This window comes from Flavobacterium sp. 102, assembly GCF_003634615.1.
In the GTDB taxonomy this organism is placed as follows: Bacteria; Bacteroidota; Bacteroidia; order Flavobacteriales; family Flavobacteriaceae; genus Flavobacterium.
This window is the reverse complement of the sequence record NZ_RBKX01000001.1, coordinates 346,030-403,700: the sequence shown is the minus strand read 5'-3', so window position 1 is coordinate 403,700 and position 57,671 is coordinate 346,030. Positions and strand designations below refer to the sequence as shown.

Annotated in this window: 47 protein-coding genes and 2 tRNA genes (2 of these 49 only partly in view); 20 read left to right on the top strand and 29 right to left on the bottom strand. The window is 36.7% G+C overall.

Annotation, left to right across the window (positions count from 1 at the left end; genetic code table 11):
* Window positions 1-530, top strand: the 3' portion of a protein-coding gene (gene tsaB, locus C8C84_RS01845) for a tRNA (adenosine(37)-N6)-threonylcarbamoyltransferase complex dimerization subunit type 1 TsaB (protein ID WP_121311906.1). The gene continues 136 nt to the left of window position 1, outside the view; 530 of the gene's 666 nt are visible here — the last part of the coding sequence; its start codon lies off the left edge, out of view; it ends in the stop codon at window positions 528-530.
* A gap of 1 nt (window position 531) precedes the next feature.
* Here tsaB and C8C84_RS01840 read toward each other — a convergent pair whose 3' ends face one another.
* The 4 genes from C8C84_RS01840 to C8C84_RS01825 all read right to left on the bottom strand — a co-directional run bounded on the left by C8C84_RS01840 (window position 532) and on the right by C8C84_RS01825 (window position 4,973).
* Window positions 532-1,359, bottom strand: a complete 828-nt coding sequence (locus C8C84_RS01840) for a mechanosensitive ion channel family protein (protein ID WP_121314938.1) — start codon at window positions 1,357-1,359, stop codon at window positions 532-534.
* A gap of 84 nt (window positions 1,360-1,443) precedes the next feature.
* Window positions 1,444-1,800, bottom strand: a complete 357-nt coding sequence (locus tag C8C84_RS01835; protein ID WP_121311905.1) for an Rv0909 family putative TA system antitoxin — start codon at window positions 1,798-1,800, stop codon at window positions 1,444-1,446.
* Between the two features lie 45 nt (window positions 1,801-1,845).
* Complete coding sequence (locus tag C8C84_RS01830; protein ID WP_121311904.1) at window positions 1,846-3,900, bottom strand: thioredoxin domain-containing protein; 2,055 nt, start codon at window positions 3,898-3,900, stop codon at window positions 1,846-1,848.
* A 176-nt stretch (window positions 3,901-4,076) separates the two neighbouring features.
* Window positions 4,077-4,973: a NifU family protein gene (locus tag C8C84_RS01825; protein ID WP_121311903.1), complete on the bottom strand. Its 897-nt coding sequence runs from the start codon at window positions 4,971-4,973 to the stop codon at window positions 4,077-4,079.
* 131 nt (window positions 4,974-5,104) lie between these two features.
* Between C8C84_RS01825 and C8C84_RS01820 the strand changes: the two genes are divergently transcribed.
* From C8C84_RS01820 to C8C84_RS01810, 3 genes are read left to right on the top strand one after another with little or no spacing between them, the layout of a single operon-like run.
* Complete coding sequence (locus C8C84_RS01820) at window positions 5,105-11,956, top strand: choice-of-anchor L domain-containing protein (RefSeq protein WP_121311902.1); 6,852 nt, start codon at window positions 5,105-5,107, stop codon at window positions 11,954-11,956.
* A gap of 6 nt (window positions 11,957-11,962) precedes the next feature.
* Window positions 11,963-12,961: a type IX secretion system membrane protein PorP/SprF gene (locus tag C8C84_RS01815; protein WP_121311901.1), complete on the top strand. Its 999-nt coding sequence runs from the start codon at window positions 11,963-11,965 to the stop codon at window positions 12,959-12,961.
* A gap of 40 nt (window positions 12,962-13,001) precedes the next feature.
* On the top strand, window positions 13,002-13,517 hold the full coding sequence (locus C8C84_RS01810) for a gamma carbonic anhydrase family protein (RefSeq protein ID WP_121311900.1): 516 nt from the start codon (window positions 13,002-13,004) through the stop codon (window positions 13,515-13,517).
* A gap of 209 nt (window positions 13,518-13,726) precedes the next feature.
* On the opposite strand, the gene murI is transcribed toward C8C84_RS01810, so the two are convergent.
* From murI to C8C84_RS01770, 8 genes are all read right to left on the bottom strand, one after another.
* Window positions 13,727-14,506, bottom strand: a complete 780-nt coding sequence (gene murI / locus C8C84_RS01805; protein WP_121311899.1) for a glutamate racemase — start codon at window positions 14,504-14,506, stop codon at window positions 13,727-13,729.
* Between the two features lie 75 nt (window positions 14,507-14,581).
* Window positions 14,582-15,082, bottom strand: a complete 501-nt coding sequence (locus C8C84_RS01800) for an OmpH family outer membrane protein (protein WP_121311898.1) — start codon at window positions 15,080-15,082, stop codon at window positions 14,582-14,584.
* 29 nt (window positions 15,083-15,111) lie between these two features.
* Complete coding sequence (locus C8C84_RS01795) at window positions 15,112-16,110, bottom strand: OmpH family outer membrane protein (protein WP_121311897.1); 999 nt, start codon at window positions 16,108-16,110, stop codon at window positions 15,112-15,114.
* A gap of 35 nt (window positions 16,111-16,145) precedes the next feature.
* On the bottom strand, window positions 16,146-18,866 hold the full coding sequence (locus C8C84_RS01790; RefSeq protein ID WP_121311896.1) for an outer membrane protein assembly factor: 2,721 nt from the start codon (window positions 18,864-18,866) through the stop codon (window positions 16,146-16,148).
* Window positions 18,799-19,539 carry an isoprenyl transferase gene (locus C8C84_RS01785; RefSeq protein WP_121311895.1) on the bottom strand — a complete coding sequence of 247 codons (741 nt, stop codon included), beginning with the start codon at window positions 19,537-19,539 and terminating at the stop codon, window positions 18,799-18,801. Before C8C84_RS01785 ends, C8C84_RS01790 begins: the two co-directional genes overlap by 68 nt.
* Before the next feature lie 3 nt (window positions 19,540-19,542).
* Window positions 19,543-20,229, bottom strand: a complete 687-nt coding sequence (locus C8C84_RS01780; RefSeq protein ID WP_121311894.1) for a DUF6089 family protein — start codon at window positions 20,227-20,229, stop codon at window positions 19,543-19,545.
* A gap of 164 nt (window positions 20,230-20,393) precedes the next feature.
* The gene (locus C8C84_RS01775; protein ID WP_121311893.1) at window positions 20,394-21,275 is read right to left on the bottom strand and encodes an NAD kinase; all 882 of its coding nucleotides are present in this window, start codon (window positions 21,273-21,275) and stop codon (window positions 20,394-20,396) included.
* 60 nt (window positions 21,276-21,335) lie between these two features.
* Window positions 21,336-21,995, bottom strand: coding sequence for a CBS domain-containing protein (locus tag C8C84_RS01770; protein WP_121311892.1), 660 nt, complete (start codon window positions 21,993-21,995; stop codon window positions 21,336-21,338).
* 156 nt (window positions 21,996-22,151) lie between these two features.
* Between C8C84_RS01770 and C8C84_RS01765 the strand changes: the two genes are divergently transcribed.
* Together C8C84_RS01765 and C8C84_RS01760 are read left to right on the top strand one after the other, a co-directional pair.
* Window positions 22,152-22,865, top strand: coding sequence for a pyridoxine 5'-phosphate synthase (locus tag C8C84_RS01765; protein WP_121311891.1), 714 nt, complete (start codon window positions 22,152-22,154; stop codon window positions 22,863-22,865).
* On the top strand, window positions 22,866-23,627 hold the full coding sequence (locus tag C8C84_RS01760) for an alpha/beta fold hydrolase (protein ID WP_121311890.1): 762 nt from the start codon (window positions 22,866-22,868) through the stop codon (window positions 23,625-23,627).
* 48 nt (window positions 23,628-23,675) lie between these two features.
* Here the strand turns inward: C8C84_RS01760 and C8C84_RS01755 are convergent, their stop codons facing one another.
* Complete coding sequence (locus tag C8C84_RS01755; RefSeq protein ID WP_121311889.1) at window positions 23,676-24,488, bottom strand: T9SS-dependent choice-of-anchor J family protein; 813 nt, start codon at window positions 24,486-24,488, stop codon at window positions 23,676-23,678.
* 216 nt (window positions 24,489-24,704) lie between these two features.
* Here C8C84_RS01755 and C8C84_RS01750 point away from each other — a divergent pair, with 216 nt between their 5' ends.
* From C8C84_RS01750 to clpX, 4 genes are all read left to right on the top strand, one after another.
* The gene (locus C8C84_RS01750; RefSeq protein WP_121311888.1) at window positions 24,705-25,049 is read left to right on the top strand and encodes a phage holin family protein; all 345 of its coding nucleotides are present in this window, start codon (window positions 24,705-24,707) and stop codon (window positions 25,047-25,049) included.
* 91 nt (window positions 25,050-25,140) lie between these two features.
* The gene (gene tig, locus C8C84_RS01745; protein WP_121311887.1) at window positions 25,141-26,475 is read left to right on the top strand and encodes a trigger factor; all 1,335 of its coding nucleotides are present in this window, start codon (window positions 25,141-25,143) and stop codon (window positions 26,473-26,475) included.
* Window positions 26,476-26,688: 213 nt separating this feature from the next.
* The gene (gene clpP / locus C8C84_RS01740) at window positions 26,689-27,345 is read left to right on the top strand and encodes an ATP-dependent Clp endopeptidase proteolytic subunit ClpP (protein WP_121311886.1); all 657 of its coding nucleotides are present in this window, start codon (window positions 26,689-26,691) and stop codon (window positions 27,343-27,345) included.
* Between the two features lie 71 nt (window positions 27,346-27,416).
* Entirely contained in the window at window positions 27,417-28,649 is a 1,233-nt protein-coding gene (clpX, locus tag C8C84_RS01735) for an ATP-dependent Clp protease ATP-binding subunit ClpX (protein WP_121311885.1), read from the top strand.
* Between the two features lie 242 nt (window positions 28,650-28,891).
* Here clpX and C8C84_RS01730 read toward each other — a convergent pair whose 3' ends face one another.
* The 3 genes from C8C84_RS01730 to C8C84_RS01715 form a co-directional block, all read right to left on the bottom strand.
* On the bottom strand, window positions 28,892-31,087 hold the full coding sequence (locus C8C84_RS01730) for a TonB-dependent receptor domain-containing protein (RefSeq protein WP_147406800.1): 2,196 nt from the start codon (window positions 31,085-31,087) through the stop codon (window positions 28,892-28,894).
* A 256-nt stretch (window positions 31,088-31,343) separates the two neighbouring features.
* Window positions 31,344-32,873 carry a GH3 auxin-responsive promoter family protein gene (locus C8C84_RS01720; protein ID WP_121311882.1) on the bottom strand — a complete coding sequence of 510 codons (1,530 nt, stop codon included), beginning with the start codon at window positions 32,871-32,873 and terminating at the stop codon, window positions 31,344-31,346.
* A gap of 19 nt (window positions 32,874-32,892) precedes the next feature.
* Window positions 32,893-33,504 (bottom strand): N-acetylmuramoyl-L-alanine amidase, encoded by a 612-nt coding sequence (locus C8C84_RS01715; protein ID WP_121311881.1) that lies wholly within the window; start codon window positions 33,502-33,504, stop codon window positions 32,893-32,895.
* 85 nt (window positions 33,505-33,589) lie between these two features.
* Between C8C84_RS01715 and C8C84_RS01710 the strand changes: the two genes are divergently transcribed.
* Window positions 33,590-34,384, top strand: a complete 795-nt coding sequence (locus C8C84_RS01710) for a DUF2797 domain-containing protein (RefSeq protein ID WP_121311880.1) — start codon at window positions 33,590-33,592, stop codon at window positions 34,382-34,384.
* A 63-nt stretch (window positions 34,385-34,447) separates the two neighbouring features.
* Here the strand turns inward: C8C84_RS01710 and C8C84_RS01705 are convergent, their stop codons facing one another.
* Window positions 34,448-37,063 carry an AsmA-like C-terminal region-containing protein gene (locus C8C84_RS01705; protein ID WP_121311879.1) on the bottom strand — a complete coding sequence of 872 codons (2,616 nt, stop codon included), beginning with the start codon at window positions 37,061-37,063 and terminating at the stop codon, window positions 34,448-34,450.
* A gap of 178 nt (window positions 37,064-37,241) precedes the next feature.
* On the opposite strand from C8C84_RS01705, the gene folK reads away from it, so the two are divergent.
* Window positions 37,242-38,375 carry a 2-amino-4-hydroxy-6-hydroxymethyldihydropteridine diphosphokinase gene (folK, locus tag C8C84_RS01700; protein ID WP_121311878.1) on the top strand — a complete coding sequence of 378 codons (1,134 nt, stop codon included), beginning with the start codon at window positions 37,242-37,244 and terminating at the stop codon, window positions 38,373-38,375.
* Window positions 38,376-38,380: 5 nt separating this feature from the next.
* On the opposite strand, the gene C8C84_RS01695 is transcribed toward folK, so the two are convergent.
* The 3 genes from C8C84_RS01695 to C8C84_RS01685 form a co-directional block, all read right to left on the bottom strand.
* Complete coding sequence (locus tag C8C84_RS01695) at window positions 38,381-40,483, bottom strand: T9SS type B sorting domain-containing protein (protein ID WP_233549702.1); 2,103 nt, start codon at window positions 40,481-40,483, stop codon at window positions 38,381-38,383.
* Between the two features lie 67 nt (window positions 40,484-40,550).
* The gene (locus tag C8C84_RS01690) at window positions 40,551-41,081 is read right to left on the bottom strand and encodes an RNA methyltransferase (RefSeq protein WP_121311876.1); all 531 of its coding nucleotides are present in this window, start codon (window positions 41,079-41,081) and stop codon (window positions 40,551-40,553) included.
* 77 nt (window positions 41,082-41,158) lie between these two features.
* On the bottom strand, window positions 41,159-41,623 hold the full coding sequence (locus tag C8C84_RS01685; protein ID WP_121311875.1) for a DUF1573 domain-containing protein: 465 nt from the start codon (window positions 41,621-41,623) through the stop codon (window positions 41,159-41,161).
* Between the two features lie 153 nt (window positions 41,624-41,776).
* On the opposite strand from C8C84_RS01685, the gene mutS reads away from it, so the two are divergent.
* The 4 genes from mutS to C8C84_RS01665 all read left to right on the top strand — a co-directional run bounded on the left by mutS (window position 41,777) and on the right by C8C84_RS01665 (window position 45,217).
* A complete protein-coding gene (gene mutS / locus C8C84_RS01680) occupies window positions 41,777-44,383 on the top strand; it encodes a DNA mismatch repair protein MutS (RefSeq protein ID WP_121311874.1) in 2,607 nt (868 codons plus the stop codon).
* A gap of 141 nt (window positions 44,384-44,524) precedes the next feature.
* Window positions 44,525-44,597, top strand: a tRNA-Gly gene (locus tag C8C84_RS01675).
* A 12-nt stretch (window positions 44,598-44,609) separates the two neighbouring features.
* Window positions 44,610-44,695: transfer RNA gene (locus C8C84_RS01670), tRNA-Leu, on the top strand.
* Between the two features lie 171 nt (window positions 44,696-44,866).
* Window positions 44,867-45,217: a DUF1508 domain-containing protein gene (locus tag C8C84_RS01665; protein ID WP_121311873.1), complete on the top strand. Its 351-nt coding sequence runs from the start codon at window positions 44,867-44,869 to the stop codon at window positions 45,215-45,217.
* 86 nt (window positions 45,218-45,303) lie between these two features.
* Here the strand turns inward: C8C84_RS01665 and C8C84_RS01660 are convergent, their stop codons facing one another.
* The 3 genes from C8C84_RS01660 to C8C84_RS01650 all read right to left on the bottom strand — a co-directional run bounded on the left by C8C84_RS01660 (window position 45,304) and on the right by C8C84_RS01650 (window position 49,100).
* Window positions 45,304-45,507, bottom strand: coding sequence for a hypothetical protein (locus C8C84_RS01660; protein WP_121311872.1), 204 nt, complete (start codon window positions 45,505-45,507; stop codon window positions 45,304-45,306).
* Window positions 45,508-45,665: 158 nt separating this feature from the next.
* On the bottom strand, window positions 45,666-47,810 hold the full coding sequence (locus tag C8C84_RS01655) for a S46 family peptidase (protein WP_121311871.1): 2,145 nt from the start codon (window positions 47,808-47,810) through the stop codon (window positions 45,666-45,668).
* Between the two features lie 42 nt (window positions 47,811-47,852).
* The gene (locus C8C84_RS01650; protein WP_121311870.1) at window positions 47,853-49,100 is read right to left on the bottom strand and encodes a 3-deoxy-D-manno-octulosonic acid transferase; all 1,248 of its coding nucleotides are present in this window, start codon (window positions 49,098-49,100) and stop codon (window positions 47,853-47,855) included.
* A 96-nt stretch (window positions 49,101-49,196) separates the two neighbouring features.
* Between C8C84_RS01650 and C8C84_RS01645 the strand changes: the two genes are divergently transcribed.
* The 3 genes from C8C84_RS01645 to C8C84_RS01635 all read left to right on the top strand — a co-directional run bounded on the left by C8C84_RS01645 (window position 49,197) and on the right by C8C84_RS01635 (window position 52,453).
* Window positions 49,197-50,336 carry a DegT/DnrJ/EryC1/StrS aminotransferase family protein gene (locus tag C8C84_RS01645; protein WP_121311869.1) on the top strand — a complete coding sequence of 380 codons (1,140 nt, stop codon included), beginning with the start codon at window positions 49,197-49,199 and terminating at the stop codon, window positions 50,334-50,336.
* Between the two features lie 79 nt (window positions 50,337-50,415).
* Window positions 50,416-51,429 (top strand): UDP-glucose 4-epimerase GalE, encoded by a 1,014-nt coding sequence (galE, locus tag C8C84_RS01640; protein ID WP_121311868.1) that lies wholly within the window; start codon window positions 50,416-50,418, stop codon window positions 51,427-51,429.
* 46 nt (window positions 51,430-51,475) lie between these two features.
* A complete protein-coding gene (locus C8C84_RS01635) occupies window positions 51,476-52,453 on the top strand; it encodes a DMT family transporter (protein ID WP_121311867.1) in 978 nt (325 codons plus the stop codon).
* A gap of 37 nt (window positions 52,454-52,490) precedes the next feature.
* On the opposite strand, the gene C8C84_RS01630 is transcribed toward C8C84_RS01635, so the two are convergent.
* The 5 genes from C8C84_RS01630 to fabD all read right to left on the bottom strand — a co-directional run bounded on the left by C8C84_RS01630 (window position 52,491) and on the right by fabD (window position 55,550).
* Entirely contained in the window at window positions 52,491-52,748 is a 258-nt protein-coding gene (locus C8C84_RS01630; protein WP_121311866.1) for a hypothetical protein, read from the bottom strand.
* Between the two features lie 15 nt (window positions 52,749-52,763).
* Window positions 52,764-53,441, bottom strand: coding sequence for a peptidoglycan DD-metalloendopeptidase family protein (locus C8C84_RS01625; protein WP_121311865.1), 678 nt, complete (start codon window positions 53,439-53,441; stop codon window positions 52,764-52,766).
* 10 nt (window positions 53,442-53,451) lie between these two features.
* Window positions 53,452-53,835: a DUF3037 domain-containing protein gene (locus C8C84_RS01620; protein ID WP_121311864.1), complete on the bottom strand. Its 384-nt coding sequence runs from the start codon at window positions 53,833-53,835 to the stop codon at window positions 53,452-53,454.
* The gene (locus tag C8C84_RS01615) at window positions 53,813-54,601 is read right to left on the bottom strand and encodes a HipA family kinase (protein WP_121311863.1); all 789 of its coding nucleotides are present in this window, start codon (window positions 54,599-54,601) and stop codon (window positions 53,813-53,815) included. Before C8C84_RS01615 ends, C8C84_RS01620 begins: the two co-directional genes overlap by 23 nt.
* A gap of 76 nt (window positions 54,602-54,677) precedes the next feature.
* Window positions 54,678-55,550 carry an ACP S-malonyltransferase gene (gene fabD / locus C8C84_RS01610; RefSeq protein WP_121311862.1) on the bottom strand — a complete coding sequence of 291 codons (873 nt, stop codon included), beginning with the start codon at window positions 55,548-55,550 and terminating at the stop codon, window positions 54,678-54,680.
* 118 nt (window positions 55,551-55,668) lie between these two features.
* Between fabD and C8C84_RS01605 the strand changes: the two genes are divergently transcribed.
* A complete protein-coding gene (locus tag C8C84_RS01605; RefSeq protein ID WP_121311861.1) occupies window positions 55,669-57,285 on the top strand; it encodes a hypothetical protein in 1,617 nt (538 codons plus the stop codon).
* A 32-nt stretch (window positions 57,286-57,317) separates the two neighbouring features.
* On the opposite strand, the gene C8C84_RS01600 is transcribed toward C8C84_RS01605, so the two are convergent.
* Window positions 57,318-57,671, bottom strand: the 3' portion of a protein-coding gene (locus tag C8C84_RS01600) for an NADPH-dependent FMN reductase (RefSeq protein ID WP_121311860.1). Its footprint extends 174 nt past the window's final position; 354 of the gene's 528 nt are visible here — the last part of the coding sequence; its start codon lies off the right edge, out of view; the stop codon is at window positions 57,318-57,320.

Genomic DNA, 57,671 nt, shown 5'->3' with positions numbered 1-57,671 from the left:
AAGATATTTTAAAAGAAGCAGGAATTACAGTCCGTGATTTGAAAGCGATTGCCATCAGCAAAGGTCCTGGATCTTATACGGGTTTGCGCATCGGTGTTTCGGCGGCAAAAGGTTTGTGCTATGCGTTGCAAATTCCATTAATTTCAGTGGACACTTTACAAGTTTTGGCCCAAAAAGTAACCCAAAATGACGGCTTAATTATTCCGATGATTGACGCGCGGAGAATGGAAGTTTATAGTGCTGTTTTCGACCCTAATTATCAAAAAATAGTAGAAGTCCAAGCAGAAGTTTTAACCGAAGTCAGTTATGCTGATAGGACAGAAACCATCTATATTGTAGGCGATTGTCAGGAAAAATGCCAATCAGTTTTGACCGCAGTCAACTTCGTATTTCTATCGGAAATTGTATTTCCTTCTGCTAATGAGATGAGTCCAATTAGCTATAAAAAATTCATTCAAAATGAGTTTGAAGATGTGGCTTACTTTGAGCCTTTTTACTTGAAAGATTTTATGTTGACTAAAAAAACATAAATTATCCTTTCGAGGTCTCAAGCACAAATGGTTGAATTGAAATTCCGGCCGCTTCAAAAGCTTCTTTACAGTTTTCCAAAATATCAGAAGACATATCACTAAAATCGATATTGGTCGCCCAAGGTCGGATTGACAATTGTACAGCCGAATCGGTTAAACCTCTCACAGCAACTGTTGGCGCAGGATTTTTTAAAACTTTAGGATGGTTTTGCATCACTTTCATGACGATGTCTTTGGCGGTTTTAATATTGGTATCATAGGAAAGGGAAAACAACAAATCTGCTCTGCGGTTGCCTTGCATCGAATAATTAATGATTACATTATTCGATAGAATTCCGTTTGGGATAAAAATAGTTTGGTTGTTTCCGGTAATTAATTTGGTTACAAAAATCTGTATTTCCAACACAGTTCCAATAACGCCCTGTGCTTCAATGGTGTCGCCAACTCTGAAAGGTTTGAATAAAATAATCAACATTCCGCCGGCAAAATTGGACAAAGAGCCTTGAAGTGACAAACCAATCGCCAAACCAGCCGCACCGAGAATTGCCACAAATGAAGAAGTTTCTATGCCTAATTTGGAAATAAAACTCACAAACAACAATATGCGTAATGCCCAAAGTAAACTATCGGCTAAGAATTTGGATAAAGTTGGATCAAATTCTCTTTTTACCATGATTTTTCTAACCAAACGATTGATAAATCGAATGACATATAATCCGATGAAAAGAATGATTAGCGCCGAAATCAACTTCGGCGAATAATCGATTAGTAACGTGGTAAATTGTTCAACGTATTCTGCAAAGGAGTGAATCGAAAGCGAGCTGTTCATAGTCATATTGTAAAAAAAATCCCGCCCCGAAGTCTCGGGAGTCGGGGCGAGATAATTATTGAGCAAAAATAATAATTTTTAAAATTAATCTGCGTCTTCTTCTACACGATTTACCGCATCACTAGCTTTTTCTTCAGCTGCATCAACAGCGTCGTTAGCATCGTTGGTAAATGAATTTATTTTTTCTTTGGCAGTTTCAGCCAACTCATTTATTTTTTCTCTGGCGTTGTCGACTACATTGTCTATAGTTTCAGACGCTTGTGGTACATATTCGCTTATTTTTTCTTTAGCGGTTTCCACAAATTCTTCTACTTTATCCACTACCGGATCAGCTATTTCTTTAGCTTTTTCAATGGCGTCATCAGCAAAATTACTAGCTTGTTCTCCGGCTTTACCTTTAGAGCCTCCGAACAAATTTTTAAAAAAATCTCCAAATCCCATATCAGTTGTTTTTATTGGTTAATAATAACAATATTACAATTTTTTCTAAGAATTTGGTGTTATTTTATTGATAATTTCTTGTAAATCAATGGTTGGTGTATCGCAAGTTTTGTTCTGGCACAAATACAATAACGTTTGACTTTCCACAAATCTATTTTCTAAAAATGGCAGAGCGGAATCAACTTTGGCTCCGGCAAGAATGAGGTTAGGCATATACTGTTGGTTGATTTGGGTCAAATAATCCAAAGCTCTTTCACCACAAATCGCCAATTCTTTGTTTTGTTCCGAATAATTTAAAAGCACATTCAGCCAATTTGAGAAAGCCGATGGATAATCAATCGTAGGAATAATATTTTGCACCATTTGTTCGGCTATCGATTCGTAATAACTATGGTTGAAGTAAACACTCAATCGAAATAAATTACTCGCCATAACTGAATTCGCGGCCGGAATCACATTGTCCTCGACTTCAAAATGTGCTGTAATTAAGGCTTCGTCATTTTGAGAAGTAAAAGAAAAAAACTGTTCTTTTTCGTTATAGAAAAAATCAAAACAATAATCTGTTAATTGCTTGGCATTTTGCAGCCATTGTTCGTCCAAAGTCGCTTCATACAAACCAATAAATCCTTGAATCACCTGAGCATAATCTTCCAAATAAGCATTGATGGTGGCTTTAGCTACGCTCTGTTCGGCTCCGCCTCGAGTGCCGTTTTTATACGTTCTAAATAAATTGCCATCTGAAGACCAAAGATTTTTAGTGATGAAATGGGCATTTTGCAAAGCGATGTTTAAATATTTTGGGCTGCCTAAAGCTTTAAAAGCGTCAACAAAGCCTTTAAGCATTATGGCGTTCCAAGAAGTCAGGCATTTGTCATCGAGTCTGGGTTTGCTGCGTTTTTCTCTTTCAGTATACAGTTTTTGTTCCCATGATTCTTTTTTTTGTGCCAATGTTTCCACAGACATATTTTGCTTTTCAGCGATTTGTGCCAAAGATTGATTTTGAATCAAAACATAATTACCGTGTTCCCAATGACCAAATTCATTGATATTGAAAACTTTGGAAAACAAGTCGAAATCTTCACCAATAAATTCTTGTAATTCTTCTTTCGTCCAAACATAAAATGCACCTTCTTCTAAATGATTTTCGGCATTCAAACTGTCGGCGTCGAGTGCAGAATAGAAACTTCCTTCCGAAGTCAGCCATTCTTTTTCGACGAAAGTCAAAGTCTTTTCGATGACTTCTTTGTATAATGGATTGCGGGTTAATTTATAAGCATTCGCGTAAAGCGAAACCAACTGACCGTTATCATATAACATTTTTTCAAAATGCGGCACATGCCATTTCATATCGACAGAATAACGTGAAAATCCGCCATCGAGTGTGTCGAATAAACCGCCGTAAGCCATTTTGGTTAATGTAAGATTGGTGAAATCGAGTAAACTTTGATTTTGGGTTTGGTAACCGTATCGCAATAGAAATTCATAATTGGTTGGCATCATAAATTTTGGAGCTCTTGCCATACCGCCAAATTCCCAATCAAAACTTTTCTGCCATTTTTTCACCAGTTTTTCTAAGTTGTCTAAATTGTGGTCAATGGGCGAATCGATTTTTGGAATGACGCTTAGCGATTGCAAACCTTCGTGCAGTTGTTGTGCATACTCAAAAATGGTTTCCGGGTTTTGAGTATAAATTTCTTGAAGTTTTTCTAAGGAATTGATCCACTCATTTTTTTTGAAATACGTTCCGCCCCAAATAGGTCTGCCATCAGGCAAAGTGACCACGTTCATGGGCCAACCACCATGACCGGTCATGACTTGAACTGCTTTCATATAAACAGCGTCGATATCCGGACGTTCTTCGCGGTCGATTTTGATGTTGACAAAATGGGCGTTCATTACGGTGGCAACATCGTCGTTTTCAAAACTTTCGTGTTCCATTACGTGACACCAGTGACAGGCAGAATAACCTATGCTGATGATGATGAGTTTGTTTGCTGTCTTGGCTTGTGCCAAAGACTTTTCGTTCCAAGCTTTCCAATGCACGGGATTGTTGGCGTGTTGGAGTAGGTATGGGCTGGTTTCCAGATGTAGTTCGTTCATGATTTATTTTTTAGCCCTGATTGCAGCAAGTATCCTTTTTTTTAATAGAGTGTCTTGATTGCGCCCGGTGTGATAAAAAAAGATACTGCGGAAAGCGGGAAACAGCTCCTAAAATTTAATTAAAAAAAGCTTCCGATTTGGACGCTTAAAGGTAGTTTTTTATTTTGAAATACGGCTTATCCATTAATGGCTTCCACCACAATGTCTTTATCATTCAACATGTCTTTCAGCATATTTTCGATACCGTTTTTTAGGGTGAAAGTCGAAGAAGGGCAACCGTTGCAAGAACCTTGCAATACGACTTTTACTCTTTTTTCGGTTTCGTCATAAGAGTCGAAAAGAATATTTCCACCATCGGCAGCGACCGCCGGTTTTACATATTCTTCTAGAATATTGATGATTTGTTGTGACGTTGTATCAAGGTTGTCAAAATTTTTGATTTGTTGTTTTTCTTGCTTTTCGTCATTTACTATCATGGTTTCATCTAACACAGTTCCGCCGTTTTCGATGAATTGTTTGATGAACGTTCGCAATTCTAAAGTGATTTCGTCCCAAGAAGTGCTTTCGTATTTGGTAACCGAGATATAATTTTCGGTGATAAAAATTTCTTTTACGAAGTGGAATTTGAACAATTCTTGCGCTAACGGAGAAGCTTTGGCTTCGTCAATATTTTTGAATTCGACAGCGGTTTTGGTCAAGGCTTTATTGACTACAAATTTCAGCGAAGCCGGATTAGGTGTGGTTTCTCCGTAAACAGTTATGGCTTGTTTTCGGGTTGGGTTTTCGGTTTGTAATACAATAACGCCGCCATTGTTGACAAAACTTTCGATTTGTTCAGCCACTGCGTCTTGAACATCTGACCATTCTACAATGCTAAAACGTTCGATAGCAATAAAATTACCGGAAATGTAGACGGTTTTTACAAATGGCAAGTAAAATAATTGTTGGGCTAAAGGTGAATTTTTGGCTTCGTCAATGTTTTTAAACTCGAAGTTCTCATTTTGAGTAATGAAATCCGGAAATTCAAATTTAATTATTGTTGGGTTTTGGGTTTCTTTTATGGTGATTTTCATCGATTTTATTTATTTTTCTGCAAATTTAACAAAGTTATTTTCGATGATTAACTATATTTGAACAATTAATCAATAATTAACACAATCAAGTGGTTTTAATAAAATAGGACTACTAAAACATTTTTTATTTGATGCAGAAAAAAATACTCATAATTCTCTTTTTGGCGATTAGCTTTTCGTCATATTCCCAATTAATAGTCAATAATACTCAATCGCCTGCGCAATTAGTGCAAAACGTGCTCTTAGGGCAAGGAGTTGCGGCTACCAATATTACTTTTAACGGTACTGCGGCTAATGCCAGTGTTATAAGTGATCAGGTTGGTCATTTTTTAAATGGTTCGTCAACCAATATTGGTCTGGAAGAAGGGATTATTTTGTCAACAGGGAAAGGAATAGTGGCGATTGGGCCGAATAATTCTGGAGGGACAACTAATGCTACGGATAATCCTACTGAAGGAGATGCTGATTTAGACCAATTGACTACCAATACGGTTATGAACATAGCAATTCTTGAATTTGATTTTGTGCCGAATGGACAAACATTGAGTTTTGACTTTGTTTTTGCTTCGGAAGAATACCCTGAATGGGCCAATTCAAGTTTTAATGATGTTTTTGGTTTTTTCTTGAGCGGTCCCGGTATCGCAGGTCCTTATACTAATGGTGCCATTAATATTGCTTTGATTCCTTCGACTACAGTTCCGATTACAATTAACAATTTAAATAACGGAACTACAAATAACGGACCCTGTGAATACTGTTCGTTTTACGTTAATAATGGGACTGGAAGTACTCCTGCAGTTAACAGTACCATACAGTATGATGGTTTTACTTTAGTTATTCCGGCTACAGCCAATGTTCAGTGTGGACAAACGTATCATATTAAATTAGCCATTGCCAATGTCGGAGATAATTCATTGGATTCAGCGGTTTTTCTAAAGGCTAATAGTTTTGCTTCTGCGCCGATAGATTTTCCTAATGATTATTTAGTTTCAAATGGTTTTGCACCTTGTTTTGGGAGTTCTACAGTTATTTGTACTGGTTTGGCAACTACAGTTCCTCATGTTTGGACTCTTGATGGTGGTGTCATTCCGGGTGAAACAGGTCCTTGTTTGACGGTTACTGAGCCCGGCGAATATTGCGCAACTGCATTCCCTTTTGGTCCGGCATGTCCTGTTACAGATTGTTTGATTGTAGAGTTTCTAGATGAAATAATGATAGGTGATCCTAATGATTTAACGGAATGCGATGTGATTTTCAATTTGACACAAAACACACCAATCATCGCCAATAATCTTGATGTTACAATTACTTATCATACCACACTTTCTAACGCAGAACAATTGATAGGCGCTATTCCAAACCCAACAAATTATACAGGTTTTGATGGGCAAATTATTTATGCTGCGATAGAAGATAATACGGTAGGTTGTTTAACAACTACTCAATTTGAGCTGAATGTTATTGTATGTACAACCAACCCGATTCCGACTCAACCACCTAATTTAGCGTTGTGTGAAAGTAGTTTTGGAAGTGGTACGGCCACTTTTAATTTTGTGCCTCAAACACCTATTGTCTTGGGGACATATTCGGCTGCAGATTATACCGTTACTTATCATTTAACACAGAATAATGCGGATAATGATGTAAGTCCTATTGGACCAACAAATGTTGTTGGAACTAATGGTCAAACAATATATGTAAGATTGGAAGAAAATGCTGATCCAACCCATTTTAGCACAATCTCTTTTCAATTGATTGTTAATCCGATACCTATCGCAACAATTTCTATTGCTCCGTCAGTTGTTTGTGCGAATGAAGACAGTACAGTAACTTTTAACGGAACGCCAAATGCAGTTGTAACTTATAATGTTGATGGGAATCCAAATCAAAATATAACTTTGAATGCTGCAGGCAATGCAACAATAGTACTAACATCATTAACAGTTCCATCAACCTACAATTTGGTGAGTATTGCTAATCCAACGACTACTTGTTCACAGTTAATTGCAGGTTCGGCTTCAGTGACAGTTAATCCATTGCCAACGGCCGGTATTTCCGGTACTACGTCAATTTGTGCGGGCAATACAGCAGTTGTGCTATTTAGTGGTACTCCAAATGCTGAGATTACTTATAATATTGACTCAAATCCAAATCAATTAATTGTTTTGGATGCTACAGGTAATGCGTCAGTTACAACACCAGTTTTAAACATTTCTTCTACTTACAATTTAGTCAGTGTTGAAAATCCAGTTACCAATTGTTCTCAATTACAGTCAGGTTCTGCTGTTATAACTGTTAATCCATTACCAACCGTTACAATATCAGGAACGACAGCAATTTGTTTTGGGGATACTGCCACAATTACATTTAATGGTACTCCAAATGCTGAAGTTACTTATAATATAGATTCTAATCCGAACCAAACGATTGTTTTAAATGGATTAGGTAATGAAACCATAGTAACAACTCCTTTAACAGCATCAACTATTTACAATTTAGTTAGTGTCGAAAATACAGCTACTACCTGTTCGCAAACTCAAAGTGGTTCTGCAGTTATTACGGTTAACACTACTCCGGTTATTAGTCAGCCTACTGATTATGTAGTTTGTGATGACAATAATGATGGAATATCTTGTTTGTTTGATTTAGGGACAAAAATCATCGAAGTTAATGGAGGCAATCCCAATATTATTGTAGAATTTTACGAAACCGACACCAGTGGTTCGCCGATTCCTTTGAATGTGAATTATTGTAGTATTGCGCCAGGAATTCAAACCATTTATGTGCGAGCTTACAATGTTGGTTCTCCTGACTGTTATTCTACCACTACATTTGATTTAATCGTCAACCCCTTGCCGGCTCCCAATCCTATAATTTCAGATTACGAATTGTGTGATTACAATTCAACGGGTGATGAGATTGAGGTATTTACTTTAAATAGTATGGATACTGAGATTGCCAATGGTCAAACTAATGTAACAATCAGTTATTACTTGACCCAAAGTGATGCTCAAACGCAAACCGGTCCACTACCGAATTCCTATCCTAACATCAGCAATCCACAACAAATTTGGATTAATATTAGTGATAATGTTACAGGTTGTGATGCGGTGAGTTCTTTTAATTTGGTGGTGAATCCATTGCCAATTGCTACTACACCTGAACCTATATTCCAATGTAGTAATGGTGCGACGACTCAGGCGGAGTTTGATTTAACTATCAATGAAGGGGTTGTAACAGCAGGTAATACTTCACTAGTTACGGGGACTTATTACACTACTTTACTTGCTGCTCAAAATGCGACAAGCCCGATAACTACTCCGGATACTTACATTGGCACGGATAACGAAATTGTTTACATCAGAGTAGAGGATAATGTTACAGGTTGTTATGCTACGACCACGCAATTGCTTAGAGTTACTCAAGGACCAATTGCCATCACACCACAAGCACTTCACTATTGCGATCCTAACAACGATGGATTTGGATTCTTTGATTTAGAATCTGCCTCGACAGAGATAGCCGGAGGCATATGGCCACTACTAGGTGTTTCTATTACTTATCATGAAACTGAGACTGATGCGCTGCTTGGCGCTAATCCAAAACCTAGCCCATACGAGAATATCAATCCATGGACGCAAACTATTTATGTGCGTGTATTTTATACCCTAACTGGTTGTGCTAATTATGTACAATTACAGTTAATTGTTGATCCAACGCCAGAGGCTACAGAACCTGATGATTATGAATTGTGTGATTACACGGGACAAATAGGTTATGAGGCTTTTGACTTGACAACGACTGAGCCGCAGATATTAGGGACTATTGACCCATCATTAGTGAATGTAACTTTCCATCCAACTTTTGTAGATGCACAGAACGAGACAGCTACTATCACTGGTGTGACGAATTACATCAACCAAACCCAATGGAGCCAAACTTTATTTGTACGAGTAGAGTTTATAGCGACAGGTTGTTATGATATTGTTGAGTTAGATTTGATTGTAAATCCATTACCCAATGCTACCCAGCCGAATTATCCGCAGTATACTTTGTGTGATTACAACGGCGCGATAGGTTTTGAGACCTTTGATTTACTTTCCCAAGTTGATCCGATATTATTGGGACAACAAGGCATGAGTGTTACTTTCTATCCAAGTTTGGCTGCTGCTCAGGCGCAAGTGCCGGGTACTTCGATTAATGAGACACACCCTGATTTGCAGTATCCTAACCAAATTATCTATGTTCAGACTTTAGGCGTGGTGATTACCAATACTCTTACCGGTTGTTATAGTATCTCTACGATAGATATTAGAGTAGTACCATTACCAACACCGATTCCACCAACAGCACCTTACACGATTTGTGATGAGAATCAGGATGGCTTTTCGAGTTTTGATTTAGCGACTTTGACCGCAGATATTTTACAAGGCGCCAATTACATATTGACTTTCTATGAAACCCTAAGCGATGCTGAGCTAGGCAATCTTGTGACGGCAATTGACATTACTCAGTTGTATGATAATATCAATCCGTTTACCCAAATCTTGTATGTGAGAGCTGAGGATCCACTTACAGGTTGTTGGAGTGTTATCCCAATTGTATTGAATGTAAACCCAAGTCCTATAGCCCCAATTAATTTGGATGATATTGTGGTTTGTGATACAGACAACAACAATCAAAGTGCTAGTACAATAGTTGATTTAACGGTAAGAACCCCTGATGTTTTAGCCCAACAACCACTAGCAGCCAGTAATTATACAATCACTTATCATACCACATTGCTACGCGCACAAAATGATATTCCAATCATCCCTGCGACTAGTTATTTGGCTACGACCAATCAAACGATTTGGGTGAGAGTAGAGGACAACACTACAGGATGTTTTAATATTGGCGAATTTGATATTATTGTTAATATTCCATTATTACTCATCACCCCAACACCACTGAGTTTGTGTGATGATGATGCGAATCCGAATGACCAATTCCACAGCTTTGACTTGACGATAAGAGATGTGATGATTACCCAAAGTTTATCAGGTTATACCGTAACCTATTATCCAAGTTATGCTTTGGCGCAGGCAGGCAATCCAGCCAATGCTATTGCTACACCAACGGCTTATACCAATACCTCACCGGCAGTTCAAACATTAGGAGTTGTGGTAACTAGTGCCGCGGGTTGTTCCAGTGTAACGACTTTAGACATCAGAGTCTTACCTATCCCAACGCCAAACACGAATCCACCGAGCTTAGGAGCGAAGTGTGATGACAACAATCCCGGCGATATGATGGAGGTATTTGACTTAACGGTTAATGCGGCTTATATCTTAAATGGCGACCCTAATTTAACGCTACATTATTACCACAGCCAAGCCGATGCTTTAGTACCACAAAACGAAATCTTAACTCCAACAGCAGCTTTAGTAGGAGATGTTGATCCAAATGAGCAAAGTGTTTGGATAAGAGTAGAGAACAACAGAATAGATTCTTTTGGCAATCATTGTTTTGTACTGGTGGAGCAACCTTTAACGGTTAATCCTTTACCAACAGTAGTGCAGCCACTGGCACCTTACAGGGTATGTGATAATGATACTGATGGACTGGCAGCATTTGATTTGACCAATCCAATCTTAGCAACCGCTATTTTGGGAGCTACTCAAAACCCGGCTGATTTTACCATTACGTATTACTTAACACAAGCAGGGGCAAATCCGCTGACTAATACCGGAGAAACTCCGCTACCAAACAATTACACCAACACGACGCCGGACAGCCAAAACATCTACATCAGAGTAGTGAACAATGCTACAGGTTGTGTTAATGCCACCGGAGTACTTACTTTAGCAGTAGAGGAATATGCTCAGGCTACAGGACCACAGAGCTTCTCGAGTTGTGATACTTACACCGATCCTTATGATGGAGTGTTCCAATTGGATTTAACCCAATACGAGACTGCGATATTAAACGGACAAGACCCATTGGTGTTCTTGATTAGTTACTATCACACCCAAGCCGATGCAGAACAAGGCATCAATGCCATCACATTAGCAGAAGCACAAGCTTACATTACCCAACCCGATACTGACCAAATTTGGGTTAAGGTTGAGAACAGTAGCAATAGCATTACCCCATTCTGTTATGCGCTTACTACAATCGATATTGAGATAGAGCGTTACCCGAATCCAATTATCACTACACCAAATGGCGTGACGACGATTTGTGTTGACTTTGCGAGCGGTAATGTTGTAAGACCACTGACACTAAACAGCAATATTCCAAATCCGGCGGATTATACCTTTGAGTGGTATGAGGGCACGACGTTAATACCGGGAGCAACAGGTTCAACTTATACCGTTGACACGGCTTCACCAACAGGAGCCACGAGAAGTTATACTGTTAGAGTGATTAGCATTAGTCCGCTAGCGTGTGAGACTACTTCATTAGGTTTTGATGTGATACAATCAGGACCGGCTAGTATTCCGACAGGTACGGCAGGATATACAGTGACCAATGCGTTTACCAATAGTCAAATCATCACCGTGACTGTGGAAGGCTGGGGCACTTATGAATACAGTTTGGATGACGGACCAAGACAGACGAGTAATATCTTTGAAGGTGTGTCGTTAGGGAATCATGTGATCCATGTTTGGGATACTGAAGGCGGAATCGCTTTTAGTTGTGAGGAATTAATCATCAATGATGTTCAGGTGATTGATTATCCACATTACTTTACGCCAAACGGAGATGGTATTCATGATACTTGGAATGTAGTAGGATTATTTAATTATGCAGATCAAACAAAAATTTATATATTTGACCGCTACGGAAAATTATTGAAACAAATCAGTTCGGCAGGAGATGGATGGGACGGAACCTACAACGGACAACCGTTACCATCAACAGATTACTGGTTTACGGTAGATTATCCGGAGCAAAACACAACGAAACAATTTAGAGCCCATTTCTCATTAAAAAGATAAATTAAAATGAATTTTAGAAAACTTTGTCTACTAGCTATACTTTTTGTATCTCAGCTTTCAAATTCTCAAGAAGGATTACCTGTTTATTCTGATTATTTATCAGACAATTATTATCTGTTACATCCTTCTATGGCAGGCGCGGCAAATTGTGCTAAGCTTAGACTAACGGCAAGACAGCAATGGTTTGGACAAGAAGATGCTCCGGCCTTACAAACGTTAAGTTTTAACGGTTCGCTGGGAGAAAGATCGGGCGGAGGTATTATTGTTTTTAATGACAAGAATGGATACCACTCACAAACCGGAATGAAATTGACCTATGCGCATCATTTATTATTTTCTAGAGATAAAGTTGACTTAAATCAACTTTCATTTGGTATGAGTGCCGGCTTTGTTCAAAGTAGTCTAGATCAAAGTACGTTTTATACTAATGATCCGTCGTATGATCCAATAATCTTTAATTCGATTCAAAGAGCCTCTTACTTTAATGTTGATATTGGAGCTTCTTATAACTTCCTAGATTTTTACGTACATGCTACTGTAAAAAATGCTTTGGCAAGTGATAGAAAGTTATATTCAGATAGAGAACCGGTTAACTTGAGAAGATTTATTTTGAACTCAGGTTATACTTTTGGAGAAGAAGAAGGTATTCTTTGGGAACCATCGTTCATGTTCCAATTGGTTACCCAAACTCAAGAGAAAACAGTTGATTTGAATATTAAAGCCTATAAAGAATTAGAGTTCGGAAGATTATGGGGTGGAATCTCTTATAGAAGAAGTCTTGATGGGGCACAGTTTGTAGAAGGAAATGCCGTTTCTGATCAAAAAATGCAATACATAACACCTATTTTAGGGGTGAACTTTAAAAATTATGTGTTCTCTTATACGTATTCTCACTTGTTGGGTAACGTAAATTTTGATACCGGCGGTTTTCACCAAATTACTTTAGGGATTAATTTATTCTGTTCACCGGAGAAATACCACTGTAATTGTCCAGCGATTAACTAATTTAAATATAAGTCCCGAGATTCTCGGGACTATTTTTTTTATGGTAATAAAGTCAGTAAATGGGAAACATCCCCAAATTCCAAGCGATTGTTATGTAGCGGAAAATGCGACTATCGTAGGCGATGTTGTATTAGGCAGTTCTTGTAGCGTATGGTTTAATGCAGTTATCAGAGGCGATGTTCATTATATTAAAATAGGGAATAAGGTCAATATCCAAGATGGTGCGATTATCCACTGTACTTATCAAAAACATCCAACCGAAATAGGAAACAATGTTTCTATCGGTCATAATGCAATTGTACACGGTTGTAAAATTCACGACAATGTATTGATTGGAATGGGTTCGATAATTATGGATAATTGTGTGGTAGAAAGCAATTCGATTATTGCTGCCGGTGCTGTAGTTACTCAAAACACAGTGGTTGAATCGGGGACAATATATGCCGGTGTTCCTGCGAAAAAAGTAAAAGACATTGACCAATCGGATTTTGCCGGAGAAATTGAACGTATTTCGAATAACTATGTGATGTATTCGAGTTGGTTTAAGGAAAGTTGAAATTAAAACGTGGACTTTCGGAGGCAGTCAGGTATTTTTTCTAAGAAAACAAAACGTTTAGCTAGCCCCGATAGCAGTGGAAATCCTTTTGTTTTGTAATAGGGCTTCGACTCCCGAAGCGTAGGCACAGCCTGACAAAATGCGTGACAAAACAAAAGATTGTAGCGCATAGCGGGACAACGGTTCAAAGAAAACCCAATGTCGTGCTCCTAAAAATCTTTACTTTTTACTTCGTATTTATTATTGAGAATGTCATTCAAGACCTTTGGATTGGCGTTGGTGTAAAAAAGCGTTTTTCCTTTTTTGGTGTTATTACTTAAGCCAACACTTTCAGCCAGTAATTTCTTTGTTTGACGTGCGACAGCTTCACCCGAGTCGATGATTTTAATGTGATTTGGGAGTATTTTTTTGATTTGCGGAATCAAGTAAGGATAATGACTGCAACCGAGCACCAGATAATCGATATTGGCTTCAATCATGGGTTCCAGATAGGCGTGAAGTAGACGGTTCATTTCTGGTGAATTAATTTCTCCGTTTTCGATTAATGTTACTAAACCCAGACCAATTTGTTCAATGATTTTGGTGTCTTGATATTTTTCAACCGTTTGATGGAAAAGATCACTGTTTAAAGTGCCTTTAGTGGCCAAAATACCAATGACATGCTTTTCAGAATTTAGTGCTGCCGGTTTAATTGCCGGTTCAATTCCGATAAATGGAACATCGTATTTGGCTCGTAATTCTTTGATGGCATTGGTCGTTGCCGTATTACAAGCTACTACTATTATTTTGGCATTTTGGTTAAGAAGATAGTCGGTATTTTTAATACTTAATTCGACAATCTCTTCTTTTGACTTTTGTCCGTAAGGCGCATTTTTACTATCGGCAAGATAAATAGTGTCTTCGTTTGGGAGCAAATCATGAATTTCTCTCCAAATAGAAGTGCCGCCTACACCGGAATCAAAAAGGCCTATGGGATTGTTATTTGTCATAGTAACAAAAGTAAAAAAAAACTGCTCAATCCTGAAGCTTCAGGTGAGCAGTTTTTTAAGTATATATTTTTGATTTTAGAAACCTAAATCTTTTTTGATATCAGCCGTTAAATCCGGACCGTCAGCTAAAAGTAAATCGGCTACGTTTAAAACGTATTGGTATCCTTTAGCTTTACCAATTTTAGTGATAGAAGCTTTGATTTTATCCATTAAAGGTTTAACTAAATCCGCTTCTTTCTTTTGTAATTCTTTTTGAGCGTTATCTCTGTAATCCGTGATACGTTTTACTAAGTCTTGTACTTCAGTTTGACGAGTTGCGTTAACAGCATCTCCAACAGTAGAAGCTTCTTGGTCGTATTTTTTTATCTTATTTTGATATTCTTCTGCCATTGTTTTGTATTCCGCATCATAAGTGGCGCTCAATTTTTCCAATTGCTTTTGAGCATCTAACATCGCCGGCATTTTAGAAATAATTTCATTTACATCTACGTGTGCAGTTTTAGCTTGAGCATTGATGGTATAACTTGTTCCTAAAAACAATACAGTAGCTATTAGTAATGATTTCAATCGTTTCATTTTTAAAGGTATTAATTAATTATTATTGTTTATTCTTCTTTTTTCGGTTCCCCGGTTTTTTCTTCTTTAGCTTTTTTAGCTGCTTCTCTGTCGGCTAATGCTTTTTTCTTTTTGTCTTCTAGAGCTTTTTTCCTGTCCTCAATTATTTTTGCTCTTGCTGCCGCTTTCGCTTCTTTTGAATTTGGGTCAACGGTTGTTGAGTCTGAGGTTGTTTTATTGGTTTCAGGTGCTGTTTTGTCATCTGTTGTTTTATCGTTAGCAGGAACCGTGCCATTTTTTTTGGCTTCTCTGGCTTCAAGGGCTGCTTTTCTTTTATCGTCTTGCTCTTTTTTCTTGGCTTCGGCAGCTAGTTTTCTGTCTTCCATTATTTTATCTCTGGCCGCTTTCTTGTCTTCCAAAGCTTTTTTTCTGGCTGCTAAGGCTGGATTTTCATCTTCTACATCTTCTTGGTATTCTTTTTTCTCTTGTTCTTTGAGTTCTTTATTAGACAATTGTTCTCTTCTTTCGGCACGAGTAATCGCCCTAACAACTTGGTCGCTAATGTCATGTCTTTTGGCAGAAAATAACATGGTTAAATCAGAAGATTTGTCAAAGATAAAGTCATATTTTTTAAGTTCTGCGATGTCTTGTACCGCATTGAATACTTGATCTTGTATTGGTTTAACCAAAACGGCTTTTTGAGTCATCAAGTCGCCATTAGGTCCAAATCTCTTTTGTTGGAAATCTAAAAGTTCATCTTCCTGAAATTTGATTTCTTCTTCACGCTCGTCGATTAGCTCTTTAGTCAATAGTGCTTTTTCGGTTTTTAGTGCATCTTTTAACTTTGCAATTTCTACTTTTTTGGCTTCAATATCCTGCTTCCATTTTTGAGCTTTTTGCTCTAATTGGTTATTGGCTTCCGCATAATCGGGAACATTTTGCAGAATATATTCCATGTCTATGTAGCCAATTTTCACGCCTCTTGTCTGAGCACTGGCTTCAAAAACAAAAGACAAAAGTAATATTGATATTGCAAAATATTTTTTCATACGATTATGATTTAGAAATAATATATCAAATATAATTAAAATTGTTGACCAATTATAAAATGTGTTTCCCAACCATTCTTTTGAGCAAAACCAGGAACAGCATCAAAACCGTGAGCAAAATCTATTCCTAATAAACCAAACGCCGGCATAAAAATTCTAATGCCGAATCCGGCAGAACGTTGCAATACGAATGGGTTGTACTCTTTGAATGTGTTATAAGATGAACCTGCTTCTAAGAATGTTAATGCATAAATCGATGCAGCGGCTTTTAATGTTAACGGATATCTTAATTCTAATGAGAATTTGTTGTAAACCGTTGCACCATCTTGATCGGACAATGATTGGTTAGGGTAACCTCTTAACTGAATCACTTCACGACCATCTAAAGAAAAGTTAGCCAAACCGTCTCCACCAAGGAAGAATCTTTCAAACGGAACTAGTCCACGTCCGCTATTGTAAGCACCTAAATAACCAAACTCACCTAAAGCTCTTAATACTAAAGCTTTTGATTGAGAACCGGCTAATCTGGTGTACCAGTCGGCTTTGAATTTTAATTTATAGTATTCTAACCATTTGAATTTTTCTTGGTCTACTTTACCTTGGTCAACTGCTGCATCTTCAAGGTTTGTTACTACATTTCCGTTTACACCATCAACAAGCGCACCCGGAGCAACCCAATTGTCATTAGCATCGAAATAACCTTCTCCTTTATTTTTGAGTTTATAAGCTTCTTGATTTTCAAGATCAGCATAATCTATTCCGTTTAGCAACGAGTATGGTAAAGTGAACTTGGCTGAGAAGCTAAATTCAGAACCTGAAGTTGGATAAATCGGATTTACTCCTTTGTTATTTCTGCTTAATCCAAGCGTGAAGGCTAAGTTACGAGAGGCACCATCACCAAAAGTAAATAAGCCGGTGTTGTAGTTATTCAAATCATAATATTGGAAACTCACCGAGTTGGAGAATACAAAATAATCATCCGGCACGGTTAATCTTTTGGCATAACCAACCGATAAGGAGGTAATGTTAAAACTCTTAGTTCGGTCAACATTCGTAGAACGTCCAGAGTATAAGAATTGTTTACTATGTGACAATGAGGTAGAAAACTGAATTGGTTTTTTTCCGCCTAACCAAGGTTCAGAGAACGACAAACTATACGTTTGGAAGAATGAACTGGCTTGTAAACGCAAAGCTACTTTTTGACCGTCACCCATTGGCAAAGGTTTGTATGCTTCTTTTTTAAACATATTTCTGGCCGAGAAATTATTGAAAGACAAACCTAAAGTTCCAATAAATCCACCACCGCCATAACCACCTTGTAGTTCAATTTGACTTGAGCCTTTTTCAACTACGTTATATTCAATGTCTACAGTTCCTGCAGCCGGATCTACGTTTTTGAATTTTGGGTCAATGGCTTCAGGATCAAAGAAACCTAATTGACCAATCTCACGAATGGTTCTAACCAAATCTTCTTTACTGTATTTTTCTCCAGGTCGGGTTTTAAGCTCTCTGTAAACTACTCTGTCATTGGTTTTGTCATTTCCAACTACCGTAATATTGTTGAAATAAGCAATTGGACCTTCCATTATTCTTATTTCAAAATCGATAGTGTCATTGGCCGTTTTTACTTCAACAGCGTTGATGTTTGAGAACAAGTAACCATTGTTTTGATACAAATTGGTAATGTCATCTCCATCTGGTTTTGTTTTGTCAGCGATTCGTTTTTCTAATAAAACGCCGTTATAAGTTTCTCCTTTTTTGATGCCTACTACTCTTTCTAATAATTGGTCTGAATAAACCGAGTTTCCTAGGAATTTAATATTACCGAAGTAGTATTTTCTTCCTTCTTCTACTTTTATATTGATGGCTAATTTAGATTTTTTGGCATTCAAAAACACCGAATCTTTGATTACTCTTGCATCTCTATATCCTTTTTCTTTGTATTTTTCAACGATGGAAGTTAAATCTTCTTGGTATTTCTCCTTGATAAACTTTGAAGATTTGAAAATTCGGATTGGATTGATTTGTTTGGTGTTTTTCATGGCTTTTCTCAGTTTCTTGTCTGAGAATTTTTCGTTGCCATCAAAACTAATTTTGGAGATTTTCAATTTGTCTCCTTTGTCAATATTTACCAACATCTTCACCTGATTGCCTTCAGTAGTATCAGGTGTAGTGGTTATAAAGACTTTGGTTTTATAGTAACCGTCTTTCTTGTATTTGTTTTCGATGTAATTTTTGGTTGTGGTAATCAAGTTTTCATTAACAATTTTACCTTTTGTTAAACTGTTTTCTTTGATTAAAACTTCCGTTTTTGATTTTTTTATCCCTTGAATTTTTACATCACTTAGTTTTGGTAACTCCGCAATATCAAGGTCAAGCCAAATACTGTCGCCTTCGGTTTTATTTACAAAAAAATCAATGTCGCTGAATAGTCCAAGCTTCCCTAATTTCTTAATAGCATTACTAATTTCTTCTCCGGGAACCGTCAGTTGTTGTCCTTTTTCCAAGCCGGAAAAAGTAACTACTGTTTGCTCATTGTAACTAATCTTGCCATTTACCTTAACGTTTGCTAAAAAATATTTTTTTCCTTGTTCAAAAGGGAGTCTATCTTGGGCTTGTAATTGAAAAATACTTCCAAAAAATAAGATAATTAGAAATATTCTTGAGGGTGTAATCTGCACTGAAATTTTATTTAATTTGTTCACTTGTTTTTCCAAATCTTCGTTCTCTTTTTTGATAGCTAATGATCGCTTCATATAAATCGTTTTCTTTAAAATCGGGCCACAGTACGTCTGTAAAATAAAATTCTGCATAAGCGATTTGCCAAAGCAGAAAATTACTGATCCTGTGTTCACCACTAGTTCTAATTACCAAATCTACGTCAGGCAGATTGTGCGTGTAAAGATGCTGATTAATAATTGATTCATCAATAGTGTCTATCGAAATTATATTATTTTTAACTTTATCACTGATTATTTTAACAGCATTTAACAATTCCTCTCTAGAACCATAGCTTAAGGCTAATGTTAAGGTCATTCGGGTATTGTTTTTCGTCTTTTCAATGACAGCTAAAAGTTCTTTCTTGGCTGAGGCAGGAAGCAAATCTATGTTCCCGATACAGTTTAATTTAATGTTGTTTTTTTGAAGGGTTTCAAACTCTTTCTTAAGGGAAGAAATCAGCAATTTCATTAAGGTATCTACTTCCAGTTTTGGGCGGTTCCAATTTTCTGTAGAAAATGCGTAAAGTGTTAGATTGTCAATGCCTAGTTTGGCGCAAGTTTCTACGGTAACTCGAACAGATTTGGTTCCGTTTTCATGGCCAAATGCTCTTAATAAACCTTTTTGTTTCGCCCAACGACCATTCCCGTCCATAATGATGGCAAGGTGCTTGGGTAAATTGTCTTTGTTTATTTTATCTAGTAAATCCATTCTTTATTCTGCGCAATAACATGGTTTTTCTGTAAAGGTATACGTTAATGTAAACCCGGTGAATACATACCAGTCTTTGCTGTTTATATTGCCAAATTTCAATGGCGCTAAATTCTCATTCTTAGGTAAACTTCCGTCCAAATTATCGGTAAAAGTATACCTCGCGCCAACTTCAAAGCCTAAAACTATATGGTCAAAAATATTGCTTTTGACGCCAACAATCATTGGAATAGCAAAAGTGCTTTCAGTATAGTCTTTTTTGGTTTGCCCATTAATCACATACAATTCATCATATGCGAAATAAGTAAGACCGGTGTAGACATAAGGCGTTATTTTCTTTTTCAAAGTTTCGTGCAAATTGAAATCAAAAAAATTGAATTCCATACCGGCAGAAAGCTCTTTGATATTATTTTTAAATTTGTAGCCTCTTAAATTCCTTCCGGGAACTTCCGAGTCTAAATCATTTCCTGAAATAGTTGACTGTGTATAGGAAAACCTATACGAATGCCTTGGACTTTTATTCCATTTATATAAAATTCCGATAGCCAATTTATTTGGAGCGATGTAATTGGTTTTACCCACATCTCCAATAAAGTTACTTCCGCCTAAGAAAACACCAATCTCATTGATTTGTGCCGTCAAAATATTTTGGAAAACCAAACAAAAAAATAATACTAAAATCTTTTTCATCAAATTGAAAATAGCGTGCAAATATAATAATTCTCAGTACTTATATAGCATGAATTTCGGATTTCTGCCAAATAAAATAAAGTGCTGATAATTACTAATGTTAGCAAGGTTCTATTCTAAAACGTTTTTTTTAGAATTGTAGTATACAATGAGGTAAATTTTTTCTAATTTCTCTTGTCTTCACCCCAAAGTAATTTGGTGCGAAGTGTCTTGAAAAACGTTTCTTCCGGAATTTCCACCATATTAATATTAAATGGTGTTTTCTTAATTTTAATAATCGAATGGTTATCCACCGAAGTGATTCTCGAATCCAAAGAGACAAGATATTGTTCTTCTCGACCCGAAACTTTCAGGGTGATTTCGGTGTTGTCTGGAATCACTAATGGTCGGGCATTGAGATTGTGTGGTGCAATAGGAGTAATTACCAATCCTTTTACTTCTGGAGTCAAAATCGGTCCGCCGCAACTCAAAGAGTAACCTGTTGATCCTGTTGGTGTCGCAATAATTAAACCATCAGCCCAATAAGAATTCAAGTGTTCGCCATTCAAGAAAGTTTCAATTGTAATCATCGAAGTGGTGTCTTTTCGACTTACAGCGACTTCGTTCATGGCAAAATTAATATCGATTTCCGAATTGTTCGGAGAGCATTCAATCGTAAGTAATGATCTTTCGGATATGGTGTATTTTTTTTCTAATACGATTTGCAGAAATGCACCAATATTTTCTTTCTGCACTTTGGCTAAAAACCCTAATCTTCCGGCATTGACGCCCAAAATAGGAATGCCGGAATCACGAACAAAAGTAGCCGCTCTCAAAATGGTTCCGTCGCCACCAATACTGATTAGAATATCAAAACTATTGTCTAAATCGGAATGACTGGAGAAAGTCTTGTATGGTCTTTCGACTATCTTTTCTTCATAAAGTATTTTCAAAAACTTTTCTTCAATGACCAATTCAACATTGTTTCTGTTGAAAAAAACAAAAATATCCTTGATAATCGGTCGCGTGTCGTTTTGATAATATTGTCCGAAGATGGCAACTTTCATTTTTAATGTATCAATTGGTTAATGTAGTAATGTAACAATTTTCAGATTGTCACATTGATTTTACATATTTAAATATTTATCCAAGTATTCCGAACGCTCTTTCAAATTATTCAAATAGTTGTCTTCTTGGTGTTCCGAAATGATTTCGTAATTGTAACGACGAAACGTTTGGATGATTTCATTCATTCCTCCCAAAGTAATTTTAATCGTCACTTGCACTTTTTCCGCATTGGCTTCCGAAACAAAAAGACCTAAAAGCTTCCCATTATTGCTTTCTACAATTTGGGCAATCTGACTCATCGAATAATCATTAGTTGTTTTTTCAACCACAATAATACCGCCGGATTCTTTTAAGAAAGGGGTTTCATTTAAAAATTTGATGACATCTGTGATTTCGTAATAGCCAACATATTTATTGGTTTCATCTAAAATCGGAACCAAATTAGCATTGTTTCGAGCAAAAACTTCTAAAACGTCTAACCAAATCATAGCGTTTCTAACAAAAAAACCTTCTAAAGCATAGCGGTAATCGGCTAAGCTTTTTTGTGTTTCAAAAGTTTCAGCATCAACAGAAGAAATACAACCTAAGTAAATTCCATTGTCTAAAACCGGAAAATGAGAAAAGGTACTATCGGCAAAAAAATCCTGAAGATCAGCAACCGTTTCTTGGCTCGAAAAAGGTTTAAAATCGTTATTGATGTATTCTGAAAGTTCTCTCATGTATTCTTTTCTTTAGCGACTGCAAAATAATCAAATTTTGGGACATGCCGACTTGGTTAACTTTGTATTTTTGTCTAAAAATTAATTTACCGCGAATTTGAAAATGTTTAGGTTTAAAGAAAAATAGTTTTTGAATTCGTGAATAAAAAATAAAGCATGACAAAATTAAGCGTCAACATCAATAAAATAGCCACTTTGCGAAATGCTCGCGGTGGAAACGTACCCGATTTATTGCAAGTAGCTAAAGACATACAGCGATTCGGAGCGCAAGGAATTACCATTCATCCCAGACCGGACGAAAGGCACATTCGATACCAAGACGCACGCGATTTAAAACCAATTGTCTATACTGAATTCAATATTGAAGGCAATCCGCAACACAATTTTATCGATTTGGTTTTAGAATGCAAACCCGAACAAGTAACATTGGTTCCCGACGCGATTGGAGCGATTACCTCTTCTGCCGGTTGGGATACGGTTAAATTTCAAGATTATTTGACCGAAGTCATTGCGGAATTTAAACGCAATGGTATTCGAACTTCCATTTTTGTAGACCCGATTTTGAGTATGATTGAAGGTGCCAAAAAAACCGGAACCGACCGAATCGAATTATACACTGAGGAATTTGCGCACCAATATGGTTTGGGCAACAAAGCCGGAATTGAACCGTATGTAAATGCAGCCGTTTTAGCCAATGAATTAGGCTTAGGCATCAATGCCGGTCATGATTTAAGTTTGGATAACATCAAGTTTTTCAAAGATAACATCCCGGGATTATTAGAGGTTTCTATTGGTCACGCTCTAATTTCAGAAGCCTTATATCTTGGGTTGGATAATGTGGTGAATATGTATTTACAAAAGTTAAAATAGATGTTACATTCAAGAATTGAAGGCGAAGGAAAACCACTTCTGATAATTCATGGTTTTTTAGGAATGAGTGACAACTGGAAATCATTTGGTTCGCTGTATGCTGCTGAAGGGTTTCAGGTTCACCTGCTCGATTTGCGCAATCACGGTAAAAGTTTTCATTCCGATGAGTTCAATTATACGATTATGGCAAATGATATTTTGCGCTATTGCCAACATTATAATTTATCCAACGTCTCTATTATTGGTCATTCTATGGGTGGAAAAGTAGCGATGCTCTTTGCCACTACCTATCCGGAAATGGTTGAAAAATTAATCGTTGCGGATATAGGTCCTAAATATTACCCGCCACATCATCAAGATATTTTAGCCGGATTAAACGCGGTTGATTTTACTTCCAAACCTGATAGAACAATGGTTGAAGAAACCTTATATCCGTTTATTCCCGATTTTGGCACCCGCCAATTTTTAATGAAAAACCTTTATTGGATAGAACCGGGACAATTGGCATTCCGATTCAATTTACCTGTTTTTAATACCAAAATAGAAACGATAGGCGAGGCTTTGTCTAGTGAAAATCATTTTGACAAACCAACGATGTTTATTCGCGGAGGAAATTCCAAATACATTTTAGACAGCGATGTAGTCAACATTAAACAACACTTCCCTAATTTTAAGTTAGTAACGATTCCCAATGTTGGACATTGGCTTCATGCCGAGAATCCAAAGTTGTTTTTTGAGGAAACCTCAAGGTTTTTAAAATAAAAAAAGCCCTTTCAATTGAAAGGGCTTTTGTAAAACTATTTTTGATAATTAGTTTTTGATAAATTTCTTAACAGCTTTACCTGAATCGGTATTGATGTTCATGAAATAAACTCCTGAATTTAAATCAGAAACATTCATTTCAACTTGAGAAAGATTGTTTACTTTAAGTGATTTAACAGTTCTTCCGTTAACATCAGTAATACTTACATCAGTTAAAAGAATATTGTAGTTGTTTGAAATGCTAACTGAATTGTCAACAGGGTTTGGATAAGTACTGAATTTATTAGCGAATGATTCGTTAACACCCAAAGTTCCTGTAATAAGAATGTCATCAATTGATAAAGTGTCAGCATCAGTAGCTAAATATTGGAATCTAATTTGAAGGCCAGATTGTCCTACATAATCAGCTAAATCTAAAGAAATAGCCAAAGTTTCATAGTCTTCATAAGGACCTTGATCTTCTTCAACCCATAAAGTAGTCCAGTCTAGTCCATTGTCACTAATTTGAACATTTAAATCTCCATTAGCATTAGGTGCAACCATGTATTCATATCCAATTTTAGCATTGAAACTAAAGGTAGCATCTGCATAACCATCCAAACTAAAAGTAGGACTGATTAAATTAGCCTCATTTGGATCAACAATCCAAGCAATAATGGCAGATTTTGCGCCAGTGATATTGAAAGTTGCCTGAGTTGTAGCACTGTAGTCCGTGGTTGGTCTCCAAATTCTTGTTGCTACTTGTGTCTCAGTTGTCCATCCTGTTGGAGGAAAAGTTTCACCTTCAAAGCCCTCAGATAATATTTGAGAACTGCCGTAAAGTGACGTTAATAAAGCAAAAGAGAGTAAAATTTTTTTCATATTTGATTTTATTAAAAAGTTAATTTGAACAAATATAGGAATATATTTTTTTTATTTACAAAAATTTAACTTTTGCATCACAAAATTGTTTTTTTTCAAGGAATAAAAATGAATATTGTGATAAAGTGATTAAAATTTAGAGGACAAAAAAGGGCATTATTGTTCATTGTAAATTGAAATTTATTTGCATATTTGATGAAATAAAATAGAAAACCCATGAAACTACTCCTTAGAATATTAATCTCTGCGCTTTTAGTAATGGCTATCGCTTATCTGATGAAAGGTGTAATCGTTGACCAATTTACCACAGCGCTAACCGTGGCTATTGTTTTAGCCTTACTCAACTTTTTTGTAAAACCTATATTGGTGCTTTTGACTTTACCGGTCACTTTTTTTACGCTTGGATTGTTTTTATTGGTCATCAATGCCATTATAATCTTGCTTTGCGACCATTTTGTCGACGGATTTGAGGTCAGTTCTTTTTGGACTGCGATGCTCTTCAGTATCATCTTATCGCTTTCCCAATCGTTGGTTTACCAAATCACTGGTGAGGCAAAATAACCGGGTAAAAATCAATAAAATAAAAACTTGGTAGGGTTGTAGAAATGTTATAATTTTGCAACCCAATTTTAGTATGTAAAAAACACAAGAAATGAACATCACAAGAAATAATGTAGACGCATTAAATGCTGTAGTTACTGTTGAAGTATCAAAATCGGATTATGCAGAAAAAGTAGAGAAAGTTTTAGCAGATTACAGAAAGAATGCTGCTATTCCTGGATTCAGAAAAGGAGCAGTACCGATGAGTTTAATCCAAAAACAATACGGTAAAGCTATTTTGTTAGAAGAAGTAAACAAATTGTTGCAAGACAATCTCAACAAATATTTAGTAGAAGAAAAATTAGACATCCTTGGCAATCCGTTACCAAAAGTAACCGAAGATTTCAATTGGGATGTGGAAGATTATAAATTCGAATTCGAATTAGGTTTAGCGCCGGAATTCACAGTTGATTTAAGTGCCAAAAACGATGTGGTTCAATACAAAATCATTGCCGACGATAAAATGTTAAACGACCAAGTAGCGCGTATCCAAAAACAATACGGAAAACTAATCGCCAAAGATACCGTTGAAGAAGGAAACGATGTTTCCGGTATTTTTGCCAACTCCGACAAAGACATCAACAACAGAACGACTTTGTCTTTAGACGTTTTTGCGGATAAGAAAACCGCAAAGGCTTTCATCGGTAAAAAAGTAGGCGATGTAGTGACTTTAAAAACCAAAGGATTATTTGATGATGATCACAAATTAATGGATTTCTTAGCCGTTGGACACGATGACGTTCACGGTTTAGATATCGAAGTGACTTTCACCATCGACGAAGTAACCACGCACGAACCGGCTGTTTTAGATCAAGAATTATTTGATAAATTATTTGGGCCAAAAGTGGTCACTTCTGTAGCCGAATTGAAAGCCAAAATCAAAGAAGACGCCGAAAAGCAATTCACACAACAAGCGGATCAAAAATTCTTAAACGATGTGACCGAGTCATTAATCGCCAACACTAAATTTGATTTACCGGCCGGTTTCCTAAAAAAATGGATCCAATCAGCAGGCGAAAATCCGCTAAGCGCTGAAGAAGCAGAAGCAGAATACGCCAAATCAGAAAACGGTTTGCGTTACCAATTAATTGAAGGCAAAATCATCAACGAAAATGGTTTGCAAATCACTTTTGAAGACTTGAAATCGTACACGACCGAAATCATCAAAAAACAAATGGCACAATTCGGTCAAATGGATCCAAGTGATGAAGATGTGCAAGGTATCGTAGCGCGTGTTATGTCAAATCAAGACGAAGTACGTCGTTTGTCAGAGCAAGTAATGAACGAAAAAATGCTGAACTTATTCAAAGACAAAGTAAAAGCAAAGTCAAAAGAAGTAAGCTACGATGAGTTCATCAAAGCAATGTATGGTGAATTAAAACACTAATAAGATATTTTACTATATTTGAGCGTCAAAGTAATTTGGCGCTTTTTTATTTGAAGCTTTTTCCCGCTTTCCGCGCTACATGGTAGCTTGCTGCAATCGGGGCTAGGATTCTGATTTAGCGACACATTGTCACCTTAAAAACAAGGCACGAACTTTGACTAAGTTTAAGAGTAATTTATAATTCATAATTTAAAATTTATAATTTCATTTAATATGGACTACGGAAAGGAATTCAAAAAATTTGCTACCAAAAAACACGGCGTAAACAGTATGTATTACGATAAAATCGTGAGTAGCATGACGCCTTATATTATTGAAGAACGTCAATTAAATATTTCACAACTCGACGTATTCTCGCGTTTGATGATGGACAGAATCATTTTCATGGGCACCGGAGTTGACGATTATATGGCCAATATAATCCAAGCACAATTGTTGTTCTTAGAAAGTGTTGACGCTTCAAAAGACATCCAAATTTATATCAACTCACCAGGCGGAAGCGTTTATGCCGGTTTAGGAATTTACGATACGATGCAATACATCAGACCAGATGTAGCCACCATCTGTACCGGAATGGCAGCGTCTATGGGTGCGGTTTTATTGTGTGCCGGAGCAGCAGGAAAACGTTCGGCATTACCACACTCAAGAGTAATGATTCACCAACCATCAGGTGGCGCACAAGGTGTGGCAACCGATATGGAAATTAACTTAAAAGAAATGTTGAAACTGAAAGACGAATTGTACCAAATCATCTCACAGCATTCAGGGCAAACTTTCGAAAAAGTACACAAAGATTCTGAACGCGATTACTGGATGATTGCCGATGAAGCGAAAGAATACGGAATGATTGATGAAGTGTTAAGAAGATAAATGTGTCGAAAGTCAAAAGTCCAAGGTCAAACGACTTTAGACTTTATGGCATTAGACTTTAGACTAAAAGAATGGCAAAACAAGTTTTAGAATGTTCCTTTTGTGGACGAAAAAAACCGGAAACCAATTTATTGATAGCCGGAATAAATGCGCATGTTTGTGATCGATGTATTGAGCAGGCACACGGAATAGTTTTAGAAGAATTAAAAGGCTCCGGCGGTATAAAACCCTCAGTCGATTTGGTTTTGAAAAAGCCGAAAGAAATTCGCGCATTCCTTGACCAATATGTAATCGGGCAAGACCAAACCAAAAAAGTAATGTCGGTAGCCGTATACAATCACTACAAAAGATTGATGCAGCTCCAACACGAAGAAGATGTTGAGATAGAAAAGTCCAATATCATTATGGTGGGCCAAACCGGAACCGGAAAAACATTGGTGGCAAAAACCATCGCCAGAATGTTGGACGTTCCTTTGGCCATTGTTGATGCAACAGTATTGACAGAAGCCGGTTATGTAGGTGAAGATGTGGAAAGTATTTTGACACGTCTGTTACAAGCTGCAGATTACGATGTACCCAAAGCCGAAAGAGGCATCGTCTTCATTGACGAAATTGATAAGATTGCCCGTAAAAGTGACAATCCATCAATTACGCGTGATGTTTCAGGTGAAGGTGTGCAACAAGCTTTACTGAAATTGTTAGAAGGAACTATGGTGAATGTTCCGCCAAAAGGTGGTAGAAAACATCCCGACCAAAAATTCGTTGAAGTCAATACCAAAGATATTTTATTTATCGCCGGTGGTGCTTTTGACGGCATCGAAAGAATCATTTCTAAACGATTGAATCGCCAAGCCGTAGGTTACAATACATCAAAAAATGCAGACGGCATTGACAAAGACAATTTGTTGCAATATATCATTCCTAAAGACATCAAAGATTTTGGTTTGATTCCTGAAATCATTGGTCGTTTGCCGGTGCTAACCCATATGGATCCTTTAGACAAGGCCACTTTGAGAGCGATTCTAACCGAACCTAAAAATGCCTTGATTAAGCAATACGAAAAGTTATTCGCAATGGACGATGTGAAATTTACCATTTCCAATGAAGCTTTAGATTATATTGTAGAAAAAGCGTTAGAATACAAACTCGGCGCTCGTGGATTGCGTTCGTTATGCGAAGCGATACTTACTGATGCGATGTATGATTTGCCAAGTTCTGATGAAAAAGAACTTCACATCGACTTAGATTATACACACGATGCGTTGACTAAAAACTTATTAAAACGTTTAGAAATAGCGTCTTAAATCAGGATGCTACAAGTGCAAAAGGGAACTCATTAGTTCCCTTTTTTTATTTCTTACCGTTGACTTTTTTCATTTCCGTACAGATTTTGTTTAATTCCTGTACATCTTTTGTACAATTCCCGTACATCTTTTACATGATTCCTGTACGGAAATTAAAAATTGCATCGGTATCAGTTGAAAAATGGGGCTTTACCAACTCAAAAAAAATCCCTCAACAGAGGGATTTTTTGTTTATACTTTTCTTATTTCATGAATCCGCCACCGGATTGGTTTTTCTCGATGTTGATTTCAGTATTTTCTTTTTTCAGACTCAAGTCGCCAAAGTTATAGGTTAACGAAATTCTGAATGTTCTTGTATCCGGTTTTTGGTAAAACTTAGTTTCCAAATTGGTCGAAGAAACCAAAGCATTAATTTCATTAGTATTGAAAACATCAAAACAATGCAATCCGATTTTTAAGTTTTTGTTCATGAATTCTTTATTGAATGAAATGTCAAACTGCTGAATCGGTTTGGTAATTTGATAGATTTCCCAGGTGCCTTTTGGCAAAATAAAATACGACATCGAATTTTTGATTCCCCAAGGTAAAATAAATTGTGCTTGCGCCGAATAGTTCCAAATAGGTTTGTTTTTAAACGAAAAGTCATAACCTTCGGTAGTGGCTTTGATGTAATTGACATTAAAGAAAATATAATTCATATTGTCCATATTGTTCATGCGTTTTTTGAACTCTTCTTTGCTTTTAAAGAAATAATCCAACGGAACCGGGAATGAAGCAAAGAAACTCAAGGTTTTGGTCTTGTCAAATTGTTGAAAGGTTTGATTGCTGACCAATTCTCCGGGTTCGGCATTAATAATAAAACGGTTGATGTCTTTGGCAATAGTGTAGTTTCCGCCTAAACTCACAAACTGAAACGCATTAAGTTTCAACTCAAAGTTGTCAAAAAACGTTGGATCCAAAAAAGGATTTCCTTGCGAAGTGTTGTATTGGTCAAAGTTGGCAAAGTTATTCGGATCCAAAACATTGTAATCCGCTTGTTGGATTTTCTTTGAATAAGAAGCCGACAAATTCATGTTTTCATTGATTTCATACATCGCGCTGACATTCGGGAAAAAGTTGGTGTTTTTGAAATTCACCTTGGTTTCATCGCCTTCTTGGATCGCTATTCTGTCAACTTTGTAGTCTTCAAAACGAAGACCGGCAGTAAAATTGAACTTCTTGATTTTCTTTCTGGCTTCGACATAAAAAGCCAAATTTGTTTCGTCATAATCAAAATCTACTACCGAATTGGAAGCCGTATTCAAATTGTAAATTCCTTTGTCCTCTACTTTGATGTAATTGAATTTTCCACCGGTATTGATAGAGAAATTGAATTTATTAAACGGAATGCTAAAGTCGTATTTCAAATAATAATTGGCCAAATTAAAGTCGATTTTTCCATTGAAGAAAGTCGATTCTCCATTGTTTTGACCGGTTGAGATTGTGTTTGGATTGCGATTGAAAAAGTTGCTGTAAGCCGTGATGTCAAATGTTCTGCCTAAAGTGTCTAATTTAGTTCTGTATTGCAAACTCAACTCGTTTACACTATTTTTCATTTTCGAATGGCCATTGTTAGAGAAATCAATTCCGGTTCCGGTTGTTGATGATTCATTGACAATTCTATCGTTTCCTAAATTCAAATTGTAGTTGAATAATAAATTCGATTTTTCATTCAACTTGTAATTGGTTCCGGTTCTGAAATATAAATTACGATTGGTGAATTTCGCCAAATTCTTTTGGTATAAATTTTCCTCAGGAGAAAAAGAAGTGAAAGTTTGATCGTTTCTGTTGTTGCTTTCACTGTCAATATAATTGTAACCTAACATGGTTTGCCAACTCAAATCTTTTACTTTTCCGTTCAATAAAATCTGCGGACTTGGTTTTTGGTATTTGTTGAAGTTGTAATTGATGTTGAAACTCGCATTCAACCCTTTTTTCCGTTTGGTACTCGTTACAATATTGATGATCGAGCCACTGGCATCCGCATCAAAAGAAGCGCCGGGATTGTAGATTAATTCTACTTTTTCGATAGCATTGGCTGGTAAAGTTGACAAATAGTTTTGCAAATCGGTTCCGCTTAAAGAACTTGGTGCGCCATCAATATAAATGGTGACACCTTTGCTGTTTAATGTAATGGTTCCGGTAGGCGAAGTAATTACACCGGGAATTTTTTTAACAGCTTCCAAACTGCTGCCGCTGTTCAACATCGCATTATCTCTGACGTTGATGGTAGTTTTGTCTGATTCGACTTTGAGATGCTGTTTTTTGTTGCCGTAAATGGTAACTTCTTTCAGCTCGTTGGTTTTTTCTGAAGATTTGTTTTCTTCTGTTTTCGGCGTTTCTTGCGCGAAAATTGAGCCCGTGACAAGTAAGCACAAGGCAATGCTTAGAGATTTCATTTTTGATTGATTTTTGATTGATGATTGTCTGTAAGACTTCAAATCAAAAAAAATGTTACAATCACAAAATGAATTTTCAGCAAATATTTTTTAACAAAGTAGTTGTTTTAGGCGTTTCAATATCACAACGTCCCGGACCGCAACCCAATCTTTTTGGACCACAAGAAGTTATAAAGCTAACTAATACAAATATTGCGAGGATTTTTTTCATTTGATTATTGAAATTTAAAGTTACTTGTTTCGAAGTTTCAGGATTTTATTTGGAATTTACATGGTGTTGCATATTCAACAATTGTTCCAAATAATCTCTCTGATTCGAAAGTCTCGGAATCTTATGTTGTCCACCGAGTTTGTCGTTTTCTTTGAGCCAATCATAGAATAAATTTTCTCGAGCGACATTGATTTTGAGTTCGTTCAATGTCATGTTGTTGTACCGTTTGGCTTCGTAATCTGAGTTGACCGACTGTATGTTTTCGTCCAATGCTTTTTGGAATAAATCAATGTTTTTAGGATGTTTTTTGAACTCAATCATCCATTCGTGTGAACCTTTCTCTTTGCCTTGCATATAAATCGGCGCAACAGTATAATCAATCACTTCGCAGTGTAAAGCCGAACAAGTTTTAGCCAAAGCCAAATCGGTATTTTCTACCATTAACTCTTCACCAAAAACATTAATATGGTGTTTGGTCCTTCCGGAAACTCTGATTCGGTATGGGTTTAATGAAGTAAAACGAACGGTGTCGCCAATCATGTAACGCCAAAGTCCGGCGTTAGTTGTAATCACCATTGCATAATTTTTGAACAATTCCACATCGGATAATCGAACGATTTTCTGGTTGGGTGTGCCAAAAGTATCCATCGGAATAAATTCATAGAAAATACCATAATCCAACATTAACAACAAATCATTTGAATAATTCAAATCCTGAATGGCAAAAAAGCCTTCGGAAGCGTTGTAAATCTCGTAATACTTAAAATCAGATTTAGGTAAAATCTTTTTGTATTGCTCGCGATAAGGTTCAAAACTCACGCCGCCATGGAAATAAACTTCCAAATTCGGCCAAAGCTCAAACATGTTTTCTTTTCCGGATTCGGTTAAAATTCGATTTAGCAAAACCAACATCCAAGAAGGAACGCCGGCAAAACTGGTTACGTTTTCGGTTTTCGTTTCATTGATAATTGCGGTGAGTTTGCTTTCCCATTCGCTCATCAATGAGATTTTATTGCTTGGTGTGCTACTGAATTCGGCCCACATGGGCATGTTTTCAATCAATATAGCTGATAAATCACCAAAGAAAGTATTGTTATTTTCATAAATCTGAGAACTGCCGCCCAGACGTAAACTTTTGCCTAAAAACATTTCAGAATTCTCGTTGTTGTTCAAATACATACACAATAAATCCTTGCTGGCTTTGTAATGACAGTCTTCGAGCGCTTCGTTGCTGACCGGTATAAATTTGCTTTTTGCATTGGTCGTTCCGCTCGATTTGGCGAACCATTTTATGGGTGTGTTCCAAAAAATATTCTGATAACCTTGACGTGTTTCTTCGATCAATGGCTCCAAATCTTCATAAGATGAAACCGGAATTCTTTCAGCAAAAGTTTGGTAAGACTTGATGCTTTCGAAATCATATTTTTTGCCTAAAACCGTTTCGTCACAGTTCCGAATCAAATTCATCAACAACTCATCCTGAACTTCATGCGGGTATTTCAGAAACAACTCAATCTGATGAATGCGTTGTTTCAAAACCCAGGATGCGATAGAGTTAATGATTGGATAGAGCATATTTTGGATTTAAGAATTATTATTTTAACCCTTCAATAAACTCTAAAATGGTTTTGGCTATTTCATTTTGACCCTTTTCGTTGGTTAAATAGTCTTTGTCATTTTGGTTACTGATAAACCCCATTTCAACTATTACAGCAGGAACTTCTGATTTGGATAAAATCCAAAAAGGCGCTTTTTTTACACCGCGATTATTCAAAGGGATGTTTTTTGCAATGACTTCACTCAACTTATTGGCCATTTCTTCGGATTTCAAAGCAGCGATAGATTTGTCTGAATAAAAGGTTTCTATTCCTGTGGTAGTGGAGTTTTTGTTTGAATTGGTATGAAGTGAAATAACCAAATCTGGTTTGATTTTGTTTATAAAATTTGCTCTTTCTTGTAAAGATAAAAAGTGGTCTTCCGTTCTGGTGACATGAATTTTTATATCAGCATCGGTGTTCAAAGACTGAATTTTTTTGGTGACTTCGACTACGATAGATTTCTCAAGAGCCTCTTCATGAGTTGCTCCTAAATCATGTCCGCCATGACCGGCATCAATTACGATATTAATCTCCTTTTTTTCGGCAGTGATAAAAGATAAGGTTGCAAATGAAACAACCAACAAGGCAACTTTGAATAGGTTTTTCATGGTAAATAAGATTGGGTTAGACGTAAAATGATAACGCTAATATACTAATTTTATTATACTTTTATCCAAAAAACAGAACAGTAGCATGACTTACGAAGGCGTACTCACCAAAATGCAAACCGAATTCTCCAATCCGATTCAGTATTATCTGGTGTTTGAGGATAGTTTTTTGAGCCTAAACCAATTGTTAGACAAGTCATTGGAAATCTCATTTCAAGGTTATCAATGTTTGAATTGCGGTAAAAAGAAAAAGATTTTCCGCCAAGGATTTTGCTATGATTGTTTTATGAGCTCAGCCGCAGCAGGTGATTGGATTATGAAACCCGAATTGAGCACAGCGCATTTAGACATCGAAGACCGAGATTTAGCCTACGAAAAGAAAGTACAGCTACAACCGCATATTGTTTATTTGGCCTTATCGAGTGAAATCAAAGTGGGCGTAACCCGGAAAACCCAAGTGCCGACACGTTGGATTGACCAAGGCGCTGTTCAGGCTATTCCGATAGTGGAAGTGCCAAATCGTTATTTGGCCGGAATTACCGAAGTTGCTTTAAAAAACCATTATGCCGATAAAACCAATTGGCAAAAAATGTTGAAGAATGATGTGCCTGAAGTTGACTTAATGGCTGAAAGATTAAAATTAGAGCATTTAATTCCAGCAGAAGTTCAAGAATTTTTCAATCCCAACAAGGAAGATTTATATGAATTGCAATATCCTGTTTTGCAATATCCTAGTAAAGTGAATAGTTTGAGTTTAGACAAATCGCCTAATTTCTCCGGAAAACTCACGGGTGTCAAAGGACAATACTTGATGTTTGAAGACGGAACCGTTTTCAACGTTAGAACTTTTGAAGGTTATGTTGTTAAGATAAACGTTTAAATAAAAAACCCTTTCTGTTGAGAAAGGGTTTACTTCGTCAGTTCGCTTCGCTCGTGTCTTTTTTTATTTTGTCGGCGTCGGCGTTGTTGGTTCCGTTTTGGGTGCTGTTTTTTTCTTTTTGTTGAATAAATCTTTGATTAAGTCGTTGGCTTTGGTTTTAACATCTTCTTTTGGTGTCGTTGTTTTCGATGTATCCTTTGGCTTGGTGTTATTGCTGATGAAGTTTCCAAGTGCTGAAGTGCCTTGTTGAACGAGTCTATCTTTCTGTTGTTTGACCAAGTTATTGACCAAAGTCGTTGTGGCTTGTTTGAGATCAGTAGTTACATTTGGATTTTTGAAATTCCCGGTAAGGATTGCGTTTATCGGAATAGTTTCAAATTTCTTAGCATCTGTCGGAGTTAGTTTTCCAATTAAATTATTGATGTCGTTGCCTAAATATTTTGCAGGGACATCCAACTTCACATTGTAATTCATCAATTGGTCAAAACCGTGTGTTCCACCAATAGTCGCTTTTATATCTTGGTATTTGATATCAAAAGGTTTTACGTTGACTTTTCCGTCTTTGAAAGTTAAGGCCGCTTTTAAATCGTTTAAGTTTAATTTGGTCAAATCCACAAAACCTAACTTATTGTCCAAAGCCGTCAATAAAGTCGAGTTGCTTGAATTCACTGTAGTTGAAAGCAATTGTCCCAATAAATCCCCGGTGATACTTTTTAAATCAGGCGTCATTTCTTTCGCGTCTAAATTTCCGGACAATTTGATTTTTGAATTCAGTTTTCCGTTAATCACTCCCGCAATCGGTGCAATTTTTTTCATCATCTCCAATTGGGTAAATGTTTGTTGAATGTCAACTCCGTTTAATCCTAAATCCATGTTGAATTTGGGCGTTTTTTCTTTGGTAGAAACATCACCATTAAACGCAATTGAACCCCCAAAAATATCAGTTTTACCGTTTTCTAAAGTCGCTTTTTGGTCTTTGATAATGACTTTACCCGAAACATTTTTCAGCACTAAATTGTCGTATAAAACCGTGTTGGCTTTGGCTGTTAACGAACAATTTAAAAATGCCGGAATTTTCATTGGCTCGCTGGCTTTAGCGTCTTTAGTTGTTTCAGTTCCGGTCGTCATAAAATCATTTACGGCCAATTGATTCGAATTCAGATTGAAGTTTCCTTTCAGTTCTTGGTTTTTAAAGATAAAGCCATAGAAATTTTCCAAAACTCCGGTTACGGCTAAATCGGTTTTGCCGGTGGTGGCATTGAATTGTGTCAAATTCACACGATTTGGATTAAAAGAAACCAAAGCCTTGCTGATTTTCATCGTTTTGCCGTTTTCATCTGTATAGTTGAAACCGGTTAAATCCATCGTTCCTGCATTTTTGATTCGGGCATAATCACTTTTTTCTACCGATTGCATGTCGAATTCCGTCGTCACATCGGCTTTCAAAATTCCCGTTAATGGTTTGTCTAATTTTACCGGATAAGCTTTCGTCAGGTTACCTAAGTTGATTGTTCCTTTCAGTGCCGCATTTACCAAAGCATTTTCGGCTATATTTTTAATATTCGCTTTTGCACTGAAAACATCTTGGTCAATCTGGAAAGATAATTTATCCAAGTTCACATAAGTATCGTTCATCACACCTGTTTCGTTGATGATTTTGGTGTCTATAACAATATTTTGAACTGATTTCGGCAAATTCGGATATTGGAATGAAGCATTATTGGAAGCAATATCGATGTTGAATTTTGGCACAGTAGTATCGGAAAGCAATCCTTTAGCAAAACCGGCCACCGTAAAGTCACCGCTGGTTTTCACGTCTTTTAAATTCGCCGCATATTGCGCCGGGATTAAGCCTAAGAAGTTTTTAAAAGAAGAAGTTGGCGTTTTGAATGTCACATCATATTGTTGTCCGGCATCGACCATTTGGATAAAACCATTGAATTCTAAAGGCAATTCGTTGATTTTTGCTTTGTTTTCTTTGAAAGTATATTTGCTTTGGTCTAAGTCAATTCCGAGAACGGCATCCAAAGAAATGGCTATATTTTTCATGTAGTTCACTTTGTCCATGTCGAGTGACACTTTTGTCGTGGTTTTGGTGACCAAATCCAATTTAGAAGCCGCAAAATCTCCGGTTCCTTCATGATTGATACTGTCTAAAACCAACTTGATTTTTGACTTTTCATCATAATATTTAAATTTGAAATTCTCCACAGCATACTCTTTTATTTTTAGCGAAAGAGGTTTGCTTTTACCGTCATTTGCTTTGCTTTCTTCTTTCAGAGCGATATCGTAATTGCCAACACCATTTTTATTGATGATAATATTAATCAATCCGTTTTTAGAATCGATTCCGTCAATTTGCATTGGTTCGTCGTCACTATTGAAGAGTTGTCCAATAGCCATTTTCAGATTTAATTCTTCAAAAGCCACTAAAGTATCACCTTCAAATGGTGCTTTGTTGATGATAGACAGTTTTTCAATATTTACACTCGCATTCGGGAAGTTTTTAAACAAACTCAAATCGGCATCTGCGAAAGCTACTTTGGCATCGACTTTTTCATTGATAGCCGTTAAAATTTTGGCTTTGATTTGGTCTTTAAAGAAATATGGAATCGCAAAAGCGGAAATTACGAGTAACAACAAAACAATTCCGACTATTTTTAGGATTTTCTTTAACATGATGTGATAGATTTAGTTACGCATTGGCTAAACAAAAATAATGCCTTTTAGCCATAATATGGTTACTATTTAAAGAAGTTTTATGATTTTGGATTAATAGAATTGTTGAGAAATTGTTATTAACAGTCAGTTGTTTTTTGCCGTTATTCTGAAATAGTTTTAGTTAATTTGTGCTTCTATGAACAAGCAGCATCAAGTCATTTTATCTTTAGGTACTAATCAAGGCAATCGTCTCCAAAATATTGAGCGTTGTATTAATGATTTGCACAAGGAAGTTGGCACCATAATCCGAGTTTCTAAGCTTTATGAAACGCCTTCTTGGGGTTTTGAAAGCGAGAAATTTTACAATTGTGCTGTCGTGATGAATACGCATAAATCGGCACATCAAACTTTAGAAGAAGTGTTATTGCTTGAAGAAGCCATGGGAAGAGTTCGCGCAGATAATGACGGTTACCAAGCCCGAATTATTGATATTGACGTGATTGCTTTTGATGAAGAAATTATTGCTTCAGAAAAGTTGCAAGTGCCTCATCCTGAAATGCAAAACCGACTTTTTGTTTTGTTGCCAATGCGTGACTTAAACTTAGATTGGCGCCATCCGATTTTACAGAAATATTTGCATGAACTGTTGGTCCTTTCAGAAGACAAGAGCAATTGCAAAGTAGTTCAAAGCCTTGAAATTCCTATTGCTAAAATCAAGCTCGACCATTTTAACTACATCGCTATTGAAGGAAATATTGGTGCCGGAAAAACAACTTTGACCAATAAATTAGCAGAAGATTTTAATGCGAAAACCGTTTTGGAACGTTTTGCTGACAATCCTTTTCTGCCTAAATTTTACGAAGACCAAAATCGTTATGCTTTCCCGTTGGAAATGTCATTTTTGGCCGATAGATACCAGCAGATTTCGGATGATTTAGCGCAGTTTGATTTGTTCAAGGATTTTATCGTTGCGGATTATCACATTTTTAAATCTTTGATTTTTGCTAAAGTGACTTTAGCCGAAGATGAATTCCGGTTGTATAAAACGATGTTTGATATTATTTACAAAGAAATGCCCAAACCCGATTTGTATATTTATTTGTACCAAAGCACCGAAAGACTTTTGGCAAACATCAAAACAAGAGGTCGAAGTTATGAGCAGGAAATTCCAGCCGAATATCTAGAGAAAATCAATAATGGTTATTTGGATTATATCAAATCACAAAAGGATTTGAACGTATTGATCATAGACGTGACCAATAGAGATTTTTTGAATAATCAAGACGATTATGTTTTTATTTTGGAGGAAATTAAAAATAAAATTCAATAGTTTTTTTATCTCAGCATTGAGAAATGCCCTTTTATTTCGGGCATGGTGTTGTCAATTTTGGCTACAAACCAATAATCGGTTGAAGGTAAAAGTTTACCATTATAAGTGCCATCCCAAGCCCAATTAGAATAGTTTAAAACCGTAATTAATTTACCAAATCTGTCAAAAATTCTCACTTCTGCATTGGCGTAGAAATTTGCACCTTTGATTGACCAAGTATCGTTAATATTATCTCCGTTTGGTGTGAAAAAATCTGGAATTGAGATAACTACAAATGGTTTTTGGTCTGCACCACATTGATTTGTTTCTCTGACATAAGCGATATACATTCCGCCTTCATTCACCATAAAAACATTAGAACTCTGATAATTGATTCCGTCAAGAGAATACTCAAAATCACCACTTTGTGAGGTGTTGATGGTTACTTGTAAATCTGCGGTATCAATACTTGAAATTACAGGTTCAGGATTATAATTAATAGTGAAGGTTTTGGTTTTTGAACAATTTCCAGGCGCCGGTGTTGTTACGGTAACGGAGTAATTTGGAAGTCCTGTTGTGACAATGGTTTGGGTTGTTTCGCCTGTTGACCAAAGGTAACTCATTCCGGGATTTCCGGAACTTAAGGTAATAACATCATTTTCACATAGGTCAATGGTTTCGTCAGAAAGGATTGGTGTTGCATACACATTTACTTGAATAGGAACTCTATCTGATAAACAATTGCTAAAATTAGCTTCCGCATAAAAAGTAGTGTTTTGATGGATATTTGGTACTATAAAATGAGTTCCCAGAAAAATGGAATTTGTGCTTGTCGGACTATCATACCAAAACATGATTCCAGAAGAAGTTTCAACATCAATAATCGTGTAAGCTTCATCACACATATAATAGGGAGAAGTATAGGTTAATATTGGTTTTGGAGTGACATTGGCAACAACAGGAGTTCTGTAAGTATCCGGGCAACTATTAAAATTAGCCGCCGCATAATAAGTGGTAGTAGAGCTTATACTTGGTGTGGTGAAATTATTTCCTGTAGCTATTGGTGTTCCGCCGGTTGGGGTAGTGTACCAATTGACTGTTCCGGTATTAGAAACAGCTTGTAAACTAACGGTTCCGGCTCCGCAACGAGTAGCTGTGGTTGTTGAAGTAATTGCGGCAATTGACATAGTTGAACTGGTTGCAATTTGTAATGTTGGGTCACCGGGCAGTCCGCCATACTCAACTATGTAGCCTTTTGGTTGATAATCACCGCCTGTTGTTCCGGTATTGGTTAAGTCATTCCAAGAGCCAGTTATACCAACACCAGGAGCGGTTACGTGTGCGTAATTTTCGTTGCCCAAATTATTAGGTTCTCCAATATTCCAAAAGGCATAATTAGTCGTGAAACCAGTGAAATTTCCATTCCAAAAAACGGTTCCTATTTCAGGTCCGGTCATCCATTTCCAAACGCCTTCTGTTTCTTCGTCACTACCGCCAATCCATCCGGCACCGGTGGTTTGTTCTCCTGCAATTTGAGCTTCTTCTCCTGAAGTTATGGTTGCCAAATACCCTTGTAGTCCATAATAGGTGCTGGCTTCTGCTGCAGATTTTGCTGCTGACCAAGTGATTCCGATGTTGGGAATATACAAATAATAATGTCCGTTTGAGGGAAGATAATTGGCTTGACCAACCGTTATAGAAAAGTTTCTTGTTCCCGATGGATTCGCAGCATTTGAAGAAAATTCAATATCCTCAATAGCAGCTTCCAGTTCTGTGTATGTTGGTTGTCCAGTGATGCCTGATAGTGTTAAGGTTCCCGTTGTGGCGTTCCAGGCCGTACTTATATTCGGATGGTTTCCAATCAAAGTCAAAGTGTCATCGCCTAAATCATATCCGGATGAAATTTGAACGTAAATGGCGTCTATTCCGGGGTCATCAGGATCTGTGATGGTTATGTTGGTTACAATCTTCATTGAAGTTCCGGGACAATAGGTTTGGTTTCCGGTCGCTATTAATATTGGTGCAATATTGGTGGTTTGTTTACTACACAATGAAGCTTTTACGCTCCCAAAAACAAAAGATGAAGAGCAGAACATTAATAATAAAAAGGCAATCAGATTTTTTTTCATGGCCATAAAAATAATCAAATACTGACCTTTTTTATTATAAAATTATCTTAAAAAGTAAATTATCGGTTTAAAACTTCATTTTTTGGAACAAATCCCAAACGACAATTCCGGCACTAACAGATATGTTTAAAGAATGTTTAGTTCCTATTTGCGGAATCTCAATTGAACCATCACAAAGCTCAATTGCTTTTTGAGATACACCATAGACTTCATTGCCGAAAACCAAAGCATATTTTTTTCTTTTTTCTATGGCAAAATCTTGTAAAAAAACAGCATTTTCTACTTGTTCAATAGCAAAGACTTCGAAGTTGTCTTTTTTTAAATTTTCAATTACGTGAGTTACTTCTTTATGATATTCCCAAGCAACTGTTTCTGTAGCACCCAAGGCTGTTTTGTGAATTTCTTTGTGAGGAGGAATGGCGGTAATGCCACAGAGGTATATTTTTTCAATCAGAAAAGCATCAGCGGTTCTGAAAACTGAACCAATGTTGTGTAGACTTCTGATGTCATCAAGAATGATTGTGATAGGTGTTTTTTCGGCTTCCTTAAAGTCGGCGACTGATTTTCGTTCTAACTCTTTATTTTCAAGCTTTCGCATTTATTTTTTTTGACAAAGATATTCAAAAAAAAAGTCCCGACTAAATCGGGACTTTTCGAATTTATAATTAAGTATAATTAACTTTTTATAGGCTCAACTTTAGTCTCAGCAGGCAATACATTACCTTTAATAGTAAGAACTTTAGTTTCTTGACCTACAGCGTTTGATTTTATAGTTACTGTTTTAGTAAAAGGTTGTCCGGCTCTTGAAGTATCATATTTAACTCCAATTGATCCTTTTTCTCCCGGTTGAATTGCTTTTTCCGGTTTTGTTGGTACAGTACATCCGCAAGAACCTTGAGCACTTTCAATGATTAACGGTTTGTTTCCGTTGTTTACGAATACAAATTCTCTTTTTCCGTCAGAATTAGCAGGAATAGTTCCGTAATCGATAGTTTCGTTTTCGAATAACATTCCCGGTCCGTCTACTTTGGGAGCGTCAATTTTCGAAGCTTCTTTTTTAACTGCTTTTTTGGCTGTTTGAGCATTAGAAGTAGTAACGCCAAAAGTAACTAAGGCAGCAAGTAAAATTATTTTTTTCATTTTATAATGTTTTTAAGTTTCTGTAGCAAATCTATCCAAAATATAAAACCGAGCCCTTTTTTTTACCTTAATATTAAATTAATTTTTTTTGCGTCGGCTATTCGAGCTAAAATATTTAAATTCGCTTTCTTATAAATTTAAATCAAAATTCCATTGTCAGCCAAAGAGATTCAACCCAAGGAAACGCCTTTAATGAAGCAATACAACGAGATAAAAAGAAAGTATCCCGATGCGTGTTTGTTGTTCAGAGTAGGTGATTTTTATGAGACCTTTGGTGAAGATGCGATTCGTGCTTCTAAAATACTCGGTATCGTTTTAACCAAACGTGGCGCAGGTTCGGAAACAGAAACCGCATTGGCCGGATTTCCACACCATTCTTTAAATACCTATTTGCCAAAATTAGTAAAAGCTGGATTACGTGTCGCCATTTGTGATCAATTGGAAGACCCTAAAATGACAAAAACTATTGTCAAACGCGGTGTAACCGAATTGGTAACACCAGGTGTTTCGATGAACGATGAAGTTTTAAATTCTAGGTCGAATAACTTTTTGGCTTCAATTTATTTTGGAAAGAAGCAATTGGGTGTTGCTTTTCTGGATGTTTCTACCGGAGAATTCCTGACAGCGCAAGGCAATGAGGAATACATTGATAAGCTGTTGCAGAATTTTAGTCCGAGTGAGATTTTAATTCAAAAGAACAACAAAGGTCAATTCAAAGAAAGTTTTGGCGAAGATTTTAATGTGTTTTACCTTGAAGATTGGGTTTATAAAGAAGATTATGCGGTAGAAACTTTGATGAATCATTTTCAAACCAATTCCTTAAAAGGTTTTGGTGTAGAAGAATTACCCGATGGCATCATTGCTTCGGGTGCGATTCTTTATTATTTATCAGAAACGCAACACAACAAAGTTCAACATATTACTAATATCCAACGTATAGCCGAAGATGCTTATGTTTGGATGGATCGATTTACCATTCGAAATTTAGAATTATATCATAGTCATTCTCAAAATGCCGTAACGCTTTTGGATGTGATTGACCGAACGCTTTCGCCAATGGGTTCAAGATTGTTGAAACGCTGGTTGGCTTTGCCTTTGAAAGATATCAATAAGATAAGAAGTCGTCACGAAGTGGTTTCTTATTTGAAAGAAGATCAAGAAATCCTTCAAAAAATACAATACCAAATCAAGCAGATTTCCGATTTGGAACGTTTGATTTCAAAAGTCGCTACCGGGAAAATTTCTCCTCGTGAAGTCATTTATTTGAAAGAATCTCTTGATGCCATTATTCCAATAAAGACGATTGCTTTGGAAAGTAAACAAGAGGCTGTTCGGGTTATTGGCGACAATTTGCATGCTTGTGATTTGCTTCGCGAAAAAATAAAAGCCACGCTAAATCAAGATTCTCCGGTTTCAATTGCTAAAGGAAATGCAATCGCGACAGGAATTCATGCCGAATTAGACGAACTGCGCAACATTGCCTTTTCGGGGAAAGAATATTTAGAAGGTATTGAGAAAAGAGAATCAGAGCGCACCGGAATTACTTCTTTGAAGATTTCTTTTAATAACGTCTTTGGGTATTATATAGAAGTCCGTAACACACATAAAGACAAGGTTCCTCCCGAATGGATTAGAAAACAAACTTTAGTCAATGCTGAAAGATACATCACGGAAGAGTTAAAAGAATACGAAACTAAGATTCTCGGCGCCGAAGAAAAAATCCACCAAATCGAAAGCCATTTGTTTGAACAACTCGTGATTTGGATTGGTACTTATATCAAACAAGTACAGTTGAATGCTAATTTGGTTGCCCAATTGGATTGCTTGACTTCTTTTGCGCAATTGGCTATAGAAAATGATTACGTGTGTCCGATTTTGGATGATACATTTGAATTAGAAATCAATAATGGTCGTCATCCTGTGATTGAAAAGCAATTACCCGTTGGCGTTCCTTATGTGGCTAATGATGTTTTCTTAGACAGAGAAACACAACAACTCATTATGATTACCGGGCCGAATATGTCTGGTAAATCCGCAATATTAAGACAAACGGCTTTGATTGTTTTACTGGCGCAAATGGGAAGTTTTGTTCCTGCAGAGAAGGTCAGAATGGGTGTTGTCGATAAAATTTTCACCAGAGTTGGCGCCAGCGATAACATTTCGATGGGTGAATCAACATTTATGGTGGAGATGAATGAAACAGCTTCCATCTTGAATAATATTTCAGATAGAAGTTTGGTTTTGTTAGACGAAATCGGTCGTGGTACGAGTACGTATGACGGAATTTCTATTGCTTGGGCAATAGCCGAGTTTTTACATGAAAATCCGGCAAGACCAAAAACGTTATTTGCTACACATTATCATGAGTTAAATGAAATGAGCGAATTGCTGCCGAGAATTCAGAATTATAATGTTTCGGTAAAAGAGTTAAAAGACAATGTGCTTTTTATCAGAAAGTTGGTTAAAGGCGGTAGTGCTCATAGTTTTGGTATTCACGTTGCTAAAATGGCCGGAATGCCTCAAATGGTAATTCAGAAAGCGCAAAAGCTTTTGAAAAAATTAGAGAAAAATCATTCCAGCGACGCACTCAATACAATTAGATCTTCAAAAGACGAAATGCAGCTCAATATTTTCAGCATGGATGATCCTTTATTGGAAGAAATCAGAGAAGATATCTTGAATTTAGACATCAATACTTTAACGCCGGTGGAAGCTTTAATGAAGCTAAATGAGTTGAAAAGAATGTTATTGAAAAAATAAGCTTGTCGCTTGATTTTGCTAATCAGGGAATTAGATTTTTAGAAAGTTTTTTTCAAAAAAAGGTTTGCATAATTGAATTTTAGTATTACATTTGCATCCGCAATACAGTACAAGTGTTGCCGTTCTTACAAAATTTGAAATGCGAAAATAGCTCAGTTGGTAGAGCGCGACCTTGCCAAGGTCGAGGTCGCGGGTTCGAGCCCCGTTTTTCGCTCAACATCTATACGCTCGGATGGTGAAATTGGTAGACACGCTGGACTTAAAATCCAGTGAACAGCAATGTTCGTGCGGGTTCAAGTCCCGCTCTGAGTACAAAAGCCTCTAACTTTGTTAGGGGCTTTTTTTATGCGGCTATGGTTTGATTTTTTAATAAGTTTAATTGTTTTATACCGATTCAACTTCGTAACTTCGAAGCTGCTGTGAAAGCAAAAGCCTCTAACGAAAATTAGAGACTTTTTTATTTCAAATCCTTTTAAATGTTGTATGGGCACTTTTGTTATCACTAAAAGATTAAATGACTTCTATAAATTTGAGTTTGTCTCCAGAAAAGGGAAGACAATTTTTACCAGTGCCGATTATGAACTCCGATTTGAGTGTGAAGAAGCTATAGAGGTTTTTAGAGTTTCTGTGGATTCACATCGCTTCCTCAGGTTTAAAACGGCTAAAGGAAAATGTTTTTTTAAATTGATGAATGAAGAAAAAGTTTTTGCTGTCAGCAGAAAGTATTCTACAGAATTGATGATGCAAAAGGGAATTGATGAGATTATTAAGTATGCTTCTAAAGCAGAAATATTGGATTTTTCTGCCGGAGATTCTATTTTCTCAGATGTATAAAGATTAGGAAGAGGTTTGTTTTAGAACTTGTATAAAAAAAAGAAAGCCACGCATTGCGTGGCTTAATTTCTTACTGTAATTTAAAATTACTTAGCAGCTGGAGCTTCAGTAGCTGGAGCAGCAGCAGTTGTGTCAGCAGCAGTTGTGTCAGCAACAACAGTAGTTGTGTCAGCAGCTGGCTCAGCAACAACAGTTGTGTCAGCAGTAGCTTCAGCAGCAGCATCAGCTTGTTTACAAGATACTACAGTTAATGCAGCAACAACAGCTAAACTTAAAAATACTTTTTTCATCTTACTTAATTATAAAAGGTTAATTATTAATTCGGAGCAAAGATATAAATTTTTTTATTTGGAAAAACTTTTATTTTAACTTTTTTTAAAAATCTCTATTTTGCTTCGATTTTCATTTAACAACAATCATGCCAAAACTTAAGAGTTGCTTAATTTCTTTATTTTTTCTTTGGTGCAACGATCTTCATTTCTTTGATTAAATTCTCAGCGCCGGCAAATTTATCTACCACAAATAGTACATAGCGGATGTCAACCATAATGTTTCTGCATATTTCAGGAGAATAAAAAATATCACTCATCGTTCCTTCCCATACTCGGTCAAAATTTAGGCCAATTAAATTTCCATTAGCGTCAAGTGCCGGACTTCCGGAATTTCCGCCGGTGGTATGATTGGTTGCAATGAAGGCGACTGGCATTTTGCCTTTTACGCCATAATTACCATAGTTTTTGGTATTGTATAAATCAATTAGTTTTTGGGGAACATCAAATTCATAATCACCGGGAATGTACTTTTCGATTACACCATCCAAATAGGTAAAGGGTTCGTAAATGACACCGTCATTAGGTTTGTAGCCTTTAATCTTGCCATAAGTTACGCGGAATGTACTGTTGGCATCCGGGAAAATTCTATCTGATTTTTTACTCAATTCCAAAATGGCTTTCATATAAGTTCGTTGCGTTGCAGTTATCCTCAAATTGATTTCATCATATTTTGGCGCTACAGTTTTCAAATAATTGTCTGCCATAATTTTTACAACCTGAAATCCTTTGTCTTTGTTGAGGCTTTCTAATACGGTTTTGCTATCGCCGGTTAGTAATACTTTGACTTTTTCATAGGTAACCAATTGCGATTGGGTAAATACTTCATTAGCTAAAACGGCGGCATTTATATTTTCAAAAGTACTTGGCAAGAATTGTTTTGGGTAAGTATTAGCATAAATGCCAATGGTTTTTTCAAAAACTTTTTCATCAATGGTAGTGTTGTAGTCTTTATAGAAATCACCTAATCCATTGATTAAATTGTTTCTTCTGTCGTTGAAGGATTGCTCACCTTTGGTATTGTAAATTTGTTCTAATTGGTACAATTTGTAACCTAAATTCAGTATTTCAGTATTTCGCAAAGCGACTTCTGTAAAGACATCTCTGGCCAAAGCATAGTCGTTTATTTCAGTATAGTTTTTCTCAAAATCAGCCAATAAATTTCCGTATTCTCCTTGCTTTCCTGCAGCAATCACTTTCTTTTGAAAATCGACCTCAAATTGTCTTTTTGCTGCTACTGCATTGGCTTTTTTCAAACCTTTGGATTCTCCAATCCATTTTTTCCACGCATTAGATATAGAAGAGTTCTTAGCGGCATATTGAATCTTAATGGCTTTGTCTTTTCGCATGAATTCATTTTGCACTTTTAAAGTAGCGTCGCGAACTTCTATTTTAGCAGGATTTAATGTGTTTACAATTTGTTCAACCGCTACGGCAGGTAAGTATTCTCGGGTTGTTCCCGGAAAACCTAAAACCATAGTGAAATCATTTTCCTTTAATCCATTGATAGAAATAGGAAAAAAGTATTTAGGCTTGTAAGGCACGTTATCAGCAGCATAAGTAGTCGGACGATTGTTTTTGTCAGCATAAATTCTAAACAAAGAGAAATCTCCGGTATGACGAGGCCAAACCCAATTATCCGTATCGGAACCGAATTTTCCAATAGAACTAGGTGGCGCACCAACCAAACGAACATCACGGAAGGTCTCCGTTACAAATAAAATATATTGGTTTCCGTCATAGAAAGTCTTGATGCTGTTTTCTTGCCAAGATTCTTTGGGAGAAGTTTTGCTCAACTCAGCGATATTGTCTTTTATCTTTTTTTGTTTATCCGCTTCTGAAGTCAATGAGGCAACTCCGGAAAGCACTTTTTCAGTAACATCATCTATGCGAATAATAAAGGTTACAAATAAGTCTTTGTTTGGCAATTCCTCTTCCATTTTATAGGCCCAAAAACCATTGGTTAGGTAATCATGCTCAACGGTTGAATGACTTTGAATGTTGTCATAACCACAGTGGTGATTGGTTAAAATCAATCCTTTGTCCGAAATAACTTCCGCCGTACAACCACCGTCAAAATGAGGAACAGCATCTTTTAAACTGGATTTGTTTACAGAATAAATGTCTTCGGCACTGATTTTCATGCCCAGATTTTTCATTTCGCTTTCGTTCATTCCTTTCAATAACGAAGGAATCCACATGCCGCCTTGTTGCGCTTGTACCTGAAATACTAAAAGTAGTAGCAGTAATCTTAAAAGTTTCATAGTGTAGTTTGTTTGAAGTAAAGTAATGAGTTTGTTTTTATTTTATTTGTTACAAATATGTTTTAAAATCACATCCGTTGCGCCTTTATTCATTTGCACGAAAGTTTCACAAATATGTCCTTTTTCATGACGAATGTCATCATTCAAAATCAAATTGTCGAAAGCATCGTTAAGTTGGTTTTGATTCGTTATCGAAATACAACCTTCCATATTGGCCAAAGCAGTCGCTTCCGCAAAATGGGAATAATTAGGGCCAACGACAATTGGAATACCAAAAGTCGCCGGTTCTAATATGTTATGAACGCCCGGATTACCAAAACCGCCGCCAACATACGCGATATCAGCATAACTGTAAATTTTGGTTAAAATACCGATGGTGTCTATGATGAAAACATTATTTTCTTGTAGAGACGCGATTAATCGCGTCTCTACGTATTCCGAATATAAAACCGTTTTCTTGGTAATTGATTTTTTCAATTCCAAAATTTGTTCGGCTTTGATATTGTGTGGCGCAATGATGAATTTCACATTGTTATCGGCTTGATTGATGAAATTGACCAACAAGCTTTCATCTTTTGGCCATGAACTTCCAATAACAATTGTCGTAGTATTATTTTTAAATTCTTTGATGAAATCTAATGAGTTGTCTCTGTCTAAAATCGAAACCACTCGGTCAAAACGAGTATCGCCTGAGATTTTTACATTTTGGTAGCCCAAAGATTGGAGCAGTTTTTTCGAACTTTCATTTTGAACAAAAAAGTACTCAAAGGTTTTCAGAGCATTTCGGTAAAAACCACCATACCATTTGAAAAAGGCTTGTTTTTCTCTAAAAATTCCAGAAATTAAATAGGTTTCGATGTTCCTTTTTTTCAATTCGTTCAAATAATTGGGCCAATATTCATATTTGATAAAGAAAACCAAATCGGGATGAACGAGTTTCAGGAATTGTTCGGCATTTGATTTGGTGTCCAAAGGCAAATAAACGGTAGCATCAGCAATCGTATTGTTTTTCCGAACTTCATAACCGGAAGGCGAAAAAAACGTCAAGATTACTTTATGATTTGGAAATTCTTTTTTGATTTTTTCCATTACGGGTAAACCTTGCTCATATTCGCCTAATGAAGCAGCGTGAAACCAAATGGTTTTGTCTTTCGGATTTATTTTAGCCGATAAAGTTTCGAAAACGGTTTTTCTTCCATTGACAAACAGCTTTATTTTGGGACTGAAAAGTGCCAATATTTTCACGAGTTGTGACGCCAAAACCAGTAAAACATTATATAAAAAAAACATCCCCAAAAATTTGATGCGCTAAAATACGTTTCTTTTACGGAAGATGAAATTCTACTTCAGAATTTCTTACTTTTGCTACTCATAATTTTTTAGAAGATGAGAAAAATTCAAATGGTTGACTTAAAAAGTCAATACGAAAAAATAAAAGATACAGTTAACGCTTCGATTCAGGAGGTTTTAGATACTACAACTTACATCAACGGACCATTGGTTCATGAATTCCAAAAGAATTTAGAGGAATATTTAGACGTAAAGCATGTGATTCCATGTGCCAACGGAACCGATGCTTTGCAAATTGCCATGATGGGTTTGGATTTAAAACCCGGCGATGAGGTAATTACAGCCGATTTTACCTTCGCTGCTACCGTTGAAGTGATTGCTTTGTTGCAATTGACTCCGGTTTTAGTCGACGTGGATATTGTGAATATGAATATTTCGATAGAAGCGATTAAGAAAGCGATTACACCGAAAACGAAAGCAATAGTACCGGTACATTTGTTTGGTCGTGCTGCTAACATGGAAGCGATTATGGCGATTGCCAACGAACACAATTTATACGTAATTGAAGACAATGCTCAAGCGATTGGTGCCAATTGTAAATTCTCTGACGGAAGCAAAAAGAAAGCCGGAACTATCGGACATGTGTCTTCTACGTCATTTTTTCCTTCCAAAAATTTAGGTTGTTATGGAGATGGTGGAGCAATTTTTACCAACGACGATGCATTGGCACACAAAATTCGCGGAATAGTAAATCACGGAATGTATGTGCGTTATCACCATGATGTTGTTGGTGTGAATTCCCGTTTGGATAGTATTCAAGCCGGTGTTTTGAACGCCAAATTACCGTTGTTAGATGCTTACGGAAAAGCGCGTCAGGATGCAGCTCGTAAATATTCAGCGGCTTTTGAAGGGCATAAAAACATCATTGCGCCAATGATTTGTGATAATTGTGATTGCCATGTTTTCCACCAATATACATTAAGAATTATCGATGCTGATAGAAATGGTTTGATGGAACATTTATTAGCTAAAGGTATTCCGTGTGCGATTTATTACCCTATTCCGTTGCATTCGCAAAAAGCGTATTTGGATTCGCGTTACAAAGAAGAGGATTTTCCGGTAACCAATCAATTGGTAAAAGAAGTGATTTCATTGCCAATGCATACTGAATTAGACGATGAGCAAATCAAATTCATCACCGATAGCGTTTTAGAATATCTAGAAGATAAGAGATAATAGACAATTAGATAATAGACAATTGATTTGGATATACATTTATCATCTTTTAGTCTATTTTCTATAATCTAAACAAAATATGAAAGTAGTAGTAACAGGTGGTTTAGGATTTATAGGTTCACATACGGTTGTAGAATTACAGAATCAAGGTTTTGAAGTAGTAGTAATTGATAATTTGTCGAATGCTTCTATTTCAGTTTTAGATGGTATTGAAAAAATTACCGGAAAGAAACCATTTTTTGAAAATATCGATTTAAGAGAAAAAGGCTCGGTTCAAAATTTCTTTCAAAAACACAGTGATACTGTTGGTTTGATTCATTTTGCCGCTTCAAAAGCCGTAGGTGAGAGTGTTGGAAATCCTTTACTATATTACGAAAACAACATCAATACGTTGGTTTATGTATTGCAAGAACTGATAGCATTACCACAAGCTAATTTCATTTTCAGTTCATCATGTACAGTTTACGGTCAAGCCGAAACTATGCCTATCACTGAGGATGCTTCCGTTCAACCCGCAATGTCACCTTATGGAAACACCAAGCAAATAGGAGAAGAAATTATCAAAGACGTTGCCAGAGTAACCAATTTGAGTTCGGTTTTATTGCGTTATTTTAACCCAATCGGAGCGCATCCAAGTGCTGAAATAGGAGAATTGCCGTTAGGTGTTCCACAAAACTTAGTGCCATTTATTACACAAGCAGCGATTGGCTTGCGTAAAGAATTATCGGTTTTTGGGAATGATTACCCAACGGTTGACGGTACTTGTATTCGCGATTATATTCATGTAGTTGATTTGGCAAAAGCTCACGTTGTAGCTTTACAGCGTTTGTTGGACAAACAAAATTTGGAGAAAGTTGAAACGTTTAATTTAGGAACCGGAACAGGAAGTTCGGTTTTAGAAGTGATTCATGCTTTCGAAAAAATATCAGGTCAAAAAGTACAATATAAAATTGTTGACAGAAGAGAAGGCGATGTAGTTCAGGCATATGCCAATACCGATAAAGCAAGGGAGATTTTAGGTTGGAATACGGAATTGTCTTTAGAAGACGCTTTGGCTTCTGCCTGGAAATGGGAACAAAAAGTTAGAAGTTAAGACCTAAAAACACAGATTACCTTGTCGTAATCAATGTCTGTATTACATGAGTGAAAAACCCGATTTTAAATTACTTTTCTGTCTATTTATAGTAGCGGTAGTTTGGGGTACAACTTATTTGGGTATCAGAGTTGCGGTTGAAACGATGCAACCTTGGTATATCACTTCAGTACGACAAGGTTTAGCGGCTTTGATAGTTTTAGTTATTTTACTTTACAAAAGACAGTTGGCTTGGATTGGATGGGAAAATTTCAAACTCCAATTCATACCGGCGATTTTAATGATTGTCTTAGCCAATGGTTTTACCACCATAGCGGAGCAAAGTGTTTCGAGTGGCTTGACTTCAATATTGAGTGCTTTGTCGCCATTGGTTGTCTTTTTAGGAGGAACGATGATTGGTCAACAAAAGGCTACACTCAAGGGTTTTCTGGGCGTAATTGTTGGTTTTCTGGGTGTGGTTTTTATTTTCAGAGAAGGTTTGGGTGATATTTTGGACCCCAATTATAAAACCGGTATTCTTTTTTTAAGTATTGCAATTCTCTCGTGGTCTGCCGGAACGATTTACACCAAAATGCATACACACAAATCAAACAATATTGCGTTGAATTTGTTTTATCAATTCTCTATTGCAGCCATAGTTCAATATGCTTTAGCGCTAATTATCAATCCGGATGTAGATTTCGATGCTTGGAGTTCGAGAAGCATTTTGGCCACTTTATACCTTTCTGTTTTTGGTTCGGTGATTGCTTTTTTTGCTTATCATTATGCGTTGAAAAGAGTGACCGCTATTCAGGTTTCGGTGCTGAATTATATCAATACCATTATTGCAGTATTCTTAGGTTGGCTGTTATTGGATGAGGTAATTACGCGCGACTTTTTAATTGCAACTATTTTGATTATTTTAGGTGTATTCATTACCAATTATAAGCGAACCCGAGGCACACGAGCCAAAGGCGAACTGAGCAAAGCTAAAGCCGAACAGAGCGGCACGAGCAATAGCGAACTGACGAAGCAAGCTAAATAAAAAAAATCCTCATTTTTGATGAGGATTTCGATTTTTGTTATTTTGCAGATTCTTTTAATTTTTCAGCTGCTTCTTCTAATTTTTTAGCGCTTTTTATTTTGGCACTGTCTATTTCAGCTTTGGCTTTTATTTTAGCAGAATCTATTTTGGCTTCTGCTTTTATTTTGGCTGAATCAATAGTTTCTTTTACTTCTTCGGTTACAGCGTCTGATGCCGCATCCAGTTTTTCTTTTGTTTCGTCTTTACAAGAGGCCAGTAAAGCGACTAAAGCGAATGATAAGATTATTTTTCTCATGAGTATATGTTTGATTTAGTTAATTTTTAATAACAAATTTGGGTCAGGACAATTACGCAAATAGAATGACAACGTTTTTGAACTGCAAACTCCGGGATAATCACCGGTTTTATTTTCCATATCGATAATGATTTGGAAATGCAAATGCGGTGCGTAATCTCCATTAATCGGAGGCAAACCTAAATTACCGATTTGTTCTCCTTGCTGCACAAAGTTACCAACTTTTTTGTCTTTTAAGCTGTCCAAACTCAAATGGCCATATAAAGTATGAAACTTGAAACTTTCTATTTCATGTTCCAAAATAATTGTCGGGCCATAATCACCTAAAGCCGTATTGTTTTGAAAACTGTGAATTTTTCCATCCAAAGCCGCATAAATAGGAGCCGATTCGTTGATCCATAAATCCAAACCAATGTGAATGTTGCGTTCATCGGTGTTGTCATTTTTGAAAACCGTACTTCTTTGGTACAAATTTCGAGTTTCATTATAACCGCCATAAGCGATTTTAGCCTTGTTATTCTCTAAGTAGTTTTGGATATATTCTTCGTAAGCTACCGCAGTGGTGAGTTTTTGGTTAGCCAAATTTTCATTGGTCACCGATAAATCCAAAGCGATATAATCAGTATAATCAATGTCTCTTGAAATGACTTTAACGGCTTGAATGTTTTTGAAAATGTCAGTGATATTCTCCATGGTACTCTATTTACAAAACTAATTCGGTATACAATTTTTCAAATGTAGCATCCAAATCCGAACTAAATCCCGAATGTGGTCGAGACGTTTGTATGCTCGAACTTTTAACAGCTGTTAACCATCTGAAACGTTCCGAAATTTCGAAAGCGCCAATTGGTCCACCATCTTTTTTTCCTTGACCAATTTTTACAAAGGATTCTACATTTTCCTTTAATTGATTGATATCAAATTCAGCACAAATCGACTGTATTTTTTCGGGTACAATATGGTATTCAATTCGCAGGTATCTTTGCCTTTTACAAAAAAGCAGCAATCCGATATTGATAAATTCTTCACGCTCTACCTTGGGCACAACACGAATAACGGCGTATTCATATAAGTGTTTTTCGTGCATCTTGCGCTTGTTTTAAAAATATATCAGCATTCGCCAATCGGAGGGTTAAAAATTGAAAATAGACTTCTTTGATTTCGTCAGGAGATATGGCGCTTTCTTCCCATTGTAACCAATCTTCCGGAATTTGGTTCACAATTTCTTTCAGAATTAAATCATTTAGTTTTGTGGTGAATTCGGTATTTACTTCTTCCAATCGAGTTGCTTTTGGCAACAAAACATGGTCTTTTATCAAAGCAAATGGCGAAACTGCATTGGCTTTCCAATTGTCCCAAGAATGGTGAAAATAAAAAGCGGCTCCGTGGTCAATCAACCACAATTCTTTTTTCCAAATTAAGAGATTGGTATTTTTAAACGTTCGATCAACATTAGTAATAAAAGCATCCAACCAAACGATTTTTGAGGCCAATAATGCGTCACAATCATTGGTCGCCGCATCATAAGTAATTGCGCCCGAAAGATAATGTAATCCTAAATTCAAGCCCTGACTAAATTTCAACAAATCCTGAATTTCTTCGTCGGCTTCTGTTCTGCCAAAGGCTTCGTCTAAATTGGCAAAAACCAATTCGGGAACCGGCAAACCCAAATAACTTGCAATTTGTCCGCCTAAAAATTCGGCAATCAAAGCTTTAACACCATGACCGGCACCGCGAAATTTCAAAACATATTTAAAATCGTCATCCGCTTCTGCCAATGCCGGAAGCGAACCACCTTCGCGAAGAGGCGTAATATATCGGGTTACGTTAACTGTTCGTAAATCTAAATTCATGAATATGGAATTCTTTAAAACAAAGATAGTATAAAAAAACTCCGATGTTTTTATCGGAGTTTTCAATTTTTTGAGGTTAGGCAGAATGGGTTTCCACTTCTCTGTCGATTTTATTAACCAAACCAACCAAGACTTTTCCGGGTCCGACTTCAGTAAAACTAGTCGCGCCGTCTTTAACCATTTGTTGTACCGATTGTGTCCATCTTACCGGAGCGGTTAATTGAATGATTAAGTTTTTCTTTATTTCGTTAGCATCAGAAATTGCACTCGCCGTTACGTTTTGATAAACCGGACAACTCGGTGTGTTGAAAGCTGTTGCTTCAATCGCGGCAGCCAATTCTTCACGAGCCGGTTCCATCATTGGGGAATGGAAAGCACCACCAACAGGCAACAATAAAGCACGTTTTGCACCAGCGGCTTTCATTGCTTCACAAGCTTTTTCTACTGCTGAGAATTCGCCCGAAATCACCAATTGTCCAGGACAGTTGTAATTCGCCGCCACAACAACGCCGTCGATAGTGGCACAAACGTCTTCCACAATTTTATCATCCAAACCTAAAACCGCAGCCATCGTTGAGGGTTTGATTTCGCAGGCTTTTTGCATGGCGATGGCTCTTTTTGAAACCAATTTCAAGCCGTCTTCAAAAGACAAAGCACCATTGGCTACCAATGCTGAAAACTCACCAAGTGAATGCCCCGCGACCATATCAGGTTTAAAATTGTCTAAAGTTTTAGCCAAGATTACCGAGTGTAAAAATACAGCCGGTTGCGTCACTTTGGTTTCTTTTAATGCTTCGGCTGTTCCTTCAAACATAATATCTGTAATTCGGAAACCTAATATTTCATTGGCTTTTTCGAATAAGTCTTTTGCTAAAGCTGAATTTTCATATAAGTCTTTGCCCATTCCGGTGAATTGAGCGCCTTGACCAGGGAATACATATGCTTTCATTTGAATAAAATTAGAAGACAAAAATAAGGATAACTATTAAATAAAGAACATCTCATTTAAAATTGTAACTTTCTTCTACTTTCTTACGTCAAATAGGAAACCTTTTAAACCAAAAAATATGAAAAAGAACCTACTTTTTGTGATCCTCTTTTTTTTACTGATTTATTTAACCATGCCCGTGCTCAATTATGGTTTCTATAGCATTGGGATTTTGCTTTTGCTTCTTTTACTATTGTTGTTTTTATCTTCACTCGGAATTACTACCGACGCTGCTCAAAAGAAGTTTATAGTTAAACAAAAACCAAGAAAATGGATGCTTTTTTTCATGGCATTGGTGTTGGCTTATTTAACAATATTGCCTTTAGTTACATCAGCTACCTTTTTACATGCTTCAAAGTACCAAAAAATGATTGGCGAAGTGAAGAAAGGAAACGAAATAGCCAAGCACATTGCGCCCATTTCTATGGATAAAATCAGAGTGGTTGATCAGAATTTAGCCTATTTGTTAGGAGAAAAAATAATAGGCTCACAACCGGCTTTGGGCAGTCAAATTCAACTGGGCAAATTTTCGATTCAAAAAGTAAATAACGAATTGTTTTGGATTGCGCCTTTGTTGCATTCCGGTTTTTTTAAATGGTTCAATAATTCTGAAGGAACTCCGGGTTACGTGATGGTTTCGGCAACAAATGAACGAGATGTGCGATTGGTGGAATCTGTCAATAATAAACCAATTCACATCAAGTATCAACCTTCGGCTTATTTTCAAAGTGATATTCACAGACATGTCTATTTTAATGGATATGCTACTGCTGGCTTAGAAGATTTTGTTTTTGAAGTTGATGAAGCAGGCAATCCCTATTGGGTCATTTCAACCTACCAAAAAGAAATTGGTTTTTCGGGGAAGAATGCAACCGGAGTAATTGTAGTTGATGCGCAAACCGGTGTTATCAATGAATATGCTGTCGCAGCAACTCCGGCCTGGGTTGATAGAATTCAACCGGCTGTAATTATTGAGGAACAATTAAATGATTGGGGAGAATTAATCAATGGCTATTGGAATTTTTCCAACCGAGATAAGTTGCAAATTACAGAAGGTCTGACTTTGGTTTATGGAAAAAATGACCGTTCCTATTGGTACACCGGATTGACCTCTGTGGGTAGTGATGAAAGCGCTGTTGGGTTTGTTTTGGTAGATACCCGAACCAAAGAAACTACATTCTACAAACAAAGCGGTGCTACTGAGTATGCCGCTCAACAGTCGGCAGAAGGTAAAGTGCAGGAAAAGGGATATTCGGCTTCATTGCCAATTCCGTATAATATAAACAACATTCCTACCTATGTAATGACGCTCAAAGACGATGGCGGATTGGTGAAAATGTATGCTATGGTAGCTATTAATGATTATACCATCGTAGGGGTAGGAAACTCGATGAGAGAAACATTGACCGCTTTTAAGAGCGCTTATAATTCTTCCGGGAATAAGATTAATCCGGGTGTTTCGGATGCCAAAAAGAGTTTGCAATCGGTTATTACGCGCATCCAAAATGATGTAAAAAACGGTAATAGTTTTTATTATTTTACCGTAAAAGACTATCCAAGTATTTTTGTGGGTTCAACACAAGTTTCGGGTGAATTGCCTATTACAGTTGTGGGAGATAGTGTCGAAATTTCGTTTGATATTGATGAAGAAAAAGTTATTGATGTTACCCGATTTGACAATAAAGCTTATAAATAATAAAAAGCCCTAACGAACAGTTAGGGCTTTTTTTATAGATTGATTTCTTTTATTATTTTTTTTAAATCACTGTCGAGCGTTTCATTAGTGATTTTTCCCTCTTTGAAATTATCATTGAAACTGGGTAAGGAAAAACTACCTTTTACAATTCCTCCTTGAAAAGGCATTCGTTTTACAGCTATATCCAAAACGGTTCCGCCACCACGCGCTCCGGGCGAAGTTGCCAATAAAAGCAATGGTTTTTCCTGAAAGGTTTTACTGTTGATACGCGATGTCCAATCTAAAATGTTTTTAAATGCCGCGGTGAAATTGCCGTTGTTTTCGGCAAACGAAATCAGAATAAAATCAGCCTCACCAATTTTTTGGTAAAAATCGTGCGCCAATTG

Coding starts and splice junctions, on each gene's coding strand:
- C8C84_RS01840 (WP_121314938.1), bottom strand. CDS start 1,359: ATGAACAGCTCGCTTTCGATTCACTCCTTTGCAGAATACGTTGAACAA.
- C8C84_RS01835 (WP_121311905.1), bottom strand. CDS start 1,800: ATGGGATTTGGAGATTTTTTTAAAAATTTGTTCGGAGGCTCTAAAGGT.
- C8C84_RS01830 (WP_121311904.1), bottom strand. CDS start 3,900: ATGAACGAACTACATCTGGAAACCAGCCCATACCTACTCCAACACGCC.
- C8C84_RS01825 (WP_121311903.1), bottom strand. CDS start 4,973: ATGAAAATCACCATAAAAGAAACCCAAAACCCAACAATAATTAAATTT.
- C8C84_RS01820 (WP_121311902.1), top strand. CDS start 5,105: ATGCAGAAAAAAATACTCATAATTCTCTTTTTGGCGATTAGCTTTTCG.
- C8C84_RS01815 (WP_121311901.1), top strand. CDS start 11,963: ATGAATTTTAGAAAACTTTGTCTACTAGCTATACTTTTTGTATCTCAG.
- C8C84_RS01810 (WP_121311900.1), top strand. CDS start 13,002: ATGGTAATAAAGTCAGTAAATGGGAAACATCCCCAAATTCCAAGCGAT.
- murI (WP_121311899.1), bottom strand. CDS start 14,506: ATGACAAATAACAATCCCATAGGCCTTTTTGATTCCGGTGTAGGCGGC.
- C8C84_RS01800 (WP_121311898.1), bottom strand. CDS start 15,082: ATGAAACGATTGAAATCATTACTAATAGCTACTGTATTGTTTTTAGGA.
- C8C84_RS01795 (WP_121311897.1), bottom strand. CDS start 16,110: ATGAAAAAATATTTTGCAATATCAATATTACTTTTGTCTTTTGTTTTT.
- C8C84_RS01790 (WP_121311896.1), bottom strand. CDS start 18,866: ATGAAGCGATCATTAGCTATCAAAAAAGAGAACGAAGATTTGGAAAAA.
- C8C84_RS01785 (WP_121311895.1), bottom strand. CDS start 19,539: ATGGATTTACTAGATAAAATAAACAAAGACAATTTACCCAAGCACCTT.
- C8C84_RS01780 (WP_121311894.1), bottom strand. CDS start 20,229: ATGAAAAAGATTTTAGTATTATTTTTTTGTTTGGTTTTCCAAAATATT.
- C8C84_RS01775 (WP_121311893.1), bottom strand. CDS start 21,275: ATGAAAGTTGCCATCTTCGGACAATATTATCAAAACGACACGCGACCG.
- C8C84_RS01770 (WP_121311892.1), bottom strand. CDS start 21,995: ATGAGAGAACTTTCAGAATACATCAATAACGATTTTAAACCTTTTTCG.
- C8C84_RS01765 (WP_121311891.1), top strand. CDS start 22,152: ATGACAAAATTAAGCGTCAACATCAATAAAATAGCCACTTTGCGAAAT.
- C8C84_RS01760 (WP_121311890.1), top strand. CDS start 22,866: ATGTTACATTCAAGAATTGAAGGCGAAGGAAAACCACTTCTGATAATT.
- C8C84_RS01755 (WP_121311889.1), bottom strand. CDS start 24,488: ATGAAAAAAATTTTACTCTCTTTTGCTTTATTAACGTCACTTTACGGC.
- C8C84_RS01750 (WP_121311888.1), top strand. CDS start 24,705: ATGAAACTACTCCTTAGAATATTAATCTCTGCGCTTTTAGTAATGGCT.
- tig (WP_121311887.1), top strand. CDS start 25,141: ATGAACATCACAAGAAATAATGTAGACGCATTAAATGCTGTAGTTACT.
- clpP (WP_121311886.1), top strand. CDS start 26,689: ATGGACTACGGAAAGGAATTCAAAAAATTTGCTACCAAAAAACACGGC.
- clpX (WP_121311885.1), top strand. CDS start 27,417: ATGGCAAAACAAGTTTTAGAATGTTCCTTTTGTGGACGAAAAAAACCG.
- C8C84_RS01730 (WP_147406800.1), bottom strand. CDS start 31,087: ATGAAATCTCTAAGCATTGCCTTGTGCTTACTTGTCACGGGCTCAATT.
- C8C84_RS01720 (WP_121311882.1), bottom strand. CDS start 32,873: ATGCTCTATCCAATCATTAACTCTATCGCATCCTGGGTTTTGAAACAA.
- C8C84_RS01715 (WP_121311881.1), bottom strand. CDS start 33,504: ATGAAAAACCTATTCAAAGTTGCCTTGTTGGTTGTTTCATTTGCAACC.
- C8C84_RS01710 (WP_121311880.1), top strand. CDS start 33,590: ATGACTTACGAAGGCGTACTCACCAAAATGCAAACCGAATTCTCCAAT.
- C8C84_RS01705 (WP_121311879.1), bottom strand. CDS start 37,063: ATGTTAAAGAAAATCCTAAAAATAGTCGGAATTGTTTTGTTGTTACTC.
- folK (WP_121311878.1), top strand. CDS start 37,242: ATGAACAAGCAGCATCAAGTCATTTTATCTTTAGGTACTAATCAAGGC.
- C8C84_RS01695 (WP_233549702.1), bottom strand. CDS start 40,483: ATGAAAAAAAATCTGATTGCCTTTTTATTATTAATGTTCTGCTCTTCA.
- C8C84_RS01690 (WP_121311876.1), bottom strand. CDS start 41,081: ATGCGAAAGCTTGAAAATAAAGAGTTAGAACGAAAATCAGTCGCCGAC.
- C8C84_RS01685 (WP_121311875.1), bottom strand. CDS start 41,623: ATGAAAAAAATAATTTTACTTGCTGCCTTAGTTACTTTTGGCGTTACT.
- C8C84_RS01665 (WP_121311873.1), top strand. CDS start 44,867: ATGGGCACTTTTGTTATCACTAAAAGATTAAATGACTTCTATAAATTT.
- C8C84_RS01660 (WP_121311872.1), bottom strand. CDS start 45,507: ATGAAAAAAGTATTTTTAAGTTTAGCTGTTGTTGCTGCATTAACTGTA.
- C8C84_RS01655 (WP_121311871.1), bottom strand. CDS start 47,810: ATGAAACTTTTAAGATTACTGCTACTACTTTTAGTATTTCAGGTACAA.
- C8C84_RS01650 (WP_121311870.1), bottom strand. CDS start 49,100: ATGTTTTTTTTATATAATGTTTTACTGGTTTTGGCGTCACAACTCGTG.
- C8C84_RS01645 (WP_121311869.1), top strand. CDS start 49,197: ATGAGAAAAATTCAAATGGTTGACTTAAAAAGTCAATACGAAAAAATA.
- galE (WP_121311868.1), top strand. CDS start 50,416: ATGAAAGTAGTAGTAACAGGTGGTTTAGGATTTATAGGTTCACATACG.
- C8C84_RS01635 (WP_121311867.1), top strand. CDS start 51,476: ATGAGTGAAAAACCCGATTTTAAATTACTTTTCTGTCTATTTATAGTA.
- C8C84_RS01630 (WP_121311866.1), bottom strand. CDS start 52,748: ATGAGAAAAATAATCTTATCATTCGCTTTAGTCGCTTTACTGGCCTCT.
- C8C84_RS01625 (WP_121311865.1), bottom strand. CDS start 53,441: ATGGAGAATATCACTGACATTTTCAAAAACATTCAAGCCGTTAAAGTC.
- C8C84_RS01620 (WP_121311864.1), bottom strand. CDS start 53,835: ATGCACGAAAAACACTTATATGAATACGCCGTTATTCGTGTTGTGCCC.
- C8C84_RS01615 (WP_121311863.1), bottom strand. CDS start 54,601: ATGAATTTAGATTTACGAACAGTTAACGTAACCCGATATATTACGCCT.
- fabD (WP_121311862.1), bottom strand. CDS start 55,550: ATGAAAGCATATGTATTCCCTGGTCAAGGCGCTCAATTCACCGGAATG.
- C8C84_RS01605 (WP_121311861.1), top strand. CDS start 55,669: ATGAAAAAGAACCTACTTTTTGTGATCCTCTTTTTTTTACTGATTTAT.